The following is a 57,671-nucleotide window of genomic DNA, read 5'->3' on the forward strand; positions in this document are numbered from 1 at the left end:
CGATCTTCAGGTGCCGCCGGAGGCTTTGGCTGCGATCGCGAAGGGGATCGATCTGGCGCATGCGGAGTTGAAGGATCTCGGGTTCATCGGTCAGGCGTCGACGGGCCGGGGGTTCTCGGATCTTGCTTTGTCGGGGCTGGAGTTGGGGCACGGCGGGCTGACGTCGGAGTTCGAGACGTTCTGCAACCGCTGGGAGTGGGGTGTGCGGGCCCTGACGCAGAAGGGGAACGGCTTCGCGCTCGGGGTCGGGTTGTCGGCGGGTTCCTTCGCGGAGCAGGAGCAGTACATCAAGGACTCGTTCAAGGTCGGGGTGAATTCCCTGAACGGGAATCCGCACCTGTCCGAGGACGAGGTGAAGGCCATGAGCTGGGACGCGATCAGCAGGCAGTCCGCTTATGACGACCCGGACTGGAGCGGGGCGTCGATACTGAAGGCGCATGAAGAGGTGAAGCAGAACTGGAAGGACACGGCCTACGACGTGGAGGACGCCGCGCTCGACTCGATGGAACGGTCCGGGCTGGTGGACCCGGCGGTGCGGGCAGCGGCGGATGAGCGGCTCAAGGAACAGCTTGATCCGTCGCAGGAGACGATTCGTCAGGCCGAGCAGCCGCGGTGGGGGGAAAGCCGCTGATGGTGGACTGGGGGAGGCTCGGCGGGGACCTTTACGACGGTGCCAGCAAGCTGGTCGACAAGGGCAAGGAGATCGTCGGCGAGGGGATCGACAAGGGCACCGATCTCGTCGGCTCCGGTCTGGAGAAGATCGGAGCCGATGAGTGGGCGGACGCGGTCGAGGACTGGGGGGGGACGAGACCGCGTCCTCGCTGGGTGCGGAGGTCGGTGAGCAGCAGCTTGGGCAGAGCGGGGAAGCGAACGAGCTGATCCACGGCAGGCCGGAGAAGATCGCCGCCACGGTGAAGAACCTCCGGGACTTCCAGCGGGCGTTCGATCTCGTCGGCGGCGGGCTGAAGAAGCTCGACTCCGGCCACTGGAAGGGTGAGGCCGCCGACGCCTTCCGGGCGAAGTTCGAGACCTTGCCCACGGACTGGCTGCGTGCGGCGGATGCGTTCGAGGACGCGGCCAAGGCGCTGGAGACGTATGCCGGGACGGTCACCGGCGCGCAGGCCAAGGCCGGTGAGGCGATCGCTCTCTACAAGGAGGGCAAGCAGGACTACGAGAGGGCTGCTGCCGCGTTCCGGGAGAAGGCCGAGGCGTACAACGCGGTCCGCAACACCGATCATCCGCTCCCGCATCCGGGAACGTTCTCCGATCCGAGCGTGGCCAAACGACAGCATGCGCAGGAGATGCTGGAGCATGCCCGGCGGGCGCGCGACGAGGCCGCCGAAGCAGCCAAGGGCGCGATCACCGCTGCGATGGCACACGCCCCGAAGGAACCCACCGGCCTGGACCGTGCCAAGCAGGAGTTCTTCGACTACGGGGTCGGGCAGGGCATTGAGCTGGCCCACTTCGGCGGCGGAATCATCAAGGGCACCGCGGGACTGGTGAACTTCGTCCGCTCGGTCAACCCGACCGACCCGTATAACCTGACGCACCCGGCCGAGTACTACAAGGGCGTCAACATGACGCTCGCCGGCCTGGTCTCCACCGCCGCCAACCCCGACCGGGCACTCAAGAACGCCTGGGACGCCGCCAAGGGCGACCCGTCCGAATTCATCGGCCGACTCGTCCCCGAGATGATCGGCACCAAGGGCGGCGGACTACTGCGCGGCGGCCTGCGGGCCGGAATGAAAGACGCCGTGAAGGAGGGGCTGAAACCGGGCCCCGGCCGTAAAGGGGTGGGCGACCCGGCGAAGCCGTCCCGTACCGAGAGGGCACCCGAGAAGGACCCGTCGGACCCGGTCGACCTGGCAACCGGCGCGATGTACCTTCCGCAGACCGATATCGTCCTGCCCGGCACACTTCCGCTCGTCTTCCGCCGGCGTGTCGCCTCCGACTACCGGGCAGGGCGCTGGTTCGGCCCGTCCTGGGCATCCACCGCGGACCAGCGCCTGGAGATCGACTCCGAAGGAATCGTCTTCATATCCGAGGACGGCCTGCTGCTGTCCTACCCCCACCCCGCACCAGGCGTCCCGGTCCTGCCCAGCCACGGCCCTGAATGGCCACTGGACGTGAACCCCGATGGCGACTACACGCTCACCGACCCGGACACGGGCCACGTCCGGCACTTCACCACACGTCACAGCACCGAAGCACTGCTCGCGCAGATCGACGACCGCAACGGCAACTGGATCATCTTCGAGTACGACGCACTCGGGACACCGACGTCGATCGTCCACCACGGCGGCTACCACCTCGAACTCACCACCGACAACGGTCGCATCATCGCCCTGCGCCTCAAAGACGGAGCCCCCGACGGCACCGACCAGCAAATCCTCGCCTACGGCTACACCGACGGCCACCTCACCGACCTCACCAACTCCTCCACCCGCCCCCTGCGCTTCAGCTACGACGAGCGCGGCCGCATCACTTCCTGGACCGACACCAACAACAGTCGCTACGACTACACTTACGACGACCAGGACCGCTGTATCGCCGAAGGTGGCGTCGAAGGCCACATGGCACTACGCCTGGACTACGACGGCACCGACACCGCGACTGGCCTACGGGTCACGACGGCGACCGCCAGCAGCGGCGCCGTCCACCGGTACCTGATCAACGACGCACACCAGATCGTCTCGGAGATCGACCCGCTCGGCGCGGTCACCCGCTTCGAACGCGACCGCCGCAACCGGCTGCTGTCCCGCACCGACCCTCTCGGCCGCATCACCCGCTTCACCTGCGACGAGACGGGACGACTGACCACTGTGGTCCGCCCCGACGGCCTGGAATCATCCGCGCAGTACAACGATCTCCGGCTACCGGTCCGCGTCACCAACCCGGACCGGACCGTGGTCGAGTACGCGTACGACGAACGCGGCAACCGAACCGCGGTCACCGACCCGTCCGGCGCCATCACCCGCGCCGTCTACAGCCAGGCCGGTCACCTGGTCTCTGTGACGGACGCACTCGGCAACACCACCCGCATCCGCAGCAACACCGCCGGCCTGCCCGTCGAGATCACCGACCCGCTCGGTGCCATCACCCGCATCACCCGCGACGCCTTCGGCCGCCCCACCACGCTCACCGACCCCCTCGGCGCAGTCACCCGCCTTGAATGGAATGTCGAAGGCAAACTCTCTCACCGCACCGATGCGGACGGCACCACACAGTCCTGGACCTACGACGGCGAGGGCAACTGCCTGACCCACATTGACGCCTCCGGCGGCGTTTCGAGCTACGAGTACACCCACTTCGACCTCCCGCTCGCCAGCACTCGGGCCGAAGGCGGCCGCTACGAGTTCGAGCACGACAACGACCTGCGCCTCACCCGGGTCACCAACCCGTTGGGCCTGAAGTGGACTTACGAGTACGACGCGGTTGGCAACATCGTGTCCGAGACCGACTTCGACGGCCGCACCCTCACCTACTGCGTGGACGCCACGGGCCAGCTCACCGAGCGGGTCGACGCCCTCGGCGGGACCATCTCGTTCGAGCGAGACCGGCTCGGCCAGGTGCTCCGCAAGAACGTCGACGGCAGGGTGACGACGTACGCGTACGACCGGGCAGGCCACCTCCTGGAGGCGGTTGGTCCGGAGAGCGAACTGCGGTACCAGTACGACCGTCGCGGACGGGTCAAGGCCGAACTTGTGGACGGCCGTCCCCTCCTCTACTCCTACGACGACCTGGGACGGCGCATCAGCCGAACCACGCCCACCGGACATGTCACCTCCTACGCTTACGACTCCGACGGCCTTCCTTCGCGGCTGACCACAGGTGGTCGGCGGGTCGACTTCACCCACGATGCCGCCGGCCGCGAGCTGGTCCGCGCCTTCGGGGACGCGATCACCATGACATCCGCCTGGGACGAGGCCGGACGGCTTGCCACGCAGCACATAACGGCGGCAGCCCAGGCCGTCAACAGCCGCGCCTATGCCTACCGCGCCGATGGGCATCTGCTCTCCGTCGCGGACCGGCTGTCGGGCACCCGCACCTTCGATCTCGACCGCATGGGCCGGGCCACCGCCGTCCATGCCCCGGGCTGGACGGAGCGGTACGCGTACGACGACGCGGGCAACCAGACCTCGGCGTCCTGGCCGGACCAGCACCCGGGCAGCGAGGCCACCGGATTACGTACCTACAGCGGCACCAACATCACCCGCGCCGGCGCTGTCCGCTTCGAACACGACGCCCTCGGCCGGGTCACCCTGCGGCAGAAGACCCGCCTGTCCCGCAAACCCGACACCTGGCGCTACACGTGGGACGCAGAGAACCGCCTCACCTCCGTCACCACCCCCGACGGGACCCGTTGGCACTACCGCTACGACCCACTGGGCCGACGCACCGCGAAGCAACGCTTGGCGGAGGACGGTGAGTCCGTGGCCGAGGAGGTCCGTTTCACCTGGGACGGCCTCACCCTCTGCGAACAGACCAGCCACCGACCGGACGGCCCAAACACGGTTGCCCTCACCTGGGACCACCGGGACGTCGTCCCACTGGCCCAGACCGAGCGCATCCTCACGGCCGACGGCCGCCAGGAGGAGATCGACCGCCGGTTCTTCGCCATCGCAACAGACCTCATCGGCACCCCGACCGAGCTGATCGACGAGTCGGGCGCCATCGCATGGCGCGGCCGCAGCACTCTGTGGGGCACCACGGCCTGGACCCGGGACAGCAGCGCGTACACCCCGCTACGCTTCCCCGGCCAGTACTTCGACCCCGAGACCGGGCTGCACTACAACTGTTTCCGTCACTACGACCCAGAGACCGGTCGCTACACCTCTCCGGACCCCCTGGGCCTGGCTCCCGCGCCGAACCCGGTCGGCTATGTGAACAACCCGTATGCCGGGTGCGACCCGTTGGGCCTCATGCCCAAGTACACGAAGGAGGAGAAGAAGGCTCAACAGGCCGGGGAAAGGGCCGCCAAGGCCGTGGACGGAATCGTCGGGAGGGCGCAGGGCGGAGCCTTCCGCAAGCACCCCAAGTACCACGGGGACGAGGGGCATGGCTTCACCGACGAACGGGTCCTGGAGATCTTGAAGAATCCGGACGCGGTGTATCAGTCGACGGGCAGCGCCGGAAAGCTCATCTTCCGGCAGGGCGAGGACATCGTCGTGACCCATGGGCCCGGCTCCCAAGCCGGCCAGGCCATCACGGCGTACGGATCTTCGGGCATCAAGGGCGAGTCCGGCGCGACGGCGCTGGGCGGTAAGGCCACGGATCCCGGAGCGCCGGTCACACATGAGGACATCGTGAGGGGAAGAATCCCCAGCAAGGACGGATTCATGCCCCGCGCGGATCGAGTGAGGCAGCACTGACCATGAGACTGACCTTTGACAACGACTGGCACGCAACGGTGGCGGGAGAACCGCTGCCCATCACGCCCTGTTTCTCGGGCGACTCTTTGTACATCGCGCACTACACGGACGTGAAGGCACGTGAGCGGTTTCTCCTGGCCACCTTCGGCAGTCAGGAATGGCTGTGGGATACGCCCGACGTCCTCCGGTTCGACAGGGAGAGCCGGAAGCTGGCCGGTGCTGAATTCCAGCTGCCGGGGGAGTCCGCTTCCACCGAGGACTCTGCCCGTGTTCCCGTCCTGCCCGCAGTAAGCCCGGGCGGGCTTACTGCGGACGAGGTACGGGACTTCCGGCTGGAGATGTGCGAGGTGCTGTGCCGTGCTCCCGGGGATGCCGTGCTGACCGGTCTGCGCGACCTCGATGTCCTCGACGAGCCACTGGAGGCCCGCGTCGGCATCGCCCCCGACACGGCCCTCCTCGTCCAGCACGGCACCGTCGTCGGCTGGAGTCTCACGGATCCCGCGCGCTACCTGACTCAGGTGTTCGCTGCCCCCGACCACAACCCGCCGTTCCCGGCCACCCGCCGACTGCTCACCGAGTGCCTGGATCTGATCACCGAGCCGTTGATCGACGACGTCATGGACGGCGAGCCCGCCGCCCTAGACCGACTCCGGGCCGCCGACCAGGCCCTGCGGGCCCAGCGCGAGGACCGCTCCCGGGTCGACGTGCTGCTCGCGCGCATCGCTAACTTGGTGGAGGACTACAGGAACTGGTGACGGTCAACCGAAGAAGCTGTGGCGAGCCTGGCACTGTAGGAAGCGTTTTGTGGATTGCGCCGGTTGTGGGCGTTCGCGTAGTTCCACATTTCGGCGGAGACCGGTGACGGGCCGCCCGCTACTGAGTGCGGGGTTATTGGCCCGGCCGGTCAAGGATGCTTTCGGTGTCGTTTCGCGCCAGTCGGCGGCCCTTTGTCGCACTGTCGTAGGTCCAGCCTTCCGGTGACACTGGCTGCTGGCGCCCGGCACATCGGACCCGTCTCGACCGTGACGCCCGCTTGACGCTCCGGACGTCTGAGGTGTCGTCGGCTGAGCCGGTAAACCGGTTCTGACCTGTGGTTTCTCCTGGCCTCGCTGCCTGCGGCATCTTTTCGATGACGCACCATGTGGAGTGCGTGGCGATCCTGGAGCCGATCAAGTAGGGCGCCCAAGCCGGGCATTTCTGGGTCCGGTCCCCCCGTTTGACTTGTTTCTGCCTGTGCAACGGGTGGAAGCGGGCGGGCTCGTCCGACCTGCGGTTTCCGAGGTCTCAGCGAGTGGTGAACCCGGCAGGGCGGGAAGGCCGCGGCGAGTTTCGACGCAGGAGTGACGCACGCCCTGAGGGGCTGTCAGCTGCGCTGGGCATGAGCTGTCGGACAGGGGCCGCGGCTGCGTACGGTGGCTCGGCCACGGAGACTACGGGACCCCAGCCCGGCAGCTCACCGAGCTGCCGGACGTCCGGGGCGCGCCGACCGGTACGGGGGAGAGCCGGTTGCTGGACTGCGCGCACGTGCGGGGGCCGTCCGGGACGGGCACGTGGCGGTCTGGCTCAGCGTGGGAAAAGTCCGGCACATGTCGTACGCCGTCCGGAGTCCGCGCGCGTGACCCGGGCCCACAAGCCCCCCTGTGCGGGAGCGATCAGGCGAAGGCGGGATCCGGCATCGCCTGGTCGGCCAGCACCCGCCAGGCCGGCAGCCGCACCGTTCGGGCCACCGGCGCGGGCTTCGCCCCGCGGCCGCCGGAGGGCAGCCCGATCAGCAGGTCACCGCGTGCGTGGGTGAGCCGCAGATGGCGGGCGGGATCCTGCCCGGGCAGGGGGCCTGTGTCGATGAGCACCGCCGTGTTCTCCCCGTCCACCGTGAACAGCAGGTCCACCCTGTGCCCGCCGACCACCGTCGCGCGTTCCAGGTCGGTAATGCCACGGGTACCGAGGTACTCCTGGAGACGGTCGGCTAGCTCCTCGCGGAATTTGAGTGCCGCCGGGGGACCAGGGGCCGTGTCCTGGTGTGCGGAGGCCCCCGCACGCAGCACCGTCGAGCGCTCCGCGAGCAGGGCCGGCAGGCCCGCCTGCCCCTGCCAGAAGCGATGGCTCCCCACCGTGATCAGCTGCGACTTCGCCCGGGTGACCGCGACGTTCCAGAGGTTGACCTGGCTCGCCACCCAGTGCGTCGTCTTCGGCGGGGTGTTGTCCGCGGCCACCGGGCTCAGGACCATGACGTCACGCTGACCGCCCTGGAAGGCATGCACCGTACCGACCCGGACCCGGTCGTCACCCGCCCACACCCGGGCCAGCACCTCCTTCTGCGCGCGGAACGGTGTCACCACCCCGACCGTGGCGTCCTCGGGCAGCCGTACCAGCAGCTCGTCCACCGTCCGCCGCACCTGGTCCGCCTCGGCCGGGTTGCGCCAGGACCGTCCGCCGCTGCCCGCCGCGGACTCGCCGTGCGGCACGTCCACCCAGCCGAGCACCGGAGCCGGATCGGCCACCCCCGCCGGATCGACCGGCGGCACCTGACTGCGGACATCGGTCAGGACCTGCAACTGGCCCGCATAGCAGTAGCCGTTGACCACATCCGCGATCCGCGGATGGCACCGGTAGTGCTCGTCGAGCAGCAGCGCCGCCTCACCGTGCTGCGCGGCCGCGTGGTACGAGGCGTACACGTGGTAGGCCAGCCGGTGGTCCTCCAACTGCGCGGCGGTCAGGCCCGCCCGAACCCGTGCCTGCCGCTCCTGCGCCGGACTGATCCCGGGAATGTGCCCGAGCTGCATCGGGTCGCCGATGATCAGCGCCCGCTTCGCCCGGAACAACAAAGGCAGCACCGACGGGATCGAGCACTGGCTCGCCTCGTCAATCACCACGAGGTCGAAAAGCTTCGGGGAAAGTTCGAGCTGGCGCACCGAGTGCGTACTGATGGCCCACGCCTTCAGGTGCACCATCAGATTGCGCTGGCTCTTCTGGAAACCCGAGCGCCGGCGCAGCGCCTGGAGCCGCTGGTTCATCAGCGACCGGCCCCGCACCATGGACTCGGCGGCCACGGAATGCGCCAGCTCCCCCGACACCGCGGAGGACGCGGTCGCGCTCTCCAACCGAGCCTGCTTCAGCGCGTCCTCGTCCCAGGCCAGGTGTGCAGGAACGAGCTCCCGCAGGGCCCGCTCCATTGCCACGGTCTCCGCGAGGTCGAGCAGCAGCTGGGGAGAGACCGGGCGCTGCGAGGCCCAGACCGGCCACGAAGCCTCGGATCCGCCGCCGGACGAACCCACGAGGGCTGCGAGAGCCCGCCCACGGCGCCACCCGCCCAAGGCCAGCGATCCGGCTCCGGCGGCCCTCCGGGCGCGTTCCTCCCAGCGGGCGAGCGCAGCCGGCTCCTTCGCCGCGCAGGCTCTCTCCAGCACCCGTACGGGCAGTGCGAGCGCGTCCGCCCGTCGGGCCCGCTCACGTACCAGCTCCAGCAGGCGCGCCTCCTCGTCGACCCGGCCTGCCGCCTCCGCCCGGAGCGCAGCCGAACGCGCGTGGCGGTTGCGCAGCTCACCGGCCACGGTCGCGGCGCCCCGGGCCGGGGCCGCGACCGGCTCGGCCAGCAGTCCGGCCAGCTTCGCTGCCTCCCGCTCCCGGGCTTCCACGTTCCCGGTCCGCATGAGCAGGCCGGGCGAGATCTCGTCGCACCGCTCGGCCACCACGTCGACGGCCTCGTTGTTCGTGGACGCGACGAGTACGGACTGACCGGCGGCGACGGCGGTCGCCACCACGGCCGTCACCACCTCGCTCTTGCCGGTACCGGGCGGGCCGGTCGCGACGGTGAGCCTGCGGGTCATCGCCGAGGAGATCACCTGCTCCTGGCTCTCGTTGCACGGGCCGGGGGAAACCACCGTCACGGCCGCCGTGTCACGCCCCGTGCCGTCACCACTGCCGTCGCCGCCGGTCAGGAGGGCATCCAGCGCGGTACCTGCGATCTGACCGGCGCGCGTGGACATCTGGAGCAGGTTGTCCACCAAGCCCTCGGTCGCGACCCGCTCCATGCCGGAAGGCGCCAGCAGCACGGCGGCGTTGTGGGCACCGGGCCGCAGCGAGTCCAACACGGACCGCTCGCTGAGTGAGGAGAGGTCGAGCGGCTCCAGCTCCGGAACGCCGAGCTCGGTCAGGAGCTCCCGTACCGCCTTGACCATCTGGGCGCCGTTGCCCTCCTGCCAGCTCGGCTGCCAGTGGGTCAGCAGCTCGGCGGCCCCGTCGTCGGACAGCAGCTCGGTGACCACGCCGTTGTGCAGAGACGGGATCCCGCTCGGACGCAGCAGGTCGCGGCCGTTCTCGTCCGGGGTGAGCTCCATCGGCTGGACCAGCAGCGGCGCGATCCGCACCGCTGCCCGTCGGCGGCCGTCTCCGCCGCGTTCGGGAAGGGTGATCGCGGGATACCCGTACCAGTACTCCTGGAGTCCGGCCCCGCCGGCCTGCGCACCCGTGGTTTTCGGCTTGGGCAACTGTCCGGGGGCGGGGAAGGAGTGCCCGAGGCCGGACTGGATCGTCTCCGGGCCCCGGCCCAGCAGGAAGTACGCAGAGTCCCGGTTGCTGTCGCGGTCGGGCATCATGCCGGATGCCGCCTGGGCGCCGAGGCAGTGCGCGTAGTACCGCAGCAGCCGCTGCCGGTCGACGCCCTCCCCGGCGTCCTGGGCGGCCAGCTGCCGCGCCTTCAGCAGGGTGGGGGAGACCCCGGACTGCGGGGCGCCGTGGGCCGCGTCGCGCGGCGGCGCGGGAAGGCTGACGGCACGGGCCACCGAGCGCGCGAAGGGCAGCGAGTGGGTGGCCCGGATCGTGGACTTGGTCGGCCGCTGCTCCTCAGGGATGCCTTTGATCACCATTTGCGCGGTCAGGTACTCGAAGAGGTCGTCGGGGGTGATCCAGCCGCCCTCCTTGATCCGCCCGCTCCGCAGCCCTTCCACGATCTCCCCGGTGAACCGGGAGGTACCGAGGGAAGACCCCTCCGGTGCCATCGCGGACGCGGCCTGCAGGGCGTCGGAGGCGGTGATGAAGTACACGCCGGTCGGGCGCAGCAGCGTACTGGGCGCAGGCTGTTCGTGGGTGTCCGGGCCACCCTTGGCCGTCCACCCCTGGACGACGGACCCGCTGGAGCAGCAGTCCAGCAGCACCAGCTTGGACGCGGCCCGGCAGGTCTGGAGCATCCGCTCCAGGAACTCGGCCGGGACCGCGGTGCCCGGCAGGTCGTCCGGGTCAGCGTCCCGGGTCAGAAAGTACAGCTGCCCGTCTGCCTCGCAGAACTGGCCGTGCCCGCTGAAGTACAGCAGCGCCGTCTCGCTGGGCCGCCGCTCCTCCAGGAACTGCTCGACGGCGTACAGCATTTCGGCGCGGGTCGGCTCGGGGACCATCGCGCAGTCGTTGTACATGCCGATCTCGGTGCTCTCCAGCACCGCCTGCATGTAGTGCAGGTCTGCCCGGACGGGCGGCAGGTCGTGGTAGCGGTCGCTGTCGTACGTGGATACGCCGATGAGCATGGCGTACCGGTCGTTGTCGCTCACTGCGCGCCCGGCCCCGCATCGGCGCCGTTCTCGTCGCCGGCCTCGGCCGCACCGTCGGCCAGGAATCTGTCGATCAGCTCGCTGTCCGCCCGGGCCTCCTTGCCGGACACCCTCAGCATCGCCCCGTCCGCCCGGGTGATGACGATGGCCCGCTGGGGTACGCGGGCCAGCCAGACCTGAATGCCGGCGGCGACGAGCGAGCCCCCGCTGAAGACCAGTCCGATCAGGTCGGTGACCGGGCCGCCCTTGGCGGTCTCGTCCTCAGGCCGGGGGCGCGGGATGTCGAGCGCGGCCCGTGGATCGGTGTCGGCCAGGGCGGCGAGCAGCTCGCGCGCTTCGCGCCGGGCGCGCAGCGGGTCCTCGTCGAGGATGGCGATGCGGTGGCCGGCGGCGTCCGGGCCAGTGGTGGTGCTCACGTTCTTCGTCCCCCCAGGTCTTCCCCGTGCGGCGGATACACGGACGGGCGAGCGTACCGAAGACCCCCGACAACGAACCTGCCAGTTTCCTGAAACCTGCTGGTCATTGGCCTGAAACGGTCAGCTTCGCCTGGATGGCCTTACCGGGCGCCCCGGCACGCGGCGCCACCGAGAGGACTCTTGATCAGGGGTTCTGGGGCGGCGCAAAGGCTGTCGCCAGACCCTTGGCGCACGTGACAGCTCGGCGGCGCCCGGTGACGCTCGTTTGACGCACGGCGCTAAGGCAGTGGTCAGGTGTGTGTGCTGACCTGCATGTGTATCGGCTGTCTGAATTTCCGCACGTTCCCGATGACGCATCATGTGGGGTGCGCGGCGACCTTCGAACCAGTCGCAAAGGCCGTCCGACCTGAAGGTTCGGGTGGTGTGCGGTATGTGTGCCGTGGGGGTTACGGGCGATGTCCTGGCGCTGAAATGACGCTCCCCGAGGCATCTTGACGCCCGTTCCGATGAGTCGTCAGCATCTTGGATCGCGGGTCGGACGGTTCGCCGTCCCCGCGGCGAGGGGCGGTACGGCCTGAGCCGGGTCACTGGACCGGAGGCCCGGTTCATCGCCCCACCCCAATCGAGCACATCGATATTGGCCGACCGGACAGATCCCGCCGCGGCGCAACTCACGATGCTGGGCAGATGCGTCGACTGGAGGTGTCCGCCGTGACAGAACACCGCGCCGTGGTGAATCGAACCACTGGGCAGGAGGACGGTGCCCGGCCGGAGAGCCGGGAACGAGAGCGTGCGGCCGCGATGATCGCTGACATCGAGCGGCTGGTGCGCTGCGAGTCCCCCTCGGACGACCTGGCCGCGGTCGCCCGCAGCGCCGAGCTGGTGGCCCGGATCGGTGCCGGTCACCTCGGGGCCGAGGCGGAGCGGGTAGTAGTCGACGGATGCACCCATGTGCGGTGGCGCTTCGGCCGGACCCCGCGCGTGCTGCTCATCGGGCACCACGACACGGTGTGGCCGGTCGGGTCGTTGAAGAGTCACCCGTTCGAGGTCCGCGACGGAGTGCTGCGCGGACCCGGTTGCTTCGACATGAAGGCCGGCCTGGTGATGGCGTTCCACGCCTTGGCGGACCTGATGGGCACGGGGGCACGGACGCGTGTGCCCGGACCCGGGGCCGCACATCCGCTGGACGGTGTCACCCTCCTCGTCACCGGTGACGAGGAGCCGGGTTCGCCCTCGTCCCGGGAGCTCATCGAAGCCGAGGCCCGCTCCCACGCTGCCGCCCTCGTACTGGAGGCCGCCGGACCGGGTGGGGCCCTGAAGACGGAACGCAAAGGGGTGTCGCGCTACGAGGTGCTGGTCCGAGGACGTGCCGCCCACTCCGGCCTTGAGCCGGAACGCGGCGTGAACGCGACGATCGAGGCCGCCCACCAGATCCTGGCCGTGGCCGCACTGGGCGATGCGGCACACGGTACGACTGTCACGCCGACCCGCCTGGAGGCGGGCACCACGAGCAACACCGTCCCCGCCTCCGCACGCTTCGACGTCGACGTCCGCATACGGGACGCGGCAGAGCAGCACCGGGTGGACCGAGCGATGCGCGAGCTGCGGGCCCGGCTGGCCGGCGCAGCCGTGGAGGTCACAGGCGGTCCGAACCGGCCGCCCCTGCAGGCCGCCGCGTCGAAGGATCTCTTTGCGCGGGCGTGCCGGCTCGCGACGGACCTCGGGCTCGGCCCGCTCACACAGGTGGCCGTCGGCGGCGCCTCCGACGGAAATCTCGCCGCGGGAGTCGGCACCCCCACCCTCGACGGCCTGGGAGCGGTGGGCGGCGGCGCGCATGCCGACGACGAACATCTGCTCGTCGCGGAGCTGCCGCGGCGGACCCGACTGCTCACCGCGTTGGTGGCCGACCTCCTGGCACCGCAGGACGGCTGTCCGCCCGGACGAAGCGGGAGCACGCATCCTGTGCCCTCGAACCAGCTGCGCGGAGACCGGGGTTGAAACCATGACCTGCGTGACCGATCTCCTGCGCGACCGCACCGAATCCCCGCCCGTCGACGCGGCGTACGCCGCGGCCGAGACCGCCGCGCGCGTCGCGGGCATCGACATCCGTTCCCTGGACAGTGTCAGTGAGCTCGAGGCCGCTCGGCGCCTGTACGAGCGGATCTGGCGCACCGGCGAGAACAGCCCGGTGGTCACCGCCGACCTGCTGCGTGCGCTGGCGAAGGCGGGCAGTTACGTCAGCGGCGCCTTCGTGGGGGACGAACTGGTCGGCTCCTGCTTCGGGTTCTTCTCCCCGCCGGCGCGCGCGGCCCTGCACAGCCACATCGCGGGGGTGCTGCCCCACGTGCGGCGGCGCAACGTCGGATTCGCCCTGAAACTGCACCAGCGGGCCTGGACGCTGGCGCGGGGTGTGGGCGAGATCTGCTGGACGTACGACCCCTTGGTGCGCCGCAACGCGTACTTCAACATCGCCAAGCTGGCTGCCGAGCCCGCCGAGTACCTGCCGGACTTCTACGGCCCCATCGACGACGGGATCAACCGCAGCGACGACAGCGACCGGATTCTGGTGCGGTGGCGTCTGGCGTCTTTGGACGCCGAGTCGGTCTGCGCCGGGCGGCCCAGACCGGCCGACGCGGAAGCCGCCCGGTCGCGCGGAGCGAGCGTCGCCCTCGGAGTCTCCGCCACGGGCGCGCCGTCGGTGGGGCGCACCGGCGGCAACGCACGCACCCTGCTGGTGGCCGTACCCGAAGACATCGAGGCACTGCGCGAGAGCGACCCGGCGTGCGCCGTGAGCTGGCGCACGGCGGTACGGGACGTGCTGGCCGGACTGCTCGCCGACGGCGCGCGGGTGCGCGGCTTCGACCCGGCGGGCTGGTACGTCGTGGACCGCGGAAGCCCGACGCAGGTCGCCGGCGGCACGCGCGTGCACGGAACACACCACGACGAAGCACCACAGGAGACAGCGTGAAGGTCACCGGAGTCGAACTGCGCACCATCAAGGCACCCCTCGTATCCCCGTTCCGCACCTCGTTCGGCACCGAGACCGTGCGGGAGGCCCTCCTGGTGCGCGTCGTCACCGACGAGGCCGAGGGCTGGGGCGAGTGCGGCGCGGGCACCGCTCCTCAGTACTCGTCGCAGTACACGCACGCCGCCGCGGACGTCCTCGGCCGCTTCCTGGTCCCGGCGCTCGCCGGGGTGGCCGACCTCGACGCCCACCGGGTCGCCCCGGCCCTGGCCGCCTTCAAGGGGCACCGCATGGCCAAGGCCGCCCTGGAGACGGCGGTGCTGGACGCGGACCTGCGGGCCCGGGGAGTGCCCCTCGCACACGCCCTCGGCGCGGTCCGCGACAGAGTGCCGTGCGGGGTGTCAGTGGGGATCACGGAGTCGGTACCCGCGCTCCTCGACGCCGTCGCCGGATACCTGGACGCCGGCTATCTGCGGATCAAGCTGAAGATCGAACCCGGCTGGGACGTCGAGCCGGTGCGCGCCGTCCGCGAACGGTTCGGCGACATCCTGCTGCAGGTGGACGCCAACGCCGCCTATCGGCGCGGCGACGCCCGCCATCTGGCCCGGCTCGACCCGTTCGCCCTCCTGATGCTGGAGCAGCCTCTCGCGGAGGACGACCTCCTCGGCCACGCGGAACTCGCGAAGCGCATCACCACCCCGATCTGCCTCGACGAGTCGATCGTCTCCGCCCGCGCCGCCGCCGACGCGCTCGCGCTCGGCGCCTGCCACGTGGTCAACATCAAGCCGGGCCGCGTCGGCGGCTATCTGGAGGCGCGGCGGATCCACGACGTCTGCGCGGCGCACGGCGTCCCCGTCTGGTGCGGCGGCATGCTCGAGACGGGACTGGGCCGCGCCGCCAACGTGGCGCTTGCCGCACTGCCCGGGTTCGTGCTGCCCGGCGACACCTCGGCCTCCGACCGCTACTACCGGACCGACATCACCGCACCGTTCCACCTCGTGGACGGACATCTCGCCGTGCCGACCGGGCCGGGCCTCGGCGTCACCCCCGTCCCGGAGATCCTGGACGAGGTGACGGACTCGACGACCTGGGTGCCCGTCCCCTGACGCCCTCACCGCGCCGGCCCGTTCGTCCGTGTGGACGAACGGGCTGGCATCATTACGTCATGCGCGACCAATTCCGATGCCGGTGGGCCGGGCTAGTTTCGGCCCCGTGCTCATTCCCGTGACCAGCCTTCCGCGAGCGAGCCTCGCGCGTGTCCTGGAGGAACTCGGTTCCACCCTGCTCGACGTGGTCTGCGGTGACGCGGAACGCGCCGACGGCATCGGCGGAGTCGTCATCCACGACCCACTCGACGAGCCGGAACTCCCGGACAACGCACTGGTACTGGGCGTAGCGCTGCACGACCTCTCCGACATCGCCCGAGTCGTCACCCGCCTGGGGCAGCGCGGCGCCGCCGCCCTGGTGGTACGCGCGCCCCTCACCGCCGACGAGACGCTGACCGACGCGGCCGAGGCGTCGGGCGTGGCCGTGCTCTCCTTCGCCCGCGGCGCCTCCTGGACGCACCTGGCGGGGATGCTCCGGACGCTGACGACCGATAGCAACCGGCACGACATGGTTGGTCACACGGCCGGCCGGATCGAGTCCGGCGACCTCTTCGCGGTCGCCAACGCGATTGCCGCGCTGCTGGACGCGCCCGTCACCATCGAGGACCGCAACTCGCGCCTGCTGGCCTTCTCCAGCCGGCAGGAGGACATCGACCCCTCGCGGGTCCAGACGATCCTGGGCCGGCAGGTCCCCGAGCACTACACGCGCATCCTTGAGGAACGCGGGGTGTTCCAGGCGATCTACCGCAGCGACCGCCCCGTCTTCGTCGCGTCCCTCCCCGGGTCGGGCGACGCGACACAGCCGCCCGAACTGCCGCGCGCGGCGATCGCCGTGCGCGCCGGGGACGAGATCCTCGGTGCGATCTGGGTGGTCGTCGCCGAGCCGCTGAGCGAGGACCGCAGCGAAGCACTCTACGAGGCGTCCAAGCTGGTCGCGATGCACATGGTGTGGCAGCGCGCGGACGCGGACATGGAAAGGCGGCAGCGCGCGGAGCTGCTGGCCACCGCACTGGAGAGCGGCCCTGGATCACCCGAGGCGATCCGCCGCCTCGGCCTGAAGGACGAGCCCGCCGTCGTTCTCGCACTCACCGTCGTCGACGCGGCGAATGAACACCGGCTGCCCGCCCGTACCGCCACCGAACGCAAACGCCTCGCTGACGCGTTCGCCATGCATCTGGCCGCGGTGCACCCGCGCGCCACCGCGGCGCTGATCGGCGACATCGCGTACGGCATCCTGCCCCTTCTTCCGCAGAACCGGCACGACGCCGAGGAACGGGCGGCCCGCATCGCCACCGAGTTCCTGGCCCGCGTGGGCTCCCGGCTGCGCCCCGTGATCGGCGTAGGGCCGTACGCCGAGGACAGTGCGGCGCTGGCCCGGTCGCGTACCGGAGCCGAACGGGCGTCGCGCGTCCTGCGGTCGGGAACCGCCGGGCAGTCGGTCGCCCGCCTGGACGACGTCCACGTCGAGGCACTGCTGCTGGAGCTCGCCGACCTCGTCCCGCGCGGGGACCTGCCCAGCGGCGTCGTCGCACGCGTCATCGCCTACGACGGGATCCACGAGACCAACCTGGCCGAGACGCTGCGGAGTTGGCTCGACGCCTTCGGCGATGTCGCCACGGCCGCCGCCTCGATGTTCGTGCACCCCAACACGTTCCGCTACCGGCTTCGGCGCGCGGCGGAGGTCGGCCGGATCGACCTCAACGACCCGTCCGCACGCCTCTCGGCCATGCTGCAGCTGCACCTGATGTCGCTCAGGTCCGCCCCGGACGGCGGATGAGCGGACAGGCCGTCCCGCCCGCTCATCCGGAAGCTTCCTGACGGCCCAGACCGAGTGTCCTGATCAGGAAGGCCAGCCACTCGGCGTCCTGTGCGGCCGCGACCTCGTACGACGTCGCCGCGCCATGCCCGGCGTTGTCGAAGACGTGCAGGAGGATCGGCGCGTCCCCTTCCTGTGCCGCCTGGAGGCGGGCGGCGAACTTGCGCGCATGCCAGGGAGGACACCGCGGATCGGTCGCCCCGGCCTGAAGATAGACCGCCGGGAAGACGCCGGGGCCGACCAGTTGGTAGGGCGAGAGCCGCAGCAGCCGCCGTACTTCCGCAGGATCGTCCGGATCCGCCCACGCCTTGCGGATGACGAAGTCCAGATAGGGATCGCGGGTGCCCCCGATGAGGTCGAGGAGCGGTGCCATCGGCAGCACGGCACACCACAGCTCGGGGCGCGTGGTGAGGGCGACCCCGCACATGAGACCGCCGTCGGAGCCACCGGTCAGCGCGAGCCGCTCGGGTGTGGTGGACCCTGTGGCGATGAGGTGCTCGGCGACGGCGATGAGGTCGCGGTCGCGCACGTGCTTGCGTTCCCGGTGCGCGGCCAGGTACCAGTCGCGGCCGAACTCGCCGCCCCCGCGCAGATGCGCCTGTACGAGCACGCCGCCGGCCGCGACGAAGGCGGCCATCTCGGGCTGGTACTGCGGCAGCAGAGGCACGTTCGCCGCTCCGTACGCGGAGATCAGCGTGGGCGCGGGCTGCGTCGGGTCGCTGCCCGCCGGTCGCACCACGTGGTAAGGGATCTCCACGCCGTCGAGTGCGACGGCCCGCTCGAACGTCACGTCGGCGTCGAGGGTGACCGCCGGGGCCGACAGCGTCTCGATGTCCGCCTCTTCCGGACGGTGCCGATAGACGCCCCAGGAGCTGGTCGGGGTGGAGAAGGCGAAGACGAAGTCGTCCGGGGGAGGGCCCACGGCCAGGCCGGTCAGGGCGAAGAACGGTGCGGAGAGCGCCCCCTGCCCGGGCAGCGGAACCTCCCCGGTGACGGCGCCGGAGCGGTCGAGGATCCGTACCCGGGCGCACGTCCGGTCGAACTCACTGAGGTACAGATGGTCACCGACCGGGGACAAGGACCGCAGCACCGTCTCGCCCTCGGGCACCAGCTCCGTCCACGAGGCAGGGTCGTTGGGGTCGGCGGCGTCCAGCGGGAGCGCAACCACGCGCCCGCGGGGTGCCGCTACATCGGTCACCGCGACGTAGCGGTCGCCGACGATGTGTCCGGCGACGGTCCCGGCGCAGTCGGTGACGAAGGGCCGCCAGGGGGTCGCGGGCCGGGACAGATCGCGTACGGCGACCGGAACAGGACTGCCCACCCGGTGACTTGCGACGGCCCAGCGGCCGTCGGCCGAGAACTGCACGAGTGTGTACTCCTGGGAGCCCTCACCGACCGGGACCGGTTCCACCGCGGTGCTGCCCGCGCTGTCCCGCGTGGCGAGCCGGTGACGGTACACGGCCTGCCGGAACTCGTGCGGCGAACCGGTCAGGGCGAGGAAGAAGAAGCCGCTGCTGTCGGGCAGCCACGACACGCCACCGGCCCACGCGCTGTGCAGGACCTGCCGCGGCGCGCCGTCCAGTACGCGCCCCGAGTCCACCTCGATGAGCCGGACCGTGTTGTGCTCGCTGCCGTCGGTGCAGACGCCCAGGGCCAGGACGCGACCGTTCGGCGACGGCGCGAGCCAGGACAGGAACGCGGGGTTCTGCCCGTCTCCGAACGCGGTCAGGTCGACCACCGGCCGGCCCGCGCCGAACGGCCGGTCGGCGACGACCACGCCGGGCGCCGCCGCACCGGGAGCGGTCACGGCGCGGAACCAGCGGCCCGCCGCGAACCTCGGCAGTGCCGGGCGGGATCCGGCGTCGTAGGTCTCGATCAGCTTCCGTACGGCCGCCGGGTCCTGCCCGTCGTAGGCGATCGAAGTGGCGAGTCCGGCCTGTCGGCGCTGCCACCGCTGCACCTCGTCGGTCTCCGGCTCCAGCCACCGGTACGGGTCCGGCACCCGGACGCCCGCGACGTCCTCGAAGACGTCGACGGTCCGTGCGGGCGGATACGGCGGAGGGCTGCTGTTCACTGTGACTCCGACTCCTCGGTGTCCCGGAGACGGTCGAGGTCTCCGGGACGCATGGACTGATCTGCTGGTGCATCTGCGTCTGCGTCCGGGGCCGCCTCGGAGCCCGCTCGCGCGGCCGCGGCGAACTCCGCACGCAGCCGCTCGAACGCCCCGGGGATCCGGTTCACCTGCCGGACGTGGAGCAGTGCGTCGTAGGCGGCCGGGAAGTCGTCGACGGGGTCGAGCTCCCCACCGCCGAGCGTCCCCTCGACGCCGTCGAAGAACCCGGCGGGCGCGCGGCGCGGATCGAGGAGGGCCACCTCCGGGCCGAGACGGTCGAGCCGCGATTCGACGGACTCCGGCGTCAGGGTCCGCGCCCCGAGCGTGACGTCGCAGTCGAACGGGCGCGACGACCGCTGGGTGAAGGTGACTTCGGGCCCGGAGCCGTACGTCATCCCGATGACGACGAGGTCCGCTCCCAGCTCGGAAGAGAGCAGACCGCCCAGCGTCGGCCGACCGTGCAGCGGTGTACGGCGGACGTGTGCGTTGTGGGCGCTCACCACGATGCGCCGCTCCCGGCGCAGGATCCACTCCACGCTGCGCGCCATGAACGCCTCCCGCGGATAGGGACCCTCCGGGGAGGGCCCGTCCTCGTCGGCCTCGGCGACGAAGGCTTCGAGCGAGGCCGCGCACCACAGGGCGATCTCGGCGTCCTCGTCGTCCGGGCCGCTGTGCCGGCGGAAGCGGAGTGCGCGCTCGTCCAGTCCGCGAAGGCCGTCGAGCAGCCGGGCACGGTCCGAGGAGGACATCGCCGCGTAACGGACCGCCGCCTGCGACCGGTCGCCCAGATCGCTCAGCCGCAGCAACTCCTCGTCGCCCGGGTGTGCGGGCAGCCGGTCGAGGCAGGCACGGACCGCCGGGCCGGGGGAGGTGGACGAGCCGGGCAGGTCCATTCCGTAGAACGCGACCTTCGCCGACCCGCCGGAGTTGCGCCGGCGCATCCAGCGCAGTTGCCTCCGCATCGGCTCGCACTCGCCGAAGCGGTAGGTGACGCCGTCCCGGGCGACGGTCTCGACCCGTCCCGGCCCGCCGTCGATCCATTCGTCGACGGCCAGCCCCTCGGCGAAACCGGACTCCAGGACCAGCCCGGTGAACCCGCACTCCCGGACCAGGAACCGGAACAGCAGGTCCCTGAGCCCGTAGAACTCCGTGATGTTGTGCGCGCCCTCGCCGAGCGCCACCACCCGTGCTCCGCCTATCAGTTGACGCAGCGCAGCCATGTCCGCAGACCTGTCGTGGAACGTATCCATGACGGCTCACCACCTTCCCGCGCGCGGCATTCAGTTGTGGAAGTACCAGAGTTCCGGCGTGTACAGGAAGCTGAGCAGCGAGCTGAACGACGACGGCGGCCCGGAGAGGCTGTCCTTCCACACGACAAGGGTGTGCGGAGTCGGGAAGTAGAGCACCGGCAGGTCCTTGCCGAGGTGGGTCGCCTCGGCCGACAGGGCCTTGGAATCCGCTCCGAACGTCGACGCGTCGATCAGCTTGTCCGCCTCGGCGTCGCGGTACCCGCCGAGGTTGAAGCTGCCTTCCGCGTTGAACACGGTGTTGCTGCTGGGGTATCCGGCCGCCAGGTACAGCGGTCCGTAGTCCTGTGCCGCCCATTTGTTCTTGTTGGCGGGCGCGAAGGAGTTGCCGTAGTTGGTGTACAGGTAGTTGAGCGACTTGCTCACGAGTGTGACCTTGAGGCCCAGCTTCTTGGCCTCCGACGCGAAGGCGGTGTCCCGGGCGCCGACGTACGCCGGGGTGTTCGCGGAGGCGAGGGAGAACTCGATCGTCTGCCCGTGCGGAATGCCCGCCCCGCACTCGCCGGCCCCGGTGCCCGGCCGCCGGCAGGTGGTGGCGCCGCCCGGCTCGACCTTCCAGCCGTGGCCGGCGAGCAGGTCCTCGGCGGCGGCCGGGTCGTACGGGTAGGGCGCCTTGTCACCGAACGCGGGCGGGTAGGGGGAGTCGCTGCCCGCGGTGGTGTAGTTGGGGGAGGCGGCACCGTTGTACACGCCCCGGCTTCTGATGTAGCCCTGCTGGTCGATCAGGTGTTGCAGGGCCTGGCGGACGTACGGCTGCGCGATCACCTTGTCGAAGTGGTGGGTGGTGTCCTCGAAGTTCAGGACCAGCGGGTCGAACCGGGCGGGCGCCGGGGCGCCGTAGACGTGGTAGCCCTTCTTCTTCAGTGCGCCGATCTGCATGATGAAGCTGGAGTCCAGCGTTCCGACGGTCAGGTTGCCGGCCTTGAACTGGTTGAGGACCGCCGGGGCGGAGGTGAACGACTTGAAGTCGACCCGGTCGAGCCGCGAGCCGCCCGGGCCGCTGTAGGACGTGTTGGGGACCAGGGAGAACGAGCCGGTCGTGGGGTCGAAGCTCTTGAGACGGTACGGGCCGTTGACCACCTGCCAGAGCGGGTTGCCGGCGAAGGTGGCCTGGGACTCCGACTGCTTGGTGAGATAGGTGTAGATGGCCTTGGCGTTCTTCGGCTGCGTGTAGTCCAGGTGCGGCCCCGAGGTGCGGGCGATGTTCCACTCCTTGGCGGGCATCACGTACAGCAGGGTCAGCATCGACATCAGGTAGGACGGGTTGTACGCGGTCGTGGACCTGAGGGTGAGCTCGTCCGGCGCGGTGGCCTTCGCGGTGATGCCGTCGGGAAACTGCCCCGGGGTGTAGAAGCTCCAGTTGGCCGGGCTCTCCTTGAGCGCCGCCTTCAGCAGGGCCAGCGAGAAGACGACGTCGTCGGCGGTGACCGGCCTGCCGTTGGACCATGAGTAGTGCTTCATCTTGATGCTCACGGTCTTGCGGTCGGTGCTGTAGCGGGGCGGCTCGGCCAGGCTCAGTGCGGCGTCCGCGATCTGGTCGCCCTCACCACTGGGGCGGTAGAGGGAGCGCCACAGGAGCCCCCGGGCGATGACGGTGCCGTTGGCGGACGCCGGCGGATACGGATAGATGTAGTTGGGGCTGAGCCCTGGAGTCAGCGCGACCGTGGCCGTGCCGCCGTCCTTGGGCTTCCCGGACTCCTTCGGCAGGGCCTTGTAACCGCCCTGCAGATCCTTGGCCAGGTCGCCGCCGCCGGTGCACGCCGTGGCCAGTACGGCGAGTACGGCGGCGAGCACCGCGAAGCGGCGTCCTCGCGCTGTGCCGGGCACGTGTGTCATGGATGGCTCCCTGCGAGGTGTGGTGGAAGAGGGGGAGGAGGTGACGGTTGTGGCGAGCGGCCTCAGCCGGCCCGGTGACCGACCGCGTCGCGGAGCGCGTCCGCCAGCAGGTTGAGCCCCAGCACCGTGACGATGACGCAGATGCCGACGGGATACACCAGCCACCAGTAGTCGGCGGAGATGAACGTCGCACCGTTGGCAAGCTGGCTGCCCCAGTCCGCGGTCGGGTATGTCAGGCCGAAGCCCAGGAAGCCCAGAGCGGCGACGACGAGGATCGCGTCGGCCACCTGGAAGGTGATGACGACGATGATCACGCTGAGCGCGTTCGGAATCAGGTGGGTGAGGATGAGCCGTGGGCGGGAGGCCCCCATCACCCGGGCCGCCAGCACGAACTCCCGTACCCGCAGGGTCAGGACCTCGCCGCGGACGAGCCGGGCGGAGACCAGCCAGGAGAACCCGCCGATGACCAGGCTCAGCGACACGGCGTTCGGGTGGAAGCGCACCGAGAGGATCAGGACGAAGAAGAGGAAGGGGATCGACAGCAGGATGTCGACCACCCGCATCAGGAACCCGTCGACGACCCCGCCGGCGAGTCCGGCGACGGCGCCGTAGACCGTACCGATCGTGGTGGCGAACAGCGCGGCGAGCAGCCCGATCTGCAAGGACACCCTGCCGCCCGCCATGAGGCGGCCGAGCACGTCGAACCCGTTGAGGTCCGTCCCGAGCGGATGCTCGGTGCTGGGCGGCAGAGCCGCGTTCACCAGATCCACGTCGGTCTGGTTGGTCTGGTAGAGCAGGGGGCCGAGGAAGCAGAACCCGACGACGAATACCAGAAGCAGCCCGCCGGTGAGGCCCAGCGGGTGGTGCCGCAGTGCGCGCAGCACCGGCTTCGGAGTGAACCGCTCGCGCACGTCGGCCGGTTCGGCCGGGTCGGCTGCTGACGGCGCCGTGGCGCCCGCCTCCAGGGCCCCCGCTGTGTCCGTGTGTCGTGAGGTCATTTGTTCAACTCGATTCGTCTGTCGGCGGCGGCGACCGCGATGTCGGCGACGAAGTTGCCGGCCACGGTGAGGGCGCCGCCGATCAGGGTGTAGGCGAGGAGCACCGGGTAGTCCTCGTGCTGCAGGCTGTTGAGGAACAGCAGGCCGAGGCCGGGGTAGTTGAAGAGCGACTCGACGATCAGGTTGCCTGCCAGGAGGCTGGGGACGAGCGTGCCGACCAGCGTGATCAGCGGCAGACAGGCGTTGCGCAGCAGGTGGCGCGTCAGGACGCTCCGCTCCGGGAGCCCTTTGGCCCGGGCGACCCGGATGTAGTCCTGGCCGAGCTGGTCGAGAGCCGACGAGCGCTGGTACTGGGAGAAGATCGCGACGCTGGTGATGGCGAGCGTGATGACGGGCAGGGCCATGGCGCGGGGATCGGTGAGGACCACCCACGAGGAGTGCGACTGGGACGCCTCGGCGGGGAAGAACGGCAGGGACTGGCTGAACACGGCGATCAGGATCAGGCCCAGCAGGAACGACGGAGTCGCGTAGAGCACATAGGAGGCCGCCGTGGTGACGCGGTCGACGAGACTGTTGCGGCGGACCGCCTGGAGGATGCCGAGCGGGACGGCGATCAGCAGCGCGAGGACCAGGCCGGCGAGCGACAGCATCGCGCTGCGGCCGGCGTTCTGCTGGAGTACCGCCCCCACGTTCTCGTTGAGCTTGTAGGACCTGCCCAGGTCACCGTGGGCGAGCTGACCCAGATAGCTGAGGTACTGCTCGACGAGCGGCCGGTCGAACCCGTGCTCCCGGTTGAAGTCGGCCACGGCCTGGGGGGATGCGCGCTGCCCCAGGACCACGCGGCCCGGGTCGTCCGAGACCACGTGCAGCATGAAGAACACCATCGCGGAGATGCCCAGCAGGACGACGAAGGAGATCGCCAGCCGTCGGACCACGTACCAGCTCATGCGTGACCAACTCCTCTCCGGGAGATCCGCGGGGTCCCTGATGTGCAGGGGAATGGTGAGTGACGGTTCATCGTGCGGAGAGCTCCTCGGGCTGTGCGGCCGGCGAGCGCAGGGGATGGTGGCAGGCGACCTTGTGCGTGCCGGTGAGGGTCGCGAGGACGGGCTCCGTGGCCGCGCACACCTCGGTCGCCAGTGGACATCGGGTGCGGAACCGGCAGCCGCTGGGCGGATCGATGGGACTGGGCAGCTCGCCGCGCACGCGCGTGCCCGACCGGGGGCGCGGCGCGGCGGGGTCCGCCTCGGGAACCGCCGCGAGCAGCCCCGCGGTGTACGGGTGCGCGGTGGACCCGTACACCTCCTCGGTGGTGCCGGTCTCCATCAACTTGCCCAGGTACATGACTCCGACGCGGTCGGCCAGGTACCGCACGACCGCAAGATCGTGGGAGATCACGACACTGCTCAGTTCGCGTTCACGTTGGACGCGGTGCATCAGATTGAGGACCTGGGAACGGATGGAGACGTCCAGCGCGCTGACCGGCTCGTCGGCGACCAGCACCTTCGGGTCCAGGGCCAGCGCGCGGGCCAGCCCCACCCGCTGGCGCTGTCCCCCGGAGAGTTCGTGGGGGTAGCGCTCCAGGACGCCCGGCGGAAGCCCCACGTCCCCGAGGAGCTCGCGGGCCCGGGCGGTCCGGGCGGCGCGCCTGCCGATGCCCTGGATCGCGAGGGGCTCGCGCAGGATCGCGCCGATGCGCATCCGGGGGTCGAGAGAGGAGTTCGAGTCCTGGAACATCATCTGCAACTGGGCCCGGCGCGGCGCGAGTTCGCGGGCACTCATGCCGGTCACCGACGCACCGTCGAAGATCACCTCGCCCGACGTGGGCCGGTTCAGGGCCACGAGCATGCGGCCCAGCGAGGACTTGCCGCACCCCGACTCCCCGACCAGGCCGAACGTCTCACCGGGCGCCACGTCGAAGCTCACTCCGGAGACCGCCTTGACCGTGCGGCGCCGCCCGAGGAGGCCCCGACCGCCCACCGGGTACTCAAGTCGGAGATCGACGATCCGCAGCCGCGGCGTCGTCTCGCGTGCGGCAGGGGCCCCGGGGGAGACGGCGGGCCGTGCGACGGCCGATGCCGAGCCGGTACGGACTGCTGCCGTGGCGACCGGGTGCCAGCACGCGTGGGTGTGCCCGTCCTCCTCCACCGAGAGCGGCGGCCGCTCCTCGTGGCAGCGGTCCGTCGCGGCCGCGCAGCGCGGCGCGAAGGGACAGCCCGCGGGGGAGGCGGCCAGATCCGGCGGTGTGCCGGGAATGCTGAAGAGCTGCTCGCGCCGGTCCTGGGTGAGCGAGGGGATCGAGGACAGCAGCGCATGGGTGTAGCGGTGCCGGGTATGGCTGAAAAGAGCTGGTGTCGGCCCGGTCTCGGCCACGCGCCCGGCGTACATCACGCCCACCCGGTCGGCGTGCCGGGCGATCACTCCCATGTCGTGGGTGATGAGGATCATCGACATGCCCAGCCGGGACCTGAGGTCGTCCAGGAGATCGAGGATCTCCGCCTGGATGGAGACGTCGAGCGCGGTGGTCGGCTCGTCCGCGATGACGACCCGCGGCTCGCACGCCAGGGCCATCGCGATCATCACGCGCTGCCGCATACCGCCCGAGAGCTGGTGCGGATGGTCGTCCAACCGCTCAAGGGGCTTCGGTATCCCGACCAGGTCGAGCATCTCCGCGGCACGTGCGCGCGCGGCCTGCTTCGACGCGCCCTGGTGCAACCGCACCGGTTCGGCGACCTGTTCGCCGATGCGGCGGGTGGGGTTCAAGGCCGTCATCGAATCCTGGAACACCATCGCGATGTCGTTCCCGCGGAGGGCCCGGTACCGGTCCGCGGGGAGTCCGACGAGCTCCGTACCGCCGAAGTCGATCGAGCCGCCGGTCACCCGGCCACCGTCCGGCAGCATGCCCATCACGGCCAGGCCGGTCATGGACTTGCCGGATCCGGTCTCCCCGACGATCCCCAGGGTCTCCCCGCGATCGAGCGCCAGACCGACGCCTGAGACCGGGTGGACGATCCGGTCGCCCCGGCGGATCTCGACCGACAGATCGCGGATCGTCAGCACCCGGCTGCCGTCCGCGGGCTCACGTGCGTTCTCAAAACCATCGCTCGCGCGCACGATATGGCTCTCCATCTCCTCGACCATCCGACGATTTTGAGACACGCACTTCAGGCGTCGTTCGTCGGGTTCACTAAACATTCAGGTGTGCGTCGTTCCGATCGGACGAAGGGAATCCCCTGCCGCGCACGGCGCTCAGCCGGCGGACGCGGGCCGGCCCAGTTCGTTCCGCAGCAGGCGCCGTACGTTCTCCCCCAGGACCGCGACGATGTCGCGCTCCGGCCACCCCCGCTGTTGCAGCGCATCGGTGACCAGCGGCAGCCCGGCCGGACCCGCAAGTCCGGGCAGATAGGCGTCGGCCGGCACTCCCTCGACGAAGGCCAACTCGCAGCACGGGGGAGTGGTGTCGGCGAGTACCTCCTTGATGAAGTCGGGACCCAGCCCGACGTGCTCGACGCCGGCCACCCCGGCAATGTGCTCGATGTGGTCGATCAGCCGGCCGATCGAGTAGTCGCTCTCGTGCAGGTACGGGGCGAAGAAGTTCACGCACACCACTCCGCCGCCCGCGGCGACGCCCCGGATCTGCTCGTCGTCAAGGTTGCGGTGGTGGTCGAAGAGCGCCCGTGCGCTGGAGTGCGTGGCGATCAACGGCCGTGAGGACAGCTCCAGGACGTGCTCGACCCCGGACGCGCCGAGATGACTGATGTCGTAGAGCATGCCGAGGCGCTCCATCTCGGCCAGCGCCGCGACCCCGGAGCGGGTCAGCCGGCCGCCCGTCGCGTCCTCGCCGCTGCCGTCGGCCAGGGAGGTGCGACCGAAGTGGGCCAGGGACGCGATCCTGACCCCCAGCCGGAACAGGGTCTCCAGCAGCTCCACGTCCTCGCCCACGCCGGGTGCGCTCTCCAGCGCCAGCACCAGGGCGATCCGGCCCTCAGCCAGCGTCCGGTCGATCTGGGCGCCGTCCGTGCACAGCGTCACGGCATCGGCGTTGCCGGCCGCGAGCCGGTGCGCCGCCTCGATCATGCGCAGCGTGCGGCGAAGCGCCCCCTCCGGCCGGTACGGATCTTCGACGAACACCGGCAGCGCCTGAAGGTTCACCCCGCCGGCGAGCAACTGCGGCAGCCAGCGCTCCCGGAAGAACTCCGCCCAGCGGTCCACCGGCCGGGCGACCACCGCACACAGCAGGTCGTTGTGCAGGTCTGCCACGATCGCGCGTCGGTGCACCTCGTTCATCGCTGTGCCCGCCGCTCGGCCCGGCCGGTGTGCAGATACAGCGCGTGTCCCCGCCCGTCGTCACCGAGGAAGGCGAGCGGCGCGTGGACCCCGCGCTCCGGCTCGACCGGGATCAAGGTGTCACCGCGCCTGCCGACCAGCTCCGTGCGGTACGGCGCCTCGTCCAGTTCGGCGACGGCCCCCCGGGGAGTGCGCTCCAGCCACAGCCGCCCCGCGGTGTCCCGGCTCACCGTGGTCTCGGCGGTGCTGGACGTGTACGTACCGACGTACCGGGACGTCTCCGCAACGGAAGCGCCCATGTCCGGCACCGGCGAGGCGGGCAGACCGATTCCGGCGAGTTCACCGAGGACCCGGCCCGCGATCTCCGTGTACACGCGCCGCGACAGGCCGCCGTTGGTGACGATCGCCACCGCGACATCCCGCTCCGGCACCAGGCGCAGGAACGCCGACTGACCGATGGTGTTCCCGTCGTGTCCGACGACCGTGCCGCCCGCCGACAGGTCGAAGAGCTCCCAGCCGAGCCCCCAGGCGACGCCCTGGTCGATGTCGGGCAGCGTGACCTGCGGCCGCTGCATGGCCCGGACGGTCTCCGGGCCGAGCACGCTCACCCCGTCGGGGCCCCGGCCCCCGGCGAGGTGCATCCGGGCGAAGGCCAGCAGATCGCGCGCACGCATCGCCAGCATCGATCCGGCCGGTGCGTTCGAGCGTGCCAGGGCCCACACCGGCGTCGGTTCGAGCGGCGCCCCCGGCACCGTCTCGATGTGACCCACTGCCGTGCGGTGGACGATCGCCTCGTAGGGGTCACTCGCGGTGTGACTCATACCCAGCGGAGTGAACAGGTGCCGCCGGGCGCAGACGTCGAACGGCTTCTCGCGCAGCACCTCGACGATCCGCCCGAGCACGCAGTACCCGGCGTTGTTGTACGAGAACATCGCGCCCGGCTCGAAGAGCTGCGGCACGTCCCGCAGGACGCCCAGGTACTTCTCCAGGCAGTCGTCACCCTTGCCGGTGTCGGTGAAGATGTCCCCCTCGAAACCCGCGACGTGACTCAGCAGATGCCGCGTGGTGATCCCTCGCGCCGCTTCCTCGTCGGCGATCCGGAACTCCGGCAGGACGGCCCGTACGGGAGCGTCCAGGTCCAGTCGCCCCTCGTCGGCCAACTGCATGATCAGCGTCGCGGTCATCACCTTGGTGATCGACCCGATCTGGAAGAGGGAGTCGGCCGTGGCGTCGACCCCTGTGGCCGTGCTCAGCACACCGGCCGCGGATTCGACCCATTCATCTCCGGCTTGGACCGCCACGGCTGCCCCGGGCACCTGGCTCTCGACGAGCAGATCCGGCAACCGGCGGCGCAACCAGGCACCGACTTCCTCCAGCTTGTTCAGCTGATCCGATCCGTCCAGCTTCTGCACGGCAACCCTCCCTGCTCGACTGCGCAGGAGCTTAGGACCTGCGGAAACCGCCCTCTTCGTCCGCTCCCACCACATGCGACCCGGGCATTGGTGCGACTGGCCGAACCGGGAGGCTCGCCGCTTCGGCGAGCTGGGGGCATGAGGCGTCTGCGTGGGCGAGGCGGGTGCCGCAGGTGGTGCAGCGGAAGAGCATCGCGGTGGCCCCCTCGCCGAGGTGGGCCAGGCAACCGCTCGGGTCGGTCTGCGTCGTGCCGGCCGCCCATGCGGGGGCCTTGCCGGAGCCGGTCGAGCGCCTCGGACTGGGCTGCCGGTTCGCTGTATCCGACCTCGCCGATGAAGGCGTCCGCGTCGTGGCAGTGGACGAGCCGGTGCGGATCCTGCCGGGCACGGAAGCCGGGAGTGCGGCGGGTGACCTGGTGCAGGGTCTCCTCGCCGACGTCTTCGAGTCCGTAGGAGTCGGTGAACTCGCCGCCGCAGCCGGGCCCACCTGTGCAGACGCGGGAGGGCTGTCCCGTAGTCCCTGGCGGGCGTGCGACGAGGGACTACGGGACAACCCTTTGCCGGCCCGGCACCGATGCTTCGAGCTGCACTCGGGTGCGTACGGCGGAATCGCCTATACGGTCCGGCTCTCCGACCGGCTCCCGAGGAAGCTGCGGGCGTTGAGCATCAGCCGCAATCGGCTGGCGTCCCAATTGGACCGGTTGGTGTCTTCACTTGCACGTTTGCGGATGGTGGACTCACACGCCGAGAGAATCGGGGTCAGGTAAGGATCCGTGGCTTCCTCCGCATACAGGATCCGCAACAGCCAGAAAGGGGCTTTCCCGACGTCCCAGCCGGTGTGACTCTCCCGCAGCTCGGGCGCGCAGCCCTTGCCAGTCGCCGAAAGCAGACACGCTCGGTCCGTTACGTCCGGCACTGATTGCAGGGAGGCCAAGCGCGACGCCGCCCGGCCGAGTGCGTCGGCCCCCCAGCCGGGCTGCTTCAGCCCGGTTGCCGCCCAGGCGACGACCGGCGCATACGCCGCATTGGGCGCTGTCCGTGGTTCGCCGACGGACGTCGGGGGCGCTCCGACCTGATCCAGGATCCGGCATGCCCGTCCCACTTGGAGCCAGCGGACACGTTCGTCGCTGACGACAAGGTGGCCGACGAGGGACTGGAGTGCTGTGGCGAGCCCCCGTGAAAGCCGCGGCACCGCATCGGGGACCATCTCGCCGAGGACATCCACCAGGCCACAGAGTGAGGCGACATCGAGGCGCTCCGCGAGCCGCGTGATGTCGAGGTCGAGCAGCGCATCGAGAAGCTGTTCGGCACCGGCCGCGTTGTCCAGGGCCGCCATCGTGCGCGCCAGTTCGACGGCGTCGGCCATATCGGTGATCGAAGCGAACGCCAATCTGTTGCTGATACGCGTGATGTTCACTTCTCGTGCCGCAGCCGAGCCCCATCCCGTGTCCCAGGCGGACATCATGCGCAACAGCGCCGTCACCGCCCGGGGGTTGCTGAAGCGGTGCAATCCCTGGATCCGGGCGTTGTACACCGGCTCGATCCAAGAGCGCCCGGACTCGCGTGTGACGCCGACCGTTACCAGATCGCGTGCAGCGGTCGACTGGGCGACCGGGTTCTGAATCTGCTGGATCTCGCCGCGGAACACGAAATTGGCGTGTTGGTCGGCCGATACGTCGGCCAGCAGCTCCTTTGCGAGCTGCGGACGCACTTCGTGGACGGCGCGCAGCATCGCCGGCGCACAGGTCGGATCGCCCAGGAGGGCACGACGCAACCGTGCCATCAGGACATCCGCGGCACGGCCTCCGATCGTGACGTGGCTGCTCCTCTGCCGCAACTCGTCGAGCGTACCGCCGGCAGTGGCCGGGTCGAGGGTTGTAAGGTGCCGGACTGCCTGGACGAACGCCTCCTCGTTACTCACCCTGAGCAAGCGGCGAGTCCACTGCTCCACGCCTCCGGTCGCATCGGCGATCGTCCGGCCGGCGGCCGGCACGTCGGCGTCGGTCAGGGTGCGCGCGACCTCGACGCACACCTCCAGGGCGGCTGTCGGGCTGGACGTGACGAGACCCTCGACAAAGGGCACCAGATCCCACTGCTGCAGGAAGAGGGCCGGGATGTCCGGGTGGAGCACCCGGCCCAGCCGGTGGAACACGGCGCGGGCATACGCGGTGGGGGCCGATGTCATCCCTGAGAGCAGTTGCCGGCTGTGGAGCCGGCTCTGTAGCTCGGAGATCGCCTCGGGGCCGAGTTCCGGCTCGTTCAGGAGCCGCAACGCGATCTCGGGGCCCCAGTGTTTGCGTCCCTGGCGCACGGCACCGACGACGACGGACAGTGCATCGCCCAGCACCTCGTGCCGATAGCTCGCCTGCGCGTCCCACACACCCTTGATGACGTGGTAGCGGACCGAGGTGCGTGGGTCGTAGTTGAGCAACTCGATGACTCGATCGGCACCGAGCGCCTCGGCCATGTGCTTCGAGAAGCTGCTGCCGCCTTCCTCGAAGAGGTCTTCGATCGACCGGGCGGCGGAGAGGAGTTGTCCGATGCCTTTGGCGTCCTTTGCTTCGCGGGCCTGCCGGGCGAGCACGCGGACCAACTGGCCGGAGGCGCCGTCGTTGAGGATCCTGAACGCTGTGTACATGTTCGCTCTGGCCACGGCATTGAGCAGTGCGGCGGTGTCGGTGGCGCCCGCCTGACGCGTCAGGAGATCTCGCACGCGCTCAGGGAATTCCTTCCATTCCTTGAGCAACCATGTGCCGAACTGAGGGATGGGAGAGCGGATCCCCTGAATCCCCAGCGCGAGCTCTGACGCGGTGGTGGATCGAAACGCTTGATTCAGAGCGGTCTTGTACGCCGGAAAGGTGATTTCCCAGTCGCGGTCGACGAGGCTGAGTCTCAGGTTCATGGCCTCGAACAGCACGCCCATGCCGTCCGTGGGGTCCGGCTTGCGTTCGAGCAGCTGCTGTACGGGATCTTCCTGGTCCACGGGAAAGAAGGGCGCGTCGTGCCACGTCTTCCGGGCCGCTCGGCGATACAGCTGATCCACTCTCCGCACCAGCCGGTAGTCCTCCACACGGACGGCCAAGCCGGCCAGTACGTCGAGGGCTCGCTCGGCCACCAGGCCGGCGGCGTCGTCGCGGTTCAGCCGGTCCAGCGCGAAGAGCATCGCGAATCGCTCGTCCGGGCGTCCCTCGGCACGGGCGAACACCTCGTCGACCTTGTCGATGAGCCAGACCGCGAGTTCGTCGATGACATCACTCGGCAGCAGGTACTCGATCTGCTGGCAGGTGCGCATAAGGGTCAGAAGCTGGTCAGGGGGCAGCTGCTCTCCCCTACGACAGGCCCTGCTGACCATCTGCGTGACAACGTCCTTCGCGGCACGGTCGGGCATGAGATCGCTGAGTGCGGCCATGCGCGCGACACTGAGGAGAGGAGCGGTAGCTGCCCATTCCTTCAGCGATCCGTCCTTGTCTGCCGCCTCCAACAAGGAGCCGCAGACGCTTTGGCGAAACAGCCGGACGCCGAGCAACCGGTCGACGGCCAGCGGTTCGCCGTCCCGCAACAAACGGTTCAGATCGGGCCCGAGCTGCCTGGTGACCATGGCATTGACGGTTTTCCAGCGCGGTTCCGCCTGCTTCGCGGGCCCGTCCCCAGCCGCTTGCAGATCGAGCAGCGCGACACAGTCGTTCGCACTGGTGATCCGCACAGTGCCCGGAGCTCGCCCGAGCCCGACGCCGAAGACGCGACGATCCTCGTCGTTGATCGCCTGGAGCCGCTCCTCCGCGACCTCCCCGGACGCCAGACTGACCGCCGCGGTGAAGACCAGCGCCGCGCGCTCTTCTTCCCACAACTCCCGAAAGCGGGCCGGTCGACCGGAGGCGGTGTCGCCGGCCATCAGTCTGGTGAGCGTGCGAAGGTCGACCTGGGCACCAGAGTTCAGAGCGGCGAGCGCCGGGTCGGTATCGAGTGTGCTGTCGGCTATGGCGAGATCCTCCACGAACCGCCTTCGCGCTTCGAGGCCGACAACCGCCGCAGCCACGTATGTGTTGTCGGTGTCCCAGTCGACGGACGAGTTCTCGGCGTATTCCAGCATCCCCAGTACCTCGATGCGGAGTTGTTCCGCCACGAAGCGAAGTACTTCGGAGGCATTGCCGTCACCGGTCGGCTGCAGATCCTCGAAAACGAGCAGCCGTCGGCCGGCGTGATTCGTGGGGTGGTCCGCCGCGGCCACGGCATGGGTGGCGATCTGCAGTGCGACGTGACGGTCGGGAAGCTCGCGGGTGGGTCCGGTGATGACTTGGACGAGCCACGGCCGTTTGCGATGAGCCAGGACGGCGGCGAGCTGTCGCAGGATGGCGCTCCTGCCGCTGTGCCTGGTGCCGCCGAGCATCGCGACCGACCCGGGACTGCTCTTGTCGAGGAAGTACCTCTCCAGCTGACTCACCTGGCTGACCCTGCGGTCCGGGACGGGTTGGTCTTCGGGTACCCGGCTCCAATCGACGAAGTGCCATCCCAGCAGGCCGAGTTCCTGCTTGTGTGCGTTGCGCTTCTTCTGCGACCATTTTTCGCCCCACACCATCGACGCGGCGCGGTCCAGCGTTCGTGGCTCGCGGATGTCCTGGGGCGGCGAGCCGTCGGCGGGGACGAGCTGCCAGCCCGTTGCTGTGGGAACGAGCAGGTTTCTGCGCACAGTTCGAGCTGCGTCGATGCGCGGGGCGAGTTGCGACGGGGAGAGGGGCTGAAACTCCGCACCGTCGAAGCTGCCGGCGCTGAGAAACGGCGGAGCACCCAGCCCGAAAACCTCGTCGAGCAGCCACAGCGCCAGCGGCAGGTCGACGGCTGCTGCCGAGAGGGCCACCGTGGGCGGCCAGCGGACGTAGGGGCGGAAGGGCCAGGACGCTGCCGCCGGAGCCTTGCTCGGGAAGGCGGACAGGACGGTGTCGACCGCGGCTTCGGCTGCCGACCGTTCCGTTTCCCCCAGGGCCGAACGTCGGCGCGGGTCGCCTTGGTCGTCGGCTGCCAGGACGACGTGCTCACCGCTGGGGCCGCTGACCAGTACGTCTGCCGGGGAGGGGCTCGGCAGGGCCCCCGCCGGCTCCGTCCCGGCGACCAGATCGGCCAGTGTGATCAGGTCCAGGATCACGTCGTCGGACAGGGCGCCGGTCTCCATCGCCGACTCGGCCAGCTCCATCAGCACCGCGGCACCGTCAAGTGCTCCGCACCAGAGCAGGACCTGCTGCAGCTCGGCGCTGGGCACGGTTGAGCCCTTGAGCAGCGGCCGGATGACGGTGGCGTGGAAGTGAGCCAGGTGCTGCCAGGCAGCCTCTCCCGCTCGTCCGGGGTCGGACAGTATGGCCCTGGCGAGCACGAGGCCCGTCGTCAGCCCGTCCCGTTCGGTTACCCCGGATGCAGGGCCGTCGATGTTGTCAGCCATGGCCCGCTACCAGCTTCATGGACAGCAGTCCGCACGTCCGAGCCACGAGCAACCGATTCCTTCCGTGCAGAGCGACATCGACCGCAGCCTCGTCGAGCGGAAGCCGCGCGGGGACCGTGGGGCAGGAAAGATCGTGGATCTCAAGCCAGCCGGAGCGGCCGGTCGATCCGCCGACGACTACCGTCGAATCGTCGAGCGCGGCGGCCCGTGTCTCGGAACGGCGGGTTTTCGTGAGCGCCGTGCTCTGCCGACCCGGGCCGCGCAGGTGGAGATCGCCGGAGGCATCGCGGATCAGAGCCTGGTCGCCGGCTTCGGACACCGCGAGGGCCAGAGGCCGGTTCGGGACGGGGAACGGCGACACGGACCCGCCGCGTACCCCGCCCAGCCGCAGAGAACGGATGTGGCCAGATGCAGGCAACAACCACACGACAGGTGCGGAGACCGGTCCCGCCGCCCGGACGGAGAGCAGTTCCGAGTCCATGGTGGCCAGCTTGCGTACGGGGTCCCCGGTGCCCAGCCTGCCGACCCACACGGCCGGTCCCGACGTGACGACCACATGGCCGCCAGGGTGCAGTGACAGGAGCAAGGGAACCGGTCGGGTCCGGTTGCCGCCCTCACCATGGGGTGGAACGAATTCCGGCAGCGCTGTCGGCGGCGCGTCCTCATGACACGGCACCAGCCAGATCTCGCGTTGCCAGGTCGACACGAGTGCGAGGGCTCTGCCCTGGACCACCGCCACCGTCACATCGCGTGGGGTTCCCGGCACAGAGACCGCCGCGCGCAGGCTGGTGCCGTCCGACGGAGCCCAGAAGGAGAGCGAATCGTCGTCCTGGACAGTGACGATCGCAGCGTGCGGGCCCGCAGGCGTGGACGTCATGTGTGTGACCCGGGTCGAACGAGCGTGGTCCGGCTGTACCCAGTCGATGTCCGCAGACGGCTCCCGGTGATTTCCGACGCCCGCACGGCGCGACGTCCGGAACGCGGTCACGAGGGGCATGACCGAGAAGCGTTCCGCTCCGATGCGCAACATCAGGGCGCGGTCGACGTCGGAAACGTTGCGAGGCACGAGGGACCACATGCGGGATCGGAGGGTGCGATCCCCTGCGGCACGGAGCTGCTGCAGCGCCCGGGACACCACGGCCGGCGGAGCATCCAGCAGAAACGCGGGATCGTCGAGCAGGCTGCTGGGCAGCAGGCCCAGCGCGGCCGCACGCGACACAAGCATCAGGACGCCTGCGTCGACCGCCCGCCAGTCCGTCGTGCGCCAGTCGGCGACCTGGGGCAGGCGCCGCAGGAAGTCCTCGGGCTTCGGGTAGCCGCCGCCCGCCGGATGGCCGAAGCGGGCGCGCCAACGAGCCGACCCGTCCGCGGCGGGGCGGCGTTCGACGAGCGAGCGCATCAGAGCTGCGGCGGTGGCGACGTCCTCGACGCCGACGCGTGGCGCGCCAGGAACCGAAGCCGCAGCGGCCCACTCCGTCGCGGGCAGGGCGACAGTGTCCGCGTATCCGCACAGCGCCGAGAGCGCCGATACGATGCCCCGAGCCTTCTCGCCCAGTACGGCGCCGACGCGCTCCCGGCACACCCGGTGCGCGGTCGCGTCCAGTGCCTTGGTGGCCTGGTCGAGGTAGTTGCCGACCGAACTCTCCCCGGCCGAGGCGCGCGGCAGGGCGCTCACGGTGACGGCTACCGTCCACTCCGCCGCCGTTCGTGCGGCGAGTGCATCCACGGTTCGGCGGATCTGTGGTTCTCCGGCGCCCGGAACGGCGAGCCGGACCTGGCGGCGGAGATACTCCCGTGCGTCGTCGGCGCACTCGTCCACGAGATCATCGAGGTCGAGGACCCGGGAGGAGTCCCCGACGGAGATCCCCGACGAGGAGGGCAGGCCGACGACGAGACGAACTCCCGGTACCGACCGGAGGGTTCCGAAGAACTGTGACCACGCCTCCGGCTCAGTGGTCTCGTCCAGGTCGTCCAGGACGAGGGCCAGGGGCTTGGGTGCCGACCGCAGAACGTCGACGAGTTCCCGTGCGCTGTTCGAACCGGTGAGCTCCCGGAGCAGCATGGCGGTCACCCGGGGCGGATCTCCCCTGCCTGCGGCCACAGTCACCGGCAGCGCCGGCCAGGCGAGTGTGACCTCGCTGGGTATCGATCGACGCCCGTCCTCGTGAGTTGTCAGGACGAGGTGCCCGAGTAGTGCGCTTCTTCCCGCCCCTGAGCTCCCGGTGACGACGATGGGCTTGCCGCCCTCACCCATCAGGTGCTCGCGCAGTTCGCGGAGCAGGGCGGTACGGCCCGCGAAGAAGAAGCCGGGCAGGTCTGCGGCCGCGACTCCCCGTGCACTGGCCGCCCAGTCGGCCGGAAGCGGCAAGCCCTTCGGCGCCGAAGGACTCTGATGACGCGGATTGGGCAGCGCCCGGCACCGCCGGGCGGGGTGACCGTCGGCGAGCCACACGGATTGATCGGGTCCGAGTGCCCGGTCAATCTCGCGCGCGATGGCGCCGGGATCGATGTGGGGCTTGGTCCAGGACGGTTGTGCGGCTCGGCCGACGGCCTTGGCGAAGGCGACCGCGAACGATCCCTGCCTGGCTTTCTCCAGGCGGCGGCTTGCGCCGATCCCCCAGAACCCCTTCGTCGAGGTCCGGGTGTTCACCTTCCGTGCCTGGAGCAGGGCCGCGTCCAGGCCGGGCTCGGCCGAACAGGCGTCGAGGATGAGAACGATCTCTTGAAGGTTCGTCCAGGCCTCCATCTCGAGCGGCTTGATCATACGGTCGGGATCGAACGCATCCCCGTCCGGCAACAGCAGGCTGAAGCCGCTGCCTTCGAGCATGCCGTGTCCGGTGCAGTAGATGACAAGGGTCTCGGCGTCGCCAGGGACGGCACATTCGCGCAGGTCCCGCGCGAGTGCGTCGTGCCTGCGCTCCTCGGAGGTGAACGGAAGGTGTTCTTCGAGCCCGAGCGAGGCGAGAGACTGCCGCATGGTTCTGAGCTCCATCGGCACGCTGTCGAGATCGCCGAGACCCCGCCTCGCACAGACGCCGTCGTCGTGCTTGCCGACCCCAGAGAGGCAGAAGATGCCTCGTGGTCTCATGCCAGTGCCATCTCGATGGCCCGGGAGGCGCGGACATTGGCCAGGTAGACCAGCGCCGAGTGGGCCGACCTGCGTGGGTTGTCGCAGGGCAGGTCGCGGACCTTGGACGAGTACAACGGGCCCAGCTTCTTCACCGTGGCCACCGCGTCGTGCCCCGCGGCGATGTTCGTCCACGAACGGACCTGACCCGGCCAGCCCAGAGGCCCGTGGCGTTGGTCCAGGCGCCGCCGGACGGGCTCCAACCCGAGGGGCGATCCCAGGGTGATCAGTGCGGGCGGGTTTTCCGGCCTGTTCTCCCGCAGCCACTCGTAGGCGATCACGCTGCCCAGCGAGTGACCGATGACCACACGCGGCGACTGCTCCATCGCCGTCGACATCTCAAGATGAACGAGCTTGCGGAAATCCGGGCTCGTCAAGTAACGGTTGACCTGTTTCACGAACGCGATCGCCCGGCTGTCCCGTCCGTCGAGCAGATTGCTGCGCTGAATCCCCGCCAAGGCGCGCTGCACTGCCCCGGGCAAGTAGAGCTTCGTTTCCTGACTGCTGTCGCCCGCCTCCTCGTCGAGCGCGGAACCGATGGCGATCAGCAGTTCCTCCTCAAGGCCGGGTGCAAGGTCGATGGCAGCGTATTCGGGCTCGCCGCCGGCCTTGCCGTCGTTGTACTCATGGCCGTAGAAGGCGCACTCGACGGACAGCGCCTCGGCGTGCCGGCTTCGAATGTTCGCCAGGCCATCCGCTATCGCTGCGTGCCAGCTCTCCTGCATCGTTGCGCGCTGTGAGCGATGCATGTTGATGCCGTGGACAGCGACGATGTCGACCATCTTCTCCCCGTCCGCCAAATCCTCGCCGAAACAGGCGACTTGATAGGGACTTCAGCATGACACAGCTGGAGTGGTCGAGCCGGTGGGATGTCGTGTCCACCCGGTGGCGGAAGGGGCATCGGACCTCAATGGGTCGGTGTCCTGTGTGAGGTTCACTTGGTGGGCCGGTCATGGGGCGGGGTACGGGGAGTCGGATCGTTCCGGACGGCTTGTGGGAGATCGCCAGGCCGTGGACGCCCGCCGGTCTGCACGTCCTCGGACGGGAAGGGCGTCCCCGGACCGGACAGGGCGTCCTCAGACGGGATAGGCGTGGGTCTGCGCCGCCTTCACCGTTGCCCAGACCTCCGCACCCGGGTGCAGATCGAGTTCGGCGGCGGCGACCGTGGTGAGGTCGGCGGCGAGGGGGACATCGCCGGTGAGGGCGGCGCGGATCTGGTCGCCGTGGGTCTCCAGACCGGCGACCTCGCAGCGCCAGAGGTTGCGGGCGCTGGAGCCCGTGGGCCGACTGCGGTAGAGGGTGACAGCACTCGGGGGGAACGCTACGAAGACCGGTCCGGACAGGACCTCCGTGGTGGTGATGGCGGGGCCGGCGTCGAGGCGGACCGTGTGGCCCTCGGCGCGGCCCCGGTAGAGATTGAGGCCGACGAGCTGCGCGATGTAGTCCGTACGGGGGTGACGGGCGATGTCGGACGGGCTGCCCTCCTGGACGACCTCGCCGTGCTCGACGACGACCAGGCGGTCGGCGAGGACCATGGCGTCGAGCGGGTCGTGCGTGACGAGTACGGCGACTGCTTCGAACTCGGCCAGGTGGCGCCGGAGTTGGGTGCGGACCTCCAGGCGGGTACGGGCGTCGAGGGCGGCGAGGGGCTCGTCGAGGAGGAGCAGGCGCGGGCGGGTGGCGAGGGCGCGGGCGAGAGCGACGCGCTGCGCCTGGCCGCCGGAGAGGCGGCGGGGCTTGGCGCCGGTGTGGTCCCCGAGGCCCAGGCGGTCGAGCCACTTGGCGGCCTGCGCACGTGCCTCCGCCTTGGTCGCCCCCTGGCAGCGCGGCCCGAACGCCACGTTGTCCAGGGCGGTCAGGTGGGGGAAGAGCAGGTAGTCCTGGAAGACGACGCCGACCGGGCGGGATTCCGGCGGCGTACGCTCCAGCGTCGCGCCGTCCAGGCGCAGGTGGCCGCCGGTGAGCGGTGTCAGGCCGGCGAGCGCGCGCAGGGCCGTGGTCTTGCCGGCGCCGTTTGGGCCGAGCAGGGCGACCACCTCACCGGGCGCGACGGCGAGCGCCACGTCGAGGCGGAAGGCGCCGCGGTCCACCACGAGGCGGGCGTCGAGCCCGTCCGGGGCGGTGCCGGTGCGGTCGTCGGGGGTCTCGGTCATCCGGCGGTCATCCATCGGTCGCGCAGCCCGGCCAGCACCGCGATGGACACGGCCAGTAGCACCAGGCTGAGGGCGATCGCCGCCTCCGGGTCGCTCTGCAGGGCGAGGTAGACGGCGAGGGGCATGGTCTGGGTACGGCCGGGAAAGTTGCCGGCGAAGGTGATGGTCGCGCCGAACTCGCCGAGCGCGCGGGCCCACGCCAGGACGGCGCCGGCCGCGATGCCCGGAGCGATCAGCGGGAGCGTGACCCGGCGGAACGCGGTGAAGCGGGACGCGCCCAGGGTGGTCGCCGCCTCCTCGTAGCGCGGGTCGGCTGCCCTCAGGGTGCCCTCGACGCTGATGACGAGGAACGGCATCGCCACGAACGCCTCGGCGACCACGACCCCCGCCGTGGTGAACGGCAATGTGAGGCCGAACCACGAGTCCAGCCACTTCCCGACGATGCCGTTGCGGCCGAGTGCCGTCAGCAGCGCCACGCCGCCCACGACCGGCGGCAGGACGAGCGGGAGCGTGACGAGAGCGCGGACGAGGCCGCGTCCGGGGAACTCGACCCGGGCCAGCAGCCAGGCCAGCGGCACCCCGACGACCAGGCTCACCGCGGTCGCCGCCGTGGCGCAGACCAGGGACAACTGGAGCGCCTGCCACACCTCGGCGCTGGTCAGCTGCTCGGGCATGCTGCGCCACGGGGCCCGTACGAGCAGTGCGATCAGCGGCACGGTCAGGAACGCCACACCGATCAGCGCGGGCACCAGCAGAGGCAGCGGTACGCGGCCGCCGCCCGCCCGGACACGCCGGCGCCGCGGCCCACCTGGGCGGGTCCCGGTCGCGGCGCCGGGCCTGGCGGTCGAGGTCACGGCTTCAGGAACCCGGCCCCGGTCAGGACCTTCTGGCCCTCGGCGGACTGCACCAGCGCGATGAACGCCTTGGAGGCATCGGCGTTGGGGGCGTCCTTGAGCAGGGTGATCGGGTAGTCGTTGACGGCGTCGGCCGACTCGGGGAACTCCACACCCTCCACCTTGTCACCGGCCGCCCTCACGTCGGTCTTGTACACGACCGCCGCGTCGGCCTCCTTCAGCTCGACCTTGGTCAGGGCGCTCTTGACGTCCTGCTCGTACGACACCGGGGTGAGCTTGAGACTGCTGGCGTCGAGGGCCTTCTGGGCGGCGGCGCCGCACGGCACCTCCTTGGCGCAGAGCACGACCTTCAGGCGCGACCCGGTGAGGTCCTTGAGGGAGGAGATCTTGTCGGGGTTGCCCGGCAGGGTGGCGATCTCCAACTGGTTGCGGACGAAGGTGGCGGGCGTGCCGGAGGCGTCGCCCGCGTCGGTGACGATCTTCATCGTCTTGGGGCTGGCCGCGGCGAACACGTCGGCGGGCGCGCCGCCGGTGATGCTCGCGGCGAGGGAGTCGCTGCCGCCGAAGCTGAACGTCACCTTGGTGCCCGGGTGTTGCTTCTCGAACTCCTTGCCCAGGGTCGTGAAGCTCTCCTTGAGGGACGCGGCGGCGAAGACGGTCACTGTGCCGGACAGCTTCGGCGACGAGGAGGACGAGGAGGACGAGGCGTCGGACTTCGCGGGGGAATCCGAGTCGGAGGAAGAGCAGGCGCTCAGGGCCAGCAGCGCGGCGGTGCCTGCACCGGCCACTTGCAGGGTCCGGCGGGTCCGGCGCGCGGTACGGGTCATCACGGGTCCACTCCCTCTGGTCCTGACGGACACATCTACGGTCTGTCGACGACCACGTTGGTCGACTTGATCACGGCAACCGCCGGAACACCGGGCTCCAGCTTCAGTTCCTCAGCCGACTCGCGGCTGACCATCGCCACCACCCGGAACGGCCCGGCCTGGATCTCCACCTGCGCCGACACGTCTCCGAGGATCACATCGGTGACGATGCCGGAGAAGCGGTTGCGGGCCGAGGAACCGGTGGAATCCCGCTCCGTACGGTGCAACTGCCGTGCGTAGGCCGCGAGGACCGGCCCGGGGATGATCCGGCGGCCCATCTCGTCGCGTTCGGCGGTGAGTTTCCCGCCGTCGACCAGACGCCTCACGGTGTCGGAACTGACGCCGAGCAAGGCGGCCGCGTCCCCGATCCGGTAGGTGTGCATGCGCAGATCATACTGCCGCAGATGCAAGCGGAAAGTCTTCTGTGGCTTTGCATGAGCAGGATCACTGATCTGTCGGGATTGCATGTGCGTTTGTACAGGATGGCTATCCGGGTACGGACATCCGGGAGGTGGTGGTCCGTGACTCAGTCCCTCGCAGCGGCGGACACGGTGGCGGGACTCGCCCTCACCGGCGATCTGATCCGTCCGGCCCGCCTGACGGTGCCCGACCTGCTCGCCTGGCCGCAGTGCGAGGCCGACGTCAGCTTCGAGTGCGCCACCAGCGGCATCCAGCACCACCGCTTCACCGGACCGCTCCTGCACGACGTCCTGTCGGCGGCCGGTCCCGTCTTCGACCCCGCACGCCGCAAGGACCGCCTGCGATTCCTGATCGCGGTGTCCGGTGCGGACGGCCACCACGCCCTGCTGTCCTGGGCGGAGATCGACCCCGACTTCGGCCACGCGCCGGTACTGCTCGCCGCCACGATCGACGGCACGCTCCTCGACCGCGCCGGCGCCCAACTCGTGCTGCCCCAGGACCGTTGCGGGGCCCGGCACGTCAGCGGCATCAACGCGATTCGCGTGGACGGCGGTTACACCTCGTGGGCGTGACACCGGTCCATACCCGTTCGGCAACGGCGAAGGGCGGCCTGCGAGCCGGGCGGAACCGGCGGGCGTCCTGATCGTCCAGCACACAGACGAGACACCGACCCCGGTTCCAGAACACGGTCCCAGTGGGCCGGGTCGGGAATTCCGTTCGCCCGACGAGGTCCGGCCAGGACGACCCGGTCGGGGTTGGGCTCGGTCAGCGGCTGACCGGCGGGGAGGCCACCGGTCCTCGGTCAGACGCGGTCGATGTGCACATTCGTCGACTTCACCCGGGCGGTGGCCTCCACTCCGACCTCCAGTCCCAGCTCCTCCACGGCCTCCCGCGTCAGCAGCGACACCAGCCGGTGCGGGCCGGCCTGGATCTCCACCTGGGCAGCGACATCACCGAGCTTCACCGCGGTGACGATCCCGGGGAAGGCATTGCGAACCGAGGTGTACGAAGTGTCCTCCTCGGCGCCACCGGTCTTGGCCAGCTCCACGGAGAAGACGGCAAGGTCCTTCCCCTCGATGAGCCGCCGCCCGCCCTCGTCCCGATGGGTGGCCACTCGGCCGGCGTCGGCCCAGCGCCGTGCGGTGTCGGGGCTCACGCCGAGGAGCCGGGCGGCCTGGCCGATTGTGTAGAACTGCATACGCGCCAAGATAGGCCCATCCACGGACGTGCAGGCCCACCGCACTGGTCCGGTCGAGCAGGTTCCGGCGCCCGGAGGCGGAGCGCGGGGCCGGAGCCGTCCGGGCGATCAGAGGTGCCCCGCGTAGTCGCCAGGCTCCCCTCACCGCCGCCGGCCGGCCGGATAGAATCCGGTGATGTTCAAACTTCGCGCCCGCACCTTGGTTTTCGACATCGACGGCACGCTCTGCTTCGACGGACGGACGATCGATGACCGGATTCTCGCGGCGATCGGCGCGTGCGAGCGCGTCGGCTACGACGTGGTCTTCGCATCTGCCCGGCCTGTCCGGGACCTCTTGCCGGTACTCGACGGAGCCTTCCCGTCCGCCGCACTGATCGGCGGGAACGGGAGCCTCGTCTCGGTCGACAGCCAGGTTCGGGCCCGTGCCGCTTTCGATCCCGCCGGATTCGGCGCACTGATGGAAGCGGTCGGGCAGTACGAAGCGGCCTACCTCGCGGACGGGCCCTGGGACTACGCCTACACCGGACCCGTGGACCACCCGATCCGGAGCCGTGTCGATCAGGGCAACCTCGCGAGAAGGGTGGACCTCGCCGAGCTTCCCGAGGTCGTGAAGTTCCTTGTCGTCGGAGCGTCGGACATGGCGGGACTCGCCGAAGTCGGCCGCCGGCTGGGGCTGACGGTCAACCATCACCTCGACGAGGCGATCATCGACTTCGCGCCGGGTTCGACGACGAAGTGGGAAGCCCTGACGTGGATGGGGACCGGCGAGTACGTCGCGTTCGGCAACGACATCAACGACTTCGATCTCCTGCAGAACGCGGAGCGGGCCGTGCGTGTCGGCTCCCACCCGGGTCTGGACGAGGTTGCCCAGGTCACCATCGCGGCCGACCCGGAGGCAGTCGCGGCCGAGATTTCCCTGCTGGCCGAGGCGGCTCGGGCCGACGTCCGGGCGACGACCCCCTGAATCCGGTCGACGACACCCTGGAGTGACCCGGGCCGCACGGACCGCGGCGTTGGCCGCGGCCGCCGTGCTCGTCACCGGGTGCGCGGTCGGGGAAGCGGGCAATTCCCCTTCCTCCCCAACGGGTTCGGCCGATCACAGGGAGAAGGCCCGGGGCAGCAGCTCCGATCCGGCCCCCGAACGGTCGGCCCCCGCGCCGTCGGGCCGTACCCCGTCCGGCACGCTCCTCGTCGCCGACTCCGGGGCCGACACCGTCACGTTCGTCGACCCGGACCGGGGCGCCTTCGACCCGGTCGAGGCGGGCGCCGCCCCGTACGGGCTCGTCGTCGGCGGCGATGGACGGGCCTGGGTCGCCACCGCCGAGGGCGTTGCCGTCGTGGGCACGGACAGGCGGACGAGGACCGCGCGCATCCCGTACGAGACGGAGGGCATCGGAGAACCCACGTACGGCGAGTACCGCGGGGGAGGCATGGGCATCGCCCTCGCTCCCGACGGCCGCCATGCGTACGTGGGCGGGCGCCCCGGCCCGATTCCGGCGGGCCGGGGCACCACGTCACGCCGCACGGGCGCTCCGGTCACCACTCGTCGTCGAAGTCGTTCTCGACCACTCGGAAGCTGCCCCCTACTCCGTTGCTCACGAACACGCCTCCTTCGACGCGGTTCGGGAACACGCCCTGTGTGGCGCCGCGGGGGCCGACGCTGGCGATGGGGGCGCCGTTGTCGCAGGTGGCTCCGCTGAAGACCTCGACGGTCCGTCGGCTGTCGTTGAAGATGTTGAAGCTGGTGGAGCCGAGGCCACTGGCCACGGTGATGCAGCCGCCGGGGGTGGCGGAGTACGTGCGCTCGTTGACGTGGATCCTGCCCTCGTCGTAGCCCCGGCCCCGGTCGTCGTCGCCCCGGCCCCGGTCGCCTCGGCCCTCGTCGCCGCCTCGGCCTTCGTCGCCACCCCGGCCCCGGTCGTCGCCCCGGCCCTGATTGCCCCGGCCTTCGTCGCCGCCCCGGCCTTCGCCATTGCCCCGGCCTTCGCTGTTGCCCTGACCTTCGCTGTTGCCCCGGCCTTCGTCGCCGCCTCGGCCTTCGCCGTTGCCCCGGCCCTCATTGCTCCTTCCGGAGTCACCCTTGTCCTTGGGGACCGCGGCGGGTGCGGGGGCAGGGGCGGCTGCGGCCCGCTGGACGACCGGGGCAGTCTCGGGCGGCTCGGTGGTGGCGGCCGAGGTGAAGGTGCTGCTGGTGGCAGCCAGGGCCGCGGCGGCCGCGACGGTGGCTGTGAGAACGGTGGCACGTTTGGTCATGTCGCTTCTCCTGTCTCAGAGGGGTCGGCTGAGGAGCAGACCCGTGATTGAACGTACGTAGGGTCTCCACAACTGTCATTTCGGGGCATATCGAACAGCTGGTGCAGTGACCTCGACCGGAGCGGCTGTCACTCGTATGCCATTCGGGTACGTTCTGACGGATCATCAATGTCGTTGTATGTGGTCGAATTGACCGGGCGTTCGCCTGTTGGGGTGACCCTTGGATGTCCGTTCACTCCGGAAGCGGTGTGTCGTTCATTGACTGGACCCGGGTGGGCAGCACCTCGTGCGGTGCCGCGTGGACACTTCATGGCCCACATCGCCCTGTGGAAGGGCCCCGGCGACGACACGCCGGGAACCGTTCGCCGGTGCGGGCCGCGCGACCTCGGGCAGGCGGGGGTAGGCGGCGGCGGGGACGATGCCGGTGGTGTCCACCGGCGAACACCGTGTCCCCGGCCTCCGTACAGCTCCGGTCGGCTCGGCTCCGTACAGCTCCGTACAGCCCCCGGTCGGCGGCGCACCGTTCCGGCCGTCTCCGTACCGCGATTGAGTTGCGGACCCCTGGGCGCGGAGAGGCGGCACCTGGCGCCCGCCGACACCACCACACCCAAGTCGCAGCGCGTCGAACCGGGCATGACCGCGCTGCCGGCGAGACGCCGCCGAACTCCCGCACCCCGTCGACGCTGTCGTACGGCCGGGCCCGGCGGCGGCCACCCGAGAGCCGGTCTTCCACCTCGATTCGCACGGTATTCACCCGGCGCGCCAATACTCCGATTGCTCCGGTTACTCCGATCGGCGACGAAAGGAAAGCACCGTGCCCGACACCGGCGCCTGTGTTCCGCCCGGCCCTTCCCCATGACCCGTGAGGGGGCAACCTCTCCGCCGAACAAGCGAATCGGGCTGTGTGAGCAGACCGGCGCAGTCCGCCCACCGAAGGGAGAACGGCACCTCATGCTCTCGACGACCACGGCAGCGGTCACCCGCACCTACGTCACGACGCACCACATCCTCGATACCTACGGATTCCTGCCGTGGAGGCGCCCCGAACGGCCCCGCTCGGACCACGAGTACGACGTGCGCCTGCTCCCCGGGACGCACTCCCCGCTGATCGAGGCCGGCGTCGCCGCCCCCTCCGTCCTGCCGGCGACGGACCTGCTGAACGGTCGCGACCGCCGCTACTTCGCCGGGGCGACACGGTGAACCCCTGGACGGTGGAGCCGGTCTGCACACCGGCCTGCGCGAAGAACCCGGCAGCCGGTGTGCCGCTGCCCGAGACGATGCACCGGTACGCGTCCGTCGCCCGCACGCTCCTCCACAGCGCGGCGAGGGGAGACCGGCTGGCCGACCCCCGGACCCTGCGCGCCGAGGCCCGCGCCATTCTCGCCGCCCTCCGGATACGGCTGGACCTGGACCTGGATCTGGAGCAGGACGGGAGCCCGAAGCCGGACGGGAGCCCGGGGCGGGACGTGGGTCCGGAGCAGGGCCGTCGGCCGCTGACCGTACCCGGGCCGACCGGGACCCTGGTCGTGGCCAACCACATCTCCTGGCTCGATGTGATCGTCCTGCTGGCGGTCGAGCCCGTGACCCTGCTCGCCAAGCGCGAGGTCGGCACATGGCCCGTCATAGGGACGCTGGCCCGGCGCATCGGTACACGCTTCATCGACCGGGCGGGCCTGCGCGAGCTGCCGTACACCGTTGCCGAACTGGCGCGGACGCTGCGCACCGGGCAGTCCGTGATGGTGTTCCCGCAGGGGACCACCTGGTGTTCCGTTCCCGGCGGTACGTTCCGGCGTGCGACCTTCCAGGCGGCCGTCGACGCGGGTGCCCCGGTCCGTCCCGTGACGATCGACTACCTCCAGCACGGCGTCCCCAGCACGGTCGCGGGCTTCCTCGGGGACGAGGGGTTCGCCACGTCCCTGCGCCGGGTTGTCGGTGCCGGGGAGCTGTCGGCCCGGGTCACCACGCACCGTCCGCTGACCGGCGGCGACCGGCGCTCACTGGCGGCCGAGGCCCAACGGGCCGTGTCGGGATCCAGGGCGCCCGCCCATGCCTGACTCCTTCACTGCGGAGGTGCCGCCGGGACCGTTCAGCGCCGTACCCGGGTCATCCGTACGAGAGGTTGGAGCAGGGGTTGTCGTCGGCGGAGCGGGCGCCGTCGGCCACCTGCGAGGGGACGGCAGCCGGTGGGGGCGAGGCGGTGGTCTCCGGTTCGGCCGCGTACGTCGTGCCGACGACGACCTCGATGCCCGTCGCGGCCGTCGCGGTGAGCTGCGCGCCGGGGAAGAGCCGGGCGGCCTTCTCGGCCCCCTCCTTCTGGCCGGGGCCGTACTCGATCACCGTCCCGGCCCGGGGCCGGTCCGTCGCCGTCGCCGTCGCGGTGCGGGTGACGGTGAAGCCGTGCTCGCCGAGCGTCCGGGCGGCACGGGCGGCGAGGCCGGTGACGGTGGTGCCGTTGTACACGGCCACGGAGACACCGGCGCCGGAGACCTGCCCGGCGCCGCTCGGCGACGACGAGGACGACGTGGAGGGGGCCGCCGTGCCGTGCCGTGCGCCGGCGTCCTGCCCGTCGAGGGTGCGGTCGGCCCGCAGCGCCGCCCACAGGGCGTCGGCGTCGGGATGGACGATCGCCACGCGCGCACCCTGATATCTCCAGGGCAGGGTCACGAACTTGGTGTTGTGCAGGTCGATGTCCTTCATCGACATCGCGAAGGAGACCAGTTTGCCGGCGGAGCCGAGTCCGGGATCGACGGTCATCGACCTGGTGGCCGCGTCCGCGAGCGGCAGCAGTCTGGTAGGTGTGAGTCCGTCGCTCTTCACCTGCTTCAACAGGCTGGCGACAAAGGCTTGTTGGCGTTGTATCCGGCCTATGTCGGAGCCGTCGCCGATGCCGTGCCGGATACGCACGTAGTCGAGCGCCCGTTGGCCGGAGACGGTCTGCGGGCCCTTGGTGAAAATCCGCTCGCCGCGGGTGGGGCGATGGGGGTTGAGATCTCTCTGGTAGACATCCTGGGGCAGGCAGACCTGGACGCCGCCGACGGCCTCGGTCATCGCCGCGAAGCCCTTGAAGTCGATGACGACGGTGTGGTCGACGCGCAGCCCGGTCAGCTTCTCGACGGTGTTCTGGGTGCAGGCGGGGTTGCCCCGGGCGGTCTCGCCCACCGAATAGGCCGCGTTGAACATGGCATCGGTCTGCGGCCTGGACCAACTGCCGTCGGGCAGTTTGCAGGGCGGGATGTCGACCAGGGTGTCGCGGGGGATCGAGACGGCGACGGCGTGCCGCTGATCGGCGTAGGTGTGCAGCAGGAACGCGGTGTCGGAGCGGCCGATGTCGTTCTTGTCGCCGCCGCCCAGCTCGCTGTTGCCGCCGGTCCTCCCGTCCGAGCCGATCACCAGCACGTTCGAGCCGTTGGTGGAGGCGGGCGGCCGGTCGCCGGACACTCCGTCCGCGCTGAACGTGCTGATGTTCCCGTTGAGCCGCGCGTAGAGCCAGCCCGCTCCGGCCGTGAGCAGGACGAGCAGCGAAACCCCGAGGGTGAGGCCGGTCCGGGTCCGGCTTCGCCTGCGCCGTCGGTCGCGCCCTGCCGCGGCACGTGCGCGTCGCCGGGACACCTGGCGGCTGCCTGTCATTCGCCCACCCCATCGGTTCCGGTCACAGGGGAGGAGGAGATCGGACCGCCCCCACCATGACGGTTGTACAGTTGCGCAATGTAGCAAGTGTTTCTGTGTGGGCGGCGCCCGGCGTGGTCCATCGAAAAAAAGGAAGGGTGGGTGGGCGGAGTGTTCCGCAACGCGCTGGAGCCTTGGCATCTGCTGATCTTGGGGCTCGTGATCGTCCTGCTGTTCGGATCGAAGAAGCTGCCCGACACCGCACGGGCGCTGGGCAAATCGCTCCGCATCCTGAAGAGCGAGACCAAGGCCATGAAGGAGGAGGGCGAGTCCCGGCCGGCCGCTTCCGAGCCCGATGACCCCGAGCGGGCGGCACCCAGGATCATCCGGTCGGCCCCGGGTGACGCCGCGTCGGGCCGCCCGGTGGCGGACTACGGCGCCGAGCCCCGCTGACGCACCGGGGCCGTGCGGAACTTCGGGGGCGACGTCACGGACGGGGCGGTGGTGACGAACAGTTCCTCGTCGACCGGGAGTTCCGCGCGAACGGCCGGGGTGCGCGGCCGGTCCCGCCGCAGCGCCGCCGACCACGGTGTCCGTATCGCCCGAGCCCTTGTTCTCTTCGGGTAGGTAGGGTTCGTCCACCGCAAGGTGCGGGGCACGAGGGAGTGGGCGGGCGCGCGGTCGAAAGGCCGGGTGCGGAGGGTCGGCGTGAGCAAGGAACGCAGGAAGCCGCGAAGCGGCGCGAGGCGCAGGGGCGGAGAGAAGCCAGGGGGGCGGCTCACGAGACGGGGCAAGCTGTTCGTCCGCGGCGGAGCGGCGCTGGCCGTGCTGCTCGTGGCGGCCGGCGGCGTCGGCGCCTGGATCTATCAGAGCCTCGACGGGAACATCCACTCCGCCGACATCGACGACAAGCTCGGTGGCGACCGGCCTGCCAATATGAGTCCCGGTTCCAAGAACATCCTGGTGGTGGGCTCGGACTCGCGCGCCGGCGACAACGGCAAATACGGCAAGGGCCTGACCACGATGCAGTCGGACACCCTGATGGTGATGCATGTGGCAGCCAACCGGAAGTGGGCCACCGTCGTATCCCTCCCGCGCGATTCATGGGTCGGCATACCGGCCTGCGACCGGGGTAACGGCACCAAGTCCACACCGCACCACTTCAAGATCAACGAGGCTTTCGCCATCGGCGGAACGAGCGGTGAGGTCGCCGAGGCTGCGGCCTGCACCATCCGAACCGTCGAGAAGAACACCGGCCTGCGCATCGATCACTTCATGTCGATCGATTTCCAGGGTTTCAAGGGCATGGTGAACGCCCTGGACGGCATAGAAGTCTGTCCGGAGACGGCGATCCATGACAAGAAGGCCCATCTCGACATGGAAGCGGGATGCCAGACCGTCAAGGACGAGAAGGCCCTCGGGTACGTCAGGACCCGCTACAGCGTGGGAGACGGCTCCGACCTCGGCCGGATAGGCCGGCAGCAGGAGTTCATGGAGGCCCTGGCCGCCAAGGCCCAGAAGAAACTCACCAGCCCGACCGCCCTGTACGGCTTCCTCGACTCGGCGACCAAATCACTGACCACGGACAAGGATCTGGCGGGGATCACCCCGCTCACCGGGCTCGCCTCCGAGCTCAAGGGGATCCCGAGCGACCGGCTGGCCTTCCTGACCGTGCCGAACTACGGGCGTGAGGCGGACGTGCCCACCGACAAGGCCAACGTGGTGTGGCAGTACCCCCAGGCGGCGGACCTCTTCACTTCGTTGGCCGCGGACAAGGAAGTTGACAAGAAGGCACTGGAGGCCCGCAGCAAGAACCCCGTCTACGCCTCCACGATCCGTGTGCGCGTACTCAACGGGACGGGGAAGCCGGGGGAGGCTGCGAAGGCCGCGGAAGCGCTGCGCACGGCGGGATACACCGTCGTCGGCACGGGCAACGCCCCCGGCGGCACGGGAAAGACGTCGGTCGCCTTCCCACAGGGACTCGACCAGCAGGCGAAGGCGCTGGCCTCCCGGCTGCCGAAGGTGCGAGCGACCCAGGACCCCGCGGCCGCTCCGGGGGTCGTGACGCTGACCGTCGGCGAGAATTTCGACGGCGTGCGCTGAACCGACGGGCAGCGTGGGCGTGCGGGCAGCGCCGCGCTCCCGCGGCGCGCAGCAGAACGGCGAGTGACGGATACCTTGCGGCCGGCCGTCCCTCGCGGTCCGCTGCTCCTCGCCGTCCCCCGTTCCGCGCGGTCAGTCGAACAGATCCGGATCGGAGGCCGTGATCCGGTCCCACAGCGGGCGGGCCGGGAACCATCCCGCCAGGTGGGTGCCGACCTGGCCACGGGTCACCAGGGCCGTCTCCCGGTCGATGAGCTTCGGCGTACCGGCCGCCGTCGCCAGCAGCTGGGCCTGGCAGGAGCGTTCCATGGTGACGAACCACCACACGACCTCGGCGACCGGGTGGCCGACGGTCAGCGGGCCGTGGTTCTGCAGGATGACGGCCTTGTTCCCGCCCAGGGCCTCACCGGGCGCCGCTCGCGGGGGAGGCCGGATCCCGTACTGGCGTCACGGGCACGCACTCGTAGCGGGCCGCTCCGCGACGGCAGCCGGTACGCGGAAGAGGCAGACCCCCACTCGGGTCTGCCTCTTTCATGTGCGGTGGTGCGGGGCGGTCTTCACGTGCGGTGGTGCCGGGCGGTCAGGCGGCGGCCTTCGGCTTGGGGATGCGGATGGCGAAGGCCGCGACGAGCAGGGCCAGCACGGCGAAGACCGTTCCGGCGGCGAAGGCGCTCGACATGCCGTCGGCCTCGGCGATGTGCGCGTGGGCCTCCAGGCTCTGGCCGACGCCCCGCGGCTTCTCGGCGGAGTCGCGGCTCACCGAGCCGAAGACGGTCACCAGCACCGCCAGGCCCACCGAGCCGCCGACCTGCTGCATCGCCTGGAGCAGGCCCGAAGCGGCGCCCACGTCGCGCGGCGGTACGCCACCGAGGATGGTCATGTTCAGGGGCATGAAGCTGAAGCCGATGCCGGTGCCGAACAGGATCAGCGGGCCCAGGACTCCGGCGGCGTACGAGGTGTCGGCCGAGATGGTGGCCAGCCAGGCGACTCCGGCGACGATGGCGACCGCGCCGCCGATCATGACCTTCTTGGCGCCGAACTTCGGCAGCAGCTTGGGGGCGGTCCGGCCCGAGACGAACAGGGCGCCCGCCATCGGCAGGAAGGCGACCCCGGAAATCATGGGGCTGAAGTCCAGGATGTCTCCCATGAACTGGACCAGGAAGAAGAACATGCTGGTCATCGTCGCCACGAGAAGCAGCATGTTGAGGTAGGCGCTGGCCCGGGTGCGGTCGGCGAACAGGCGCAGCGGCATGATCGGCTGCTGGGCGCCCCGCTCGACGAGGACGAAGACCGCGAGCAGGACGACACCGGCGGCGGCCAGGGACACCGCGAGGGTGCTGCCCCAGCCGACCTCGGCGACCCGGATCAGGCCGTAGACGAGGAGCCCCATCCCGGCGGCCGACAGCAGGGTGCCGCTCGTGTCGAACCGGCCGGACTGCCGGGGCGGCTCCTTGACGTACTTCGGAGCCAGCACGGCGATGGCGATGCCGAAGGGGACGTTGATGAGGAGGGCCCAGCGCCATGAGGCCCACTCGGTCAGCACGCCACCGAGGATGAGGCCGATGGCCAGCCCGAGCCCCGCGACCGTGGAGAACACGCCGAGTGCGCGGTTGCGCTGGGCGCCCTCGGTGAAGTTCGTGGTGAGGAGGGCGAGTGTGCTGGGGGCGCACATGGCCGCGCCGGCGCCCTGTAGGACGCGGGCCGCGATGAGCCAGCCCGCCGTGGGTGCGAGGCCGCCCAGCAGGGAGGCCAGGGTGAAGACCAGGACACCGGCGACGAACACCCGCCGTCGGCCGAGGACGTCGCCCGCCCGGCCGCCGAGCAGCAGCAGTCCACCGAAAGCCAGGGTGTAGGCGGTCGGAACCCACGAGAGGCTCGTCGCCGAGAAGTTCAGGCTCTCCCGCAACGACGGCAGAGCCACGTTCATCACGGTGCCGTCGATGGCGACCATGAGCTGGCAGGTGACGATCACGGCCAGGGTGATCCCGAGCCCCTGGCCGGGCAGGGCCCCGGATCGTGTCTGCCCCGTGTCGACCGGGGTCGTTTCGGATGTGGACATGTCGTACGCCAACCCCTCAGCAAGAGCTGCGATCGTGTGCGGGCACCGCGCCGCGATGCCCCGCCCGAAAGAAACGGGGAGTGTCCCCGCTTATGGGCGGTACGATACGGGGACACAGTCCGTTTATCAAGGAGAGCCCATGGGACGCACGGCCACCACTGGACCGGCCAAGCCTCTGCGGGCCGATGCGCGCAGGAACTACTTCCGTCTGCTCGAAGCCGCGGGGGAGGCATTCGCCGAAAACGGCGCGGATGCCCCGTTCGACGACATCGCCAAGCGTGCCGGGGTGGGGTCGGCGACGCTCTACCGGCACTTCCCGACCAGGGAAGCGCTGCTGGACGCGGTCTTCCGGGACCGGGTGGACGCGCTGTGCGAGCAGGCGAAGGCGCTGCTCGACAGCCCCTCGCCCGGCGGAGCGCTGGAGGAGTGGCTCCGCGCGGTCATCGAGCACTCCCGGACGTACCGCGGACTCGCCGCGGAGCAGTTGGCCATCGAAATCGACGACGGGCCGTCGCTGAGCGCCGCGCGCCACACGCGGATCACCGAGGCCGGCCACGGACTGTTTGTCCGGGCGCAGCAGTCCGGAGAGATCGCCGCGGAGTACGACATCACGTCCGCGCTCAAGCTCGTCAACGCCATCGCCTGGGCGACGGAGCAGTCGCCCGCGCCCGCGGAGCAGATCGAGCGGCTGCTCGGTATCGCCATGAAGGGGCTGCTCTCCCGCGCCTGAGGGCTGGCGAACGGGGCCCGGCATGTGCCCCGTTCCGCACGGAACACACCCCGGGCCGTCGCCGTCGCCGCCGTCAATCGGTCGGCGCGAGCACCTCGCCCGTGGCCGTGTCGGTCACCCTGATGGCCTCGACCGGGCACGACTCGGCCGCGATCAGCACCTCGGGACCGGCCTCCACCACGGGGGCGGCCGGGGTGGAGACCCCGTCGACCAGATCGAACACCTGGGGAGCGCATCCGGTGCACACCCCGGAACCGAAGCAGAGTTCGTCGTCCACCTCGATACGCCACTTCGCCACGCCGGACCCGCTCATTCCCAGATCACCGGCAGCTCCGCCACTCCGTGCGCCAACGAGCCTGACTTCCACCGCACTTCGCGGGGGTCGACGGCCAGCCGTAGCCCGGGGAAACGGTCGAGGACCGCTTTGATCGCCACGTGCAGCTCCATCCTGGCGAGCGGGGCACCCAGGCAGTGGTGCACACCATGCCCGAATGCCAGATGTGGATTGGTCTTCCGGTCGAAGCGGAGGGCGTCGGCGTCCGCGAAGACCGAGGCGTCACGATTCCCGGCCGGTTCGGAAGCCAGCACCGCCTCTCCGGCCCTGATGGTCACCCCGCTGAGCACCACGTCCTCCTTGGCGATACGGGCGAACCCGGCGCTCGCCGCGATCGGCACGTAGCGCAGCATCTCCTCGATCGCCGAAGGAAGCAGATCGGGCCGTGCGCGCAGCAGCCGGAGTTCGTCGGGGTGTGTCAGCAGCAGATAGAGGAAGTTGCCGAGCTGGCCGGCGGTCGTCTCATGGCCCGCGACGAGCAGCGTCACACCGAAGGTGACCAGTTCCCCCTCGCTCAGCCTGCCTTCGGCGTCCCGTGCGGTGACCAGTGCGCCGAGCAGATCGTCGCCGGGAACGGCACGGCGCTCGGCGATCAACTCGGCGAGGCAGTCGCGGAGATGACCGTGGGCCGCCTCGATCTCCTGCCCCGTCAGCCGGGTCGAGGAGACGAACGCCTCGGACCACTCCCGGAAGCTGCCCCGCCGCGCGGCGGGGACCCCGAGCAGCTCGCAGATCACGGTGACCGGCAGCGGGAGGCAGAACTGCTCCACGAGGTCCGCGGGCCCGCCTCCGTCGGCGATCGTGTCCAGGAGACCGCGGGCGATGGCCTCGGTGCGCGGCTTCAGCTGTTCGACCCGCCTGGCGGTGAACGCCTTCACCAGCAGACCGCGCAGCCGGGAGTGCTCCGGCGGGTCCATCGAGAGGATCGAGTCCGCCCGCGGCACCCGCGGAGTGGACCGGGGCACGTCCTCGGAGACACCGGCCGCACGGCTGAACCGGTGGTCCGTCAGCACGGTCCGGACGTCGTCGTGACGGGTGACGAGCCAGCCGTCCCGGCCGAACGGCAGACGGACCCGGGACACCGGCTCTCTCTCGCGCAGTTCGTCCAGGAGGGCGGCGGGCCGCAACTGGCCCGGCGGCGTGCGGGGGAAGTCCCTGACTCGTGGCTCTGCCGAAGACACAGCTGACTCCTCACTCCTCGGTCGCAGGTCTGCCTGCATCCGTACCGCTTACCAGGAGAGCGGAAGTTCGTAGAGGCCGTACACGAAACTGTCGAACCGGAAGGAAAGTTCATCGAACGGGACGGCGAGCCGCAGATCCGGGAAGCGTTCGATCAGGGCGGACAGTGCCGTTTCCATCTCCACCCTGGCCAGCGACTTGCCCAAACACTGGTGGATGCCGTGTCCGAAGGCGACATGGCTGCTCGCGTCCCGGCGGATGTCGAGCCGCTCGGCATGCGGAAAGGCAGCCTCGTCATGGTTGGCGGACGGCAGGGCGAAGACGACCCCCTCGCCCTTGGCGATGCGCTGCCCGCCGATGACCAGCTCGTCGACCGCCACCCGCACCATGCCGCTCTGCGACACCGACAGGTAGCGCAGCAACTCGTCGACCGCGGAACGCATGAGGCCGGGATCCCGCCGCAGCGCCTCCAACTGGTCGGGGTTCCGCAGCAGGGTGAGCACGGCCAGGCCGATCATGTTCGCCGTGGTGTCGTGGCCCGCGACGAGCAGCAGCCGGGCCATCGAGCTGAGCTCCTCCACGGAGAGCTCGCCCGAGGTGACATACCGGCCGGCCACCTGGCTGAGCAGATCGTCGCCCGGAGTGCGCGCCTTCTCCGCGGACAGCCGGTCCAGATAGGCCGACAGCTCCCCGTACGCCGCCGCGATCTCCTGCGGGCTGTCCGTACCCGAGGCGATGATCTTGCTCTGGGCCTGGAAGAAGTCGTGGTCCGCGTAGGGGACTCCGAGCATCGTGCAGATCACCAGCGACGGAAGCGGCAGGGCGAAGGCGTCGATGAAGTCGACGGGCGGCGAGCCCCGGTCGATGGCGTCGAGCAGAGCGTCGACCGTCTTGCGGATGCCCGGACGCTGCTCCTGGATCTTGCGGAGCGTGAACTCGGGCGTCAGCATCCGCCGCAGTACGCCGTGCTCGGGGTCGTCCATGCGGAGGAACGACACCCGGCTCGGCCCCGGCGGCAGCGGCACGACCCGCGGAAGGTCCGGGTTGCGCGAATCCGCGCTCAGCCGGGGGTCCGCCAGAGCGGCCCGGACATCCGCGTGCCGCGTCAGCAGCCACGGCTCCGAGCCGAGCGGCAGCCGTACCTTGCAGGGCGGCCCCTGACGCAGCGCCGCGTAGCCCGGAGGCGGCAGCAACGGGTCCGTGCGCGGCATGGGGAAGACCTGGAGGTCGGCATCTGTCATGACCCCGAGGGTCGGACCCGCCGCTTGGGTCGTTCTTCGGCCCGGCTAAAGCGGCGCGGTATGGATCGGACGCGCCCCGGCCCGGCAGCGGGCATCGGGTCAGAGGCGCGGCGGGCCGACGCCAAGGTGGGCGCTAGTTCCGCTTTAGGCCCGATGGCCACCATCCGAACCCGGCTCCTCGACCAGCACCTCGCGGCACCCGAAGGGAACGGCATGGACGCACCCGACATCCACCTGCTGTCGGCAGGCACGGCGCTACCGGGCGCACCCGTGGACAACGCGGCGCTCGCCGACCGGTTCGGCATGGACACCCTGTGGGAGCAGTGGATCGACACCTTCGTCGGTACCCGCACCCGCCATCTCGCCGTCGATCTCAAGACCGGTGAGCCGAATGTCCGGCTCACCGACCTGTGTGAACAGGCGGGCAGCCGCGCACTGGAGACGGCCGGCCTCACCGCCGGTGACGTGGATCTGGTGGTGCTGGGCACCTCCACCCCCGACCAGCTGATGCCCGCGACCGTGAACATGGTGGCCGAACGCCTCGGCATCGACGCCGTGGCCACGTACCAGCTGCAGTCCGGATGCACCGGTGCGGTCCAGGCCCTGAACATGGCCCGGCAGCTGCTGATGGCGGGCGAGCACCACACCGCGCTGGTCCTCGGCGGTGACGTCTGCAGCAAGATCTTCGACGTCGAGACCGACCTCAGTGCCCTGAGCCCCGAGGAGATGGTCAATGTCGCGCTCTTCGGCGACGGTGCCGGAGCCGCCGTTCTGACCAGCCGGCCGCAGGACCGCTCCGCCCGGCTGGTCCGCGTACTCACCCGGCTGGTCGGCCTGAACCGAGAGCCCGGACAGGTCCTGGAATGGTTCACCAAGTCCGACCGGAATCCGGACCGTGCGGCGTCGAGGGAGGACTACAAGGCGATCGAGGCAGCCGTGCCCGTGATGG

Annotated in this window: 43 protein-coding genes (1 of these 43 running past the window's edge); 16 read left to right on the forward strand and 27 right to left on the reverse strand. The window is 70.3% G+C overall.

Features of this window, described 5'->3' with window-relative positions; genetic code table 11:
• The 4 genes from ACFVT1_RS34675 to ACFVT1_RS34690 form a co-directional block, all read left to right on the forward strand.
• The coding region (locus ACFVT1_RS34675; protein ID WP_389802991.1) for a hypothetical protein at positions 1-631 on the forward strand (631 nt) is incomplete at its 5' end.
• A complete protein-coding gene (locus ACFVT1_RS34680; RefSeq protein WP_389802993.1) occupies positions 631-879 on the forward strand; it encodes a putative T7SS-secreted protein in 249 nt (82 codons plus the stop codon). The genes ACFVT1_RS34675 and ACFVT1_RS34680, both read left to right, overlap by 1 nt.
• Positions 774-5,372 (forward strand): putative T7SS-secreted protein, encoded by a 4,599-nt coding sequence (locus ACFVT1_RS34685; RefSeq protein ID WP_389802996.1) that lies wholly within the window; start codon positions 774-776, stop codon positions 5,370-5,372. Before ACFVT1_RS34680 ends, ACFVT1_RS34685 begins: the two co-directional genes overlap by 106 nt.
• A gap of 2 nt (positions 5,373-5,374) precedes the next feature.
• Complete coding sequence (locus ACFVT1_RS34690; protein WP_389802999.1) at positions 5,375-6,127, forward strand: hypothetical protein; 753 nt, start codon at positions 5,375-5,377, stop codon at positions 6,125-6,127.
• 897 nt (positions 6,128-7,024) lie between these two features.
• Here the strand turns inward: ACFVT1_RS34690 and ACFVT1_RS34695 are convergent.
• Positions 7,025-10,912 carry an AAA domain-containing protein gene (locus ACFVT1_RS34695; protein ID WP_389803001.1) on the reverse strand — a complete coding sequence of 1,296 codons (3,888 nt, stop codon included), beginning with the start codon at positions 10,910-10,912 and terminating at the stop codon, positions 7,025-7,027.
• Positions 10,909-11,328 (reverse strand): hypothetical protein, encoded by a 420-nt coding sequence (locus ACFVT1_RS34700; protein WP_389803004.1) that lies wholly within the window; start codon positions 11,326-11,328, stop codon positions 10,909-10,911. The genes ACFVT1_RS34695 and ACFVT1_RS34700 overlap by 4 nt, the downstream gene beginning before the upstream one ends.
• A gap of 801 nt (positions 11,329-12,129) precedes the next feature.
• Between ACFVT1_RS34700 and ACFVT1_RS34705 the strand changes: the two genes are divergently transcribed.
• The 4 genes from ACFVT1_RS34705 to ACFVT1_RS34720 all read left to right on the forward strand — a co-directional run bounded on the left by ACFVT1_RS34705 (position 12,130) and on the right by ACFVT1_RS34720 (position 17,176).
• A complete protein-coding gene (locus ACFVT1_RS34705; protein WP_389803127.1) occupies positions 12,130-13,326 on the forward strand; it encodes a M20 family metallopeptidase in 1,197 nt (398 codons plus the stop codon).
• A 13-nt stretch (positions 13,327-13,339) separates the two neighbouring features.
• Positions 13,340-14,296 (forward strand): GNAT family N-acetyltransferase, encoded by a 957-nt coding sequence (locus ACFVT1_RS34710; protein WP_389803007.1) that lies wholly within the window; start codon positions 13,340-13,342, stop codon positions 14,294-14,296.
• Complete coding sequence (gene menC, locus ACFVT1_RS34715; RefSeq protein WP_389803010.1) at positions 14,293-15,399, forward strand: o-succinylbenzoate synthase; 1,107 nt, start codon at positions 14,293-14,295, stop codon at positions 15,397-15,399. The genes ACFVT1_RS34710 and menC overlap by 4 nt, the downstream gene beginning before the upstream one ends.
• A 106-nt stretch (positions 15,400-15,505) precedes the next feature.
• Positions 15,506-17,176 (forward strand): PucR family transcriptional regulator, encoded by a 1,671-nt coding sequence (locus tag ACFVT1_RS34720; RefSeq protein ID WP_389803012.1) that lies wholly within the window; start codon positions 15,506-15,508, stop codon positions 17,174-17,176.
• 22 nt (positions 17,177-17,198) lie between these two features.
• Here the strand turns inward: ACFVT1_RS34720 and ACFVT1_RS34725 are convergent, their stop codons facing one another.
• The 16 genes from ACFVT1_RS34725 to ACFVT1_RS34800 all read right to left on the reverse strand — a co-directional run bounded on the left by ACFVT1_RS34725 (position 17,199) and on the right by ACFVT1_RS34800 (position 41,982).
• The gene (locus ACFVT1_RS34725; protein WP_389803015.1) at positions 17,199-19,289 is read right to left on the reverse strand and encodes a prolyl oligopeptidase family serine peptidase; all 2,091 of its coding nucleotides are present in this window, start codon (positions 19,287-19,289) and stop codon (positions 17,199-17,201) included.
• Positions 19,286-20,578: an erythromycin esterase family protein gene (locus ACFVT1_RS34730; RefSeq protein ID WP_389803018.1), complete on the reverse strand. Its 1,293-nt coding sequence runs from the start codon at positions 20,576-20,578 to the stop codon at positions 19,286-19,288. Before ACFVT1_RS34730 ends, ACFVT1_RS34725 begins: the two co-directional genes overlap by 4 nt.
• Positions 20,579-20,608: 30 nt before the next feature.
• Complete coding sequence (locus tag ACFVT1_RS34735; RefSeq protein ID WP_389803020.1) at positions 20,609-22,471, reverse strand: ABC transporter substrate-binding protein; 1,863 nt, start codon at positions 22,469-22,471, stop codon at positions 20,609-20,611.
• 62 nt (positions 22,472-22,533) lie between these two features.
• Positions 22,534-23,469, reverse strand: a complete 936-nt coding sequence (locus ACFVT1_RS34740; RefSeq protein WP_389803023.1) for an ABC transporter permease — start codon at positions 23,467-23,469, stop codon at positions 22,534-22,536.
• Positions 23,466-24,416: an ABC transporter permease gene (locus ACFVT1_RS34745; protein WP_389803026.1), complete on the reverse strand. Its 951-nt coding sequence runs from the start codon at positions 24,414-24,416 to the stop codon at positions 23,466-23,468. The genes ACFVT1_RS34740 and ACFVT1_RS34745 overlap by 4 nt, the downstream gene beginning before the upstream one ends.
• Before the next feature lie 67 nt (positions 24,417-24,483).
• Positions 24,484-26,610 (reverse strand): dipeptide ABC transporter ATP-binding protein, encoded by a 2,127-nt coding sequence (locus ACFVT1_RS34750; protein ID WP_389803028.1) that lies wholly within the window; start codon positions 26,608-26,610, stop codon positions 24,484-24,486.
• A 108-nt stretch (positions 26,611-26,718) separates the two neighbouring features.
• On the reverse strand, positions 26,719-27,756 hold the full coding sequence (locus tag ACFVT1_RS34755; RefSeq protein ID WP_389803030.1) for a dipeptidase: 1,038 nt from the start codon (positions 27,754-27,756) through the stop codon (positions 26,719-26,721).
• Positions 27,753-29,168, reverse strand: coding sequence for a serine hydrolase domain-containing protein (locus ACFVT1_RS34760; protein ID WP_389803032.1), 1,416 nt, complete (start codon positions 29,166-29,168; stop codon positions 27,753-27,755). The genes ACFVT1_RS34755 and ACFVT1_RS34760 overlap by 4 nt, the downstream gene beginning before the upstream one ends.
• On the reverse strand, positions 29,138-29,590 hold the full coding sequence (locus ACFVT1_RS34765; protein WP_389803130.1) for a CbrC family protein: 453 nt from the start codon (positions 29,588-29,590) through the stop codon (positions 29,138-29,140). The genes ACFVT1_RS34760 and ACFVT1_RS34765 overlap by 31 nt, the downstream gene beginning before the upstream one ends.
• A 191-nt stretch (positions 29,591-29,781) precedes the next feature.
• Entirely contained in the window at positions 29,782-34,599 is a 4,818-nt protein-coding gene (locus tag ACFVT1_RS34770; RefSeq protein ID WP_389803035.1) for a hypothetical protein, read from the reverse strand.
• Entirely contained in the window at positions 34,592-37,576 is a 2,985-nt protein-coding gene (locus tag ACFVT1_RS34775) for a hypothetical protein (protein WP_389803037.1), read from the reverse strand. The genes ACFVT1_RS34770 and ACFVT1_RS34775 overlap by 8 nt, the downstream gene beginning before the upstream one ends.
• A 107-nt stretch (positions 37,577-37,683) precedes the next feature.
• A complete protein-coding gene (locus ACFVT1_RS34780; protein WP_389803040.1) occupies positions 37,684-38,508 on the reverse strand; it encodes a hypothetical protein in 825 nt (274 codons plus the stop codon).
• Positions 38,509-38,802: 294 nt separating this feature from the next.
• Complete coding sequence (locus ACFVT1_RS34785; RefSeq protein WP_389803043.1) at positions 38,803-39,879, reverse strand: ABC transporter ATP-binding protein; 1,077 nt, start codon at positions 39,877-39,879, stop codon at positions 38,803-38,805.
• On the reverse strand, positions 39,876-40,733 hold the full coding sequence (gene modB, locus ACFVT1_RS34790) for a molybdate ABC transporter permease subunit (protein WP_389803045.1): 858 nt from the start codon (positions 40,731-40,733) through the stop codon (positions 39,876-39,878). The genes ACFVT1_RS34785 and modB overlap by 4 nt, the downstream gene beginning before the upstream one ends.
• Positions 40,730-41,560 (reverse strand): molybdate ABC transporter substrate-binding protein, encoded by an 831-nt coding sequence (modA, locus tag ACFVT1_RS34795; protein ID WP_389803048.1) that lies wholly within the window; start codon positions 41,558-41,560, stop codon positions 40,730-40,732. Before modA ends, modB begins: the two co-directional genes overlap by 4 nt.
• A gap of 35 nt (positions 41,561-41,595) precedes the next feature.
• A complete protein-coding gene (locus ACFVT1_RS34800) occupies positions 41,596-41,982 on the reverse strand; it encodes a molybdopterin-binding protein (protein WP_389803051.1) in 387 nt (128 codons plus the stop codon).
• Positions 41,983-42,120: 138 nt separating this feature from the next.
• On the opposite strand from ACFVT1_RS34800, the gene ACFVT1_RS34805 reads away from it, so the two are divergent.
• Positions 42,121-42,591, forward strand: coding sequence for a molybdopterin-dependent oxidoreductase (locus tag ACFVT1_RS34805; protein ID WP_389803054.1), 471 nt, complete (start codon positions 42,121-42,123; stop codon positions 42,589-42,591).
• Positions 42,592-42,821: 230 nt separating this feature from the next.
• Here ACFVT1_RS34805 and ACFVT1_RS34810 read toward each other — a convergent pair whose 3' ends face one another.
• Positions 42,822-43,217, reverse strand: coding sequence for a molybdopterin-binding protein (locus tag ACFVT1_RS34810; RefSeq protein WP_389803057.1), 396 nt, complete (start codon positions 43,215-43,217; stop codon positions 42,822-42,824).
• Positions 43,218-43,392: 175 nt separating this feature from the next.
• On the opposite strand from ACFVT1_RS34810, the gene ACFVT1_RS34815 reads away from it, so the two are divergent.
• Positions 43,393-44,181 carry an HAD hydrolase family protein gene (locus ACFVT1_RS34815; RefSeq protein WP_389803060.1) on the forward strand — a complete coding sequence of 263 codons (789 nt, stop codon included), beginning with the start codon at positions 43,393-43,395 and terminating at the stop codon, positions 44,179-44,181.
• A 132-nt stretch (positions 44,182-44,313) separates the two neighbouring features.
• Here ACFVT1_RS34815 and ACFVT1_RS34820 read toward each other — a convergent pair whose 3' ends face one another.
• Both ACFVT1_RS34820 and ACFVT1_RS34825 read right to left on the reverse strand, forming a co-directional pair.
• A complete protein-coding gene (locus ACFVT1_RS34820; protein WP_389803062.1) occupies positions 44,314-44,622 on the reverse strand; it encodes a hypothetical protein in 309 nt (102 codons plus the stop codon).
• A gap of 131 nt (positions 44,623-44,753) precedes the next feature.
• Complete coding sequence (locus ACFVT1_RS34825) at positions 44,754-45,470, reverse strand: hypothetical protein (protein ID WP_389803065.1); 717 nt, start codon at positions 45,468-45,470, stop codon at positions 44,754-44,756.
• 951 nt (positions 45,471-46,421) lie between these two features.
• On the opposite strand from ACFVT1_RS34825, the gene ACFVT1_RS34830 reads away from it, so the two are divergent.
• Together ACFVT1_RS34830 and ACFVT1_RS34835 are read left to right on the forward strand one after the other, a co-directional pair.
• Complete coding sequence (locus ACFVT1_RS34830; RefSeq protein ID WP_389803068.1) at positions 46,422-46,670, forward strand: hypothetical protein; 249 nt, start codon at positions 46,422-46,424, stop codon at positions 46,668-46,670.
• Positions 46,667-47,524, forward strand: a complete 858-nt coding sequence (locus ACFVT1_RS34835) for a lysophospholipid acyltransferase family protein (RefSeq protein ID WP_389803070.1) — start codon at positions 46,667-46,669, stop codon at positions 47,522-47,524. Before ACFVT1_RS34830 ends, ACFVT1_RS34835 begins: the two co-directional genes overlap by 4 nt.
• A gap of 49 nt (positions 47,525-47,573) precedes the next feature.
• Here ACFVT1_RS34835 and ACFVT1_RS34840 read toward each other — a convergent pair whose 3' ends face one another.
• Entirely contained in the window at positions 47,574-49,097 is a 1,524-nt protein-coding gene (locus ACFVT1_RS34840; protein WP_389803073.1) for an LCP family protein, read from the reverse strand.
• A 150-nt stretch (positions 49,098-49,247) separates the two neighbouring features.
• On the opposite strand from ACFVT1_RS34840, the gene tatA reads away from it, so the two are divergent.
• Together tatA and ACFVT1_RS34850 are read left to right on the forward strand one after the other, a co-directional pair.
• Positions 49,248-49,529, forward strand: a complete 282-nt coding sequence (gene tatA, locus ACFVT1_RS34845) for a Sec-independent protein translocase subunit TatA (RefSeq protein WP_389803132.1) — start codon at positions 49,248-49,250, stop codon at positions 49,527-49,529.
• A 342-nt stretch (positions 49,530-49,871) separates the two neighbouring features.
• Complete coding sequence (locus tag ACFVT1_RS34850; RefSeq protein WP_389803135.1) at positions 49,872-51,179, forward strand: LCP family protein; 1,308 nt, start codon at positions 49,872-49,874, stop codon at positions 51,177-51,179.
• A 132-nt stretch (positions 51,180-51,311) separates the two neighbouring features.
• Here ACFVT1_RS34850 and ACFVT1_RS34855 read toward each other — a convergent pair whose 3' ends face one another.
• Positions 51,312-51,614 carry a class II aldolase/adducin family protein gene (locus tag ACFVT1_RS34855; protein WP_389803138.1) on the reverse strand — a complete coding sequence of 101 codons (303 nt, stop codon included), beginning with the start codon at positions 51,612-51,614 and terminating at the stop codon, positions 51,312-51,314.
• A gap of 145 nt (positions 51,615-51,759) precedes the next feature.
• On the reverse strand, positions 51,760-53,238 hold the full coding sequence (locus ACFVT1_RS34860) for an MFS transporter (protein ID WP_389803076.1): 1,479 nt from the start codon (positions 53,236-53,238) through the stop codon (positions 51,760-51,762).
• Positions 53,239-53,377: 139 nt separating this feature from the next.
• Here ACFVT1_RS34860 and ACFVT1_RS34865 point away from each other — a divergent pair, with 139 nt between their 5' ends.
• Complete coding sequence (locus ACFVT1_RS34865) at positions 53,378-53,968, forward strand: TetR/AcrR family transcriptional regulator (RefSeq protein WP_389803079.1); 591 nt, start codon at positions 53,378-53,380, stop codon at positions 53,966-53,968.
• A gap of 73 nt (positions 53,969-54,041) precedes the next feature.
• On the opposite strand, the gene ACFVT1_RS34870 is transcribed toward ACFVT1_RS34865, so the two are convergent.
• Genes ACFVT1_RS34870 through ACFVT1_RS34880 form a run of 3 tightly spaced genes read right to left on the reverse strand, consistent with a single transcriptional unit; the run spans position 54,042 to position 56,722 of the window.
• Positions 54,042-54,266 carry a ferredoxin gene (locus ACFVT1_RS34870; protein WP_389803082.1) on the reverse strand — a complete coding sequence of 75 codons (225 nt, stop codon included), beginning with the start codon at positions 54,264-54,266 and terminating at the stop codon, positions 54,042-54,044.
• Positions 54,267-54,277: 11 nt separating this feature from the next.
• Entirely contained in the window at positions 54,278-55,483 is a 1,206-nt protein-coding gene (locus tag ACFVT1_RS34875) for a cytochrome P450 (RefSeq protein ID WP_389803085.1), read from the reverse strand.
• Between the two features lie 48 nt (positions 55,484-55,531).
• Entirely contained in the window at positions 55,532-56,722 is a 1,191-nt protein-coding gene (locus ACFVT1_RS34880; RefSeq protein WP_389803088.1) for a cytochrome P450, read from the reverse strand.
• Positions 56,723-56,935: 213 nt separating this feature from the next.
• On the opposite strand from ACFVT1_RS34880, the gene ACFVT1_RS34885 reads away from it, so the two are divergent.
• Positions 56,936-57,671: the 5' portion of a 3-oxoacyl-ACP synthase III family protein gene (locus ACFVT1_RS34885; protein ID WP_389803141.1), read on the forward strand. It continues 296 nt past the right edge of the window; only the first 736 of its 1,032 coding nucleotides appear in the window; it begins with the start codon at positions 56,936-56,938; its stop codon lies off the right edge, out of view.

The sequence above is a fragment of the Streptomyces sp. NPDC057963 genome, assembly GCF_042887155.1.
Taxonomy (GTDB): domain Bacteria; phylum Actinomycetota; class Actinomycetes; order Streptomycetales; family Streptomycetaceae; genus Streptomyces.

Excerpts from the sequence above, each read along its gene's own strand:
- ACFVT1_RS34755 (WP_389803030.1), bottom strand. The coding sequence starts at position 27,756 with ATGAACGAGGTGCACCGACGCGCGATCGTGGCAGACCTGCACAACGAC.
- ACFVT1_RS34815 (WP_389803060.1), top strand. The coding sequence starts at position 43,393 with ATGTTCAAACTTCGCGCCCGCACCTTGGTTTTCGACATCGACGGCACG.
- ACFVT1_RS34740 (WP_389803023.1), bottom strand. The coding sequence starts at position 23,469 with ATGACCTCACGACACACGGACACAGCGGGGGCCCTGGAGGCGGGCGCC.
- ACFVT1_RS34860 (WP_389803076.1), bottom strand. The coding sequence starts at position 53,238 with ATGTCCACATCCGAAACGACCCCGGTCGACACGGGGCAGACACGATCC.
- ACFVT1_RS34810 (WP_389803057.1), bottom strand. The coding sequence starts at position 43,217 with ATGCAGTTCTACACAATCGGCCAGGCCGCCCGGCTCCTCGGCGTGAGC.
- modA (WP_389803048.1), bottom strand. The coding sequence starts at position 41,560 with ATGACCCGTACCGCGCGCCGGACCCGCCGGACCCTGCAAGTGGCCGGT.
- ACFVT1_RS34865 (WP_389803079.1), top strand. The coding sequence starts at position 53,378 with ATGGGACGCACGGCCACCACTGGACCGGCCAAGCCTCTGCGGGCCGAT.
- ACFVT1_RS34880 (WP_389803088.1), bottom strand. The coding sequence starts at position 56,722 with ATGACAGATGCCGACCTCCAGGTCTTCCCCATGCCGCGCACGGACCCG.
- ACFVT1_RS34840 (WP_389803073.1), bottom strand. The coding sequence starts at position 49,097 with ATGACAGGCAGCCGCCAGGTGTCCCGGCGACGCGCACGTGCCGCGGCA.
- ACFVT1_RS34730 (WP_389803018.1), bottom strand. The coding sequence starts at position 20,578 with ATGGATACGTTCCACGACAGGTCTGCGGACATGGCTGCGCTGCGTCAA.
- ACFVT1_RS34680 (WP_389802993.1), top strand. The coding sequence starts at position 631 with ATGGTGGACTGGGGGAGGCTCGGCGGGGACCTTTACGACGGTGCCAGC.
- ACFVT1_RS34690 (WP_389802999.1), top strand. The coding sequence starts at position 5,375 with ATGAGACTGACCTTTGACAACGACTGGCACGCAACGGTGGCGGGAGAA.
- ACFVT1_RS34770 (WP_389803035.1), bottom strand. The coding sequence starts at position 34,599 with ATGGCTGACAACATCGACGGCCCTGCATCCGGGGTAACCGAACGGGAC.
- ACFVT1_RS34735 (WP_389803020.1), bottom strand. The coding sequence starts at position 22,471 with ATGACACACGTGCCCGGCACAGCGCGAGGACGCCGCTTCGCGGTGCTC.
- ACFVT1_RS34750 (WP_389803028.1), bottom strand. The coding sequence starts at position 26,610 with ATGGTCGAGGAGATGGAGAGCCATATCGTGCGCGCGAGCGATGGTTTT.
- ACFVT1_RS34775 (WP_389803037.1), bottom strand. The coding sequence starts at position 37,576 with ATGCGGCAGTCTCTCGCCTCGCTCGGGCTCGAAGAACACCTTCCGTTC.
- ACFVT1_RS34830 (WP_389803068.1), top strand. The coding sequence starts at position 46,422 with ATGCTCTCGACGACCACGGCAGCGGTCACCCGCACCTACGTCACGACG.
- ACFVT1_RS34785 (WP_389803043.1), bottom strand. The coding sequence starts at position 39,879 with ATGACCGAGACCCCCGACGACCGCACCGGCACCGCCCCGGACGGGCTC.
- ACFVT1_RS34705 (WP_389803127.1), top strand. The coding sequence starts at position 12,130 with ATGATCGCTGACATCGAGCGGCTGGTGCGCTGCGAGTCCCCCTCGGAC.
- ACFVT1_RS34745 (WP_389803026.1), bottom strand. The coding sequence starts at position 24,416 with ATGAGCTGGTACGTGGTCCGACGGCTGGCGATCTCCTTCGTCGTCCTG.
- ACFVT1_RS34800 (WP_389803051.1), bottom strand. The coding sequence starts at position 41,982 with ATGCACACCTACCGGATCGGGGACGCGGCCGCCTTGCTCGGCGTCAGT.
- ACFVT1_RS34825 (WP_389803065.1), bottom strand. The coding sequence starts at position 45,470 with ATGACCAAACGTGCCACCGTTCTCACAGCCACCGTCGCGGCCGCCGCG.
- ACFVT1_RS34780 (WP_389803040.1), bottom strand. The coding sequence starts at position 38,508 with ATGGTCGACATCGTCGCTGTCCACGGCATCAACATGCATCGCTCACAG.